The 56754-nt window shown below is 63.7% G+C and carries 53 protein-coding genes, 2 pseudogenes and 1 riboswitch (2 of these 56 only partly in view); of the genes and pseudogenes, 23 read left to right on the top strand and 32 right to left on the bottom strand.

Features of this window, described 5'->3' with window-relative positions:
* Positions 1-657 carry the 3' portion of a glycine betaine/L-proline transporter ProP gene (proP, locus tag LDZ23_RS25050; protein ID WP_008347474.1) on the top strand. It extends 816 nt beyond the left edge of the window, so only the last 657 of its 1473 coding nucleotides appear in the window; the start codon falls outside the window, past its left edge; its stop codon occupies positions 655-657.
* 12 nt (positions 658-669) lie between these two features.
* On the opposite strand, the gene LDZ23_RS25045 is transcribed toward proP, so the two are convergent.
* The 10 genes from LDZ23_RS25045 to LDZ23_RS25000 all read right to left on the bottom strand — a co-directional run bounded on the left by LDZ23_RS25045 (position 670) and on the right by LDZ23_RS25000 (position 11345).
* Complete coding sequence (locus LDZ23_RS25045) at positions 670-1296, bottom strand: DAK2 domain-containing protein (protein WP_008347472.1); 627 nt, start codon at positions 1294-1296, stop codon at positions 670-672.
* A gap of 12 nt (positions 1297-1308) precedes the next feature.
* Positions 1309-2319: a dihydroxyacetone kinase subunit DhaK gene (locus LDZ23_RS25040; RefSeq protein WP_008347470.1), complete on the bottom strand. Its 1011-nt coding sequence runs from the start codon at positions 2317-2319 to the stop codon at positions 1309-1311.
* Positions 2320-3029: 710 nt separating this feature from the next.
* On the bottom strand, positions 3030-4031 hold the full coding sequence (locus tag LDZ23_RS25035; RefSeq protein WP_008347468.1) for an ABC transporter permease: 1002 nt from the start codon (positions 4029-4031) through the stop codon (positions 3030-3032).
* Positions 4028-5563 carry a sugar ABC transporter ATP-binding protein gene (locus tag LDZ23_RS25030; RefSeq protein WP_008347466.1) on the bottom strand — a complete coding sequence of 512 codons (1536 nt, stop codon included), beginning with the start codon at positions 5561-5563 and terminating at the stop codon, positions 4028-4030. The genes LDZ23_RS25035 and LDZ23_RS25030 overlap by 4 nt, the downstream gene beginning before the upstream one ends.
* Before the next feature lie 20 nt (positions 5564-5583).
* On the bottom strand, positions 5584-6699 hold the full coding sequence (locus LDZ23_RS25025) for a sugar ABC transporter substrate-binding protein (RefSeq protein ID WP_008347464.1): 1116 nt from the start codon (positions 6697-6699) through the stop codon (positions 5584-5586).
* A gap of 74 nt (positions 6700-6773) precedes the next feature.
* Positions 6774-7445, bottom strand: a complete 672-nt coding sequence (locus LDZ23_RS25020; protein WP_008347461.1) for an L-fuculose-phosphate aldolase — start codon at positions 7443-7445, stop codon at positions 6774-6776.
* Positions 7442-8521 (bottom strand): S-methyl-5-thioribose-1-phosphate isomerase, encoded by a 1080-nt coding sequence (gene mtnA, locus LDZ23_RS25015; protein ID WP_008347459.1) that lies wholly within the window; start codon positions 8519-8521, stop codon positions 7442-7444. The genes LDZ23_RS25020 and mtnA overlap by 4 nt, the downstream gene beginning before the upstream one ends.
* A gap of 11 nt (positions 8522-8532) precedes the next feature.
* On the bottom strand, positions 8533-9798 hold the full coding sequence (gene mtnK, locus LDZ23_RS25010) for an S-methyl-5-thioribose kinase (RefSeq protein ID WP_008347457.1): 1266 nt from the start codon (positions 9796-9798) through the stop codon (positions 8533-8535).
* A 38-nt stretch (positions 9799-9836) separates the two neighbouring features.
* Positions 9837-10532: a GntR family transcriptional regulator gene (locus tag LDZ23_RS25005; protein ID WP_235366160.1), complete on the bottom strand. Its 696-nt coding sequence runs from the start codon at positions 10530-10532 to the stop codon at positions 9837-9839.
* Between the two features lie 198 nt (positions 10533-10730).
* Positions 10731-11345, bottom strand: a complete 615-nt coding sequence (locus LDZ23_RS25000; RefSeq protein ID WP_008347453.1) for a DJ-1/PfpI family protein — start codon at positions 11343-11345, stop codon at positions 10731-10733.
* A gap of 99 nt (positions 11346-11444) precedes the next feature.
* Between LDZ23_RS25000 and LDZ23_RS24995 the strand changes: the two genes are divergently transcribed.
* From LDZ23_RS24995 to LDZ23_RS24985, 3 genes and pseudogenes are all read left to right on the top strand, one after another.
* Entirely contained in the window at positions 11445-12782 is a 1338-nt protein-coding gene (locus LDZ23_RS24995; protein ID WP_034473352.1) for an aminotransferase-like domain-containing protein, read from the top strand.
* Positions 12783-13219: 437 nt separating this feature from the next.
* The gene (locus LDZ23_RS24990) at positions 13220-15715 is read left to right on the top strand and encodes a hybrid sensor histidine kinase/response regulator (RefSeq protein WP_008347449.1); all 2496 of its coding nucleotides are present in this window, start codon (positions 13220-13222) and stop codon (positions 15713-15715) included.
* 205 nt (positions 15716-15920) lie between these two features.
* Positions 15921-16118: pseudogene (locus LDZ23_RS24985) on the top strand (thiolase C-terminal domain-containing protein); the annotation flags it as partial.
* Here the strand turns inward: LDZ23_RS24985 and LDZ23_RS24980 are convergent.
* Entirely contained in the window at positions 16099-16878 is a 780-nt protein-coding gene (locus tag LDZ23_RS24980; RefSeq protein WP_008347445.1) for a DeoR/GlpR family DNA-binding transcription regulator, read from the bottom strand. The pseudogene LDZ23_RS24985 and the gene LDZ23_RS24980 sit on opposite strands and share 20 nt — an antisense overlap.
* Positions 16879-17141: 263 nt before the next feature.
* Between LDZ23_RS24980 and LDZ23_RS24975 the strand changes: the two genes are divergently transcribed.
* From LDZ23_RS24975 to LDZ23_RS24935, 9 genes and pseudogenes are all read left to right on the top strand, one after another.
* The gene (locus LDZ23_RS24975) at positions 17142-18140 is read left to right on the top strand and encodes a 2-keto-3-deoxygluconate permease (protein WP_008347443.1); all 999 of its coding nucleotides are present in this window, start codon (positions 17142-17144) and stop codon (positions 18138-18140) included.
* Positions 18137-19390 (top strand): four-carbon acid sugar kinase family protein, encoded by a 1254-nt coding sequence (locus LDZ23_RS24970; protein ID WP_008347441.1) that lies wholly within the window; start codon positions 18137-18139, stop codon positions 19388-19390. Before LDZ23_RS24975 ends, LDZ23_RS24970 begins: the two co-directional genes overlap by 4 nt.
* 35 nt (positions 19391-19425) lie before the next feature.
* On the top strand, positions 19426-20427 hold the full coding sequence (gene pdxA / locus LDZ23_RS24965) for a 4-hydroxythreonine-4-phosphate dehydrogenase PdxA (RefSeq protein ID WP_008347439.1): 1002 nt from the start codon (positions 19426-19428) through the stop codon (positions 20425-20427).
* A 48-nt stretch (positions 20428-20475) separates the two neighbouring features.
* Entirely contained in the window at positions 20476-21855 is a 1380-nt protein-coding gene (locus LDZ23_RS24960; RefSeq protein ID WP_008347437.1) for a CoA transferase, read from the top strand.
* 190 nt (positions 21856-22045) lie between these two features.
* On the top strand, positions 22046-23428 hold the full coding sequence (locus LDZ23_RS24955; RefSeq protein ID WP_008347435.1) for a type VI secretion system Vgr family protein: 1383 nt from the start codon (positions 22046-22048) through the stop codon (positions 23426-23428).
* On the top strand, positions 23403-23843 hold the full coding sequence (locus LDZ23_RS24950; RefSeq protein ID WP_144403591.1) for a hypothetical protein: 441 nt from the start codon (positions 23403-23405) through the stop codon (positions 23841-23843). Before LDZ23_RS24955 ends, LDZ23_RS24950 begins: the two co-directional genes overlap by 26 nt.
* Positions 23843-24898, top strand: coding sequence for a site-specific tyrosine recombinase XerC (gene xerC, locus LDZ23_RS24945; RefSeq protein WP_008347433.1), 1056 nt, complete (start codon positions 23843-23845; stop codon positions 24896-24898). The genes LDZ23_RS24950 and xerC overlap by 1 nt, the downstream gene beginning before the upstream one ends.
* An 816-nt stretch (positions 24899-25714) precedes the next feature.
* Positions 25715-25852: pseudogene (locus LDZ23_RS24940) on the top strand (RHS repeat-associated core domain-containing protein); the annotation flags it as partial.
* 342 nt (positions 25853-26194) lie between these two features.
* Positions 26195-26623: a hypothetical protein gene (locus tag LDZ23_RS24935; protein ID WP_008347430.1), complete on the top strand. Its 429-nt coding sequence runs from the start codon at positions 26195-26197 to the stop codon at positions 26621-26623.
* Between the two features lie 41 nt (positions 26624-26664).
* Here LDZ23_RS24935 and LDZ23_RS24930 read toward each other — a convergent pair whose 3' ends face one another.
* Positions 26665-26847, bottom strand: coding sequence for a SymE family type I addiction module toxin (locus LDZ23_RS24930; RefSeq protein ID WP_235366161.1), 183 nt, complete (start codon positions 26845-26847; stop codon positions 26665-26667).
* Positions 26848-27187: 340 nt separating this feature from the next.
* On the opposite strand from LDZ23_RS24930, the gene LDZ23_RS24925 reads away from it, so the two are divergent.
* The 3 genes from LDZ23_RS24925 to LDZ23_RS24915 all read left to right on the top strand — a co-directional run bounded on the left by LDZ23_RS24925 (position 27188) and on the right by LDZ23_RS24915 (position 28189).
* A complete protein-coding gene (locus tag LDZ23_RS24925) occupies positions 27188-27445 on the top strand; it encodes an RHS repeat-associated core domain-containing protein (protein ID WP_008347424.1) in 258 nt (85 codons plus the stop codon).
* A 152-nt stretch (positions 27446-27597) separates the two neighbouring features.
* Positions 27598-27912 (top strand): hypothetical protein, encoded by a 315-nt coding sequence (locus tag LDZ23_RS24920; protein ID WP_008347423.1) that lies wholly within the window; start codon positions 27598-27600, stop codon positions 27910-27912.
* 16 nt (positions 27913-27928) lie between these two features.
* Complete coding sequence (locus LDZ23_RS24915) at positions 27929-28189, top strand: PAAR domain-containing protein (protein ID WP_008347421.1); 261 nt, start codon at positions 27929-27931, stop codon at positions 28187-28189.
* A gap of 56 nt (positions 28190-28245) precedes the next feature.
* On the opposite strand, the gene LDZ23_RS24910 is transcribed toward LDZ23_RS24915, so the two are convergent.
* A complete protein-coding gene (locus tag LDZ23_RS24910; RefSeq protein WP_008347419.1) occupies positions 28246-28869 on the bottom strand; it encodes a LysE family translocator in 624 nt (207 codons plus the stop codon).
* 3 nt (positions 28870-28872) lie between these two features.
* Positions 28873-29499, bottom strand: coding sequence for an FMN-binding negative transcriptional regulator (locus LDZ23_RS24905; protein WP_008347418.1), 627 nt, complete (start codon positions 29497-29499; stop codon positions 28873-28875).
* A gap of 86 nt (positions 29500-29585) precedes the next feature.
* Here LDZ23_RS24905 and pdxR point away from each other — a divergent pair, with 86 nt between their 5' ends.
* Complete coding sequence (gene pdxR / locus LDZ23_RS24900; protein ID WP_008347417.1) at positions 29586-31043, top strand: MocR-like pyridoxine biosynthesis transcription factor PdxR; 1458 nt, start codon at positions 29586-29588, stop codon at positions 31041-31043.
* A 31-nt stretch (positions 31044-31074) separates the two neighbouring features.
* On the opposite strand, the gene alr is transcribed toward pdxR, so the two are convergent.
* Entirely contained in the window at positions 31075-32178 is a 1104-nt protein-coding gene (gene alr, locus LDZ23_RS24895) for an alanine racemase (protein ID WP_008347416.1), read from the bottom strand.
* A 174-nt stretch (positions 32179-32352) separates the two neighbouring features.
* On the opposite strand from alr, the gene LDZ23_RS24890 reads away from it, so the two are divergent.
* Positions 32353-32784, top strand: a complete 432-nt coding sequence (locus LDZ23_RS24890; protein WP_008347415.1) for a DUF6632 domain-containing protein — start codon at positions 32353-32355, stop codon at positions 32782-32784.
* Here the strand turns inward: LDZ23_RS24890 and mntP are convergent.
* Complete coding sequence (gene mntP / locus LDZ23_RS24885) at positions 32750-33319, bottom strand: manganese efflux pump MntP (RefSeq protein WP_008347414.1); 570 nt, start codon at positions 33317-33319, stop codon at positions 32750-32752. The two genes, LDZ23_RS24890 and mntP, sit on opposite strands and share 35 nt — an antisense overlap.
* Positions 33320-33327: 8 nt before the next feature.
* Positions 33328-33494, bottom strand: a riboswitch (yybP-ykoY riboswitch).
* Between the two features lie 100 nt (positions 33495-33594).
* Positions 33595-35295 carry a BamB-related PQQ repeat family beta-propellar protein gene (locus tag LDZ23_RS24880; RefSeq protein ID WP_008347413.1) on the bottom strand — a complete coding sequence of 567 codons (1701 nt, stop codon included), beginning with the start codon at positions 35293-35295 and terminating at the stop codon, positions 33595-33597.
* Positions 35296-35423: 128 nt separating this feature from the next.
* On the opposite strand from LDZ23_RS24880, the gene LDZ23_RS34880 reads away from it, so the two are divergent.
* Positions 35424-35546, top strand: coding sequence for a hypothetical protein (locus tag LDZ23_RS34880; protein ID WP_268811544.1), 123 nt, complete (start codon positions 35424-35426; stop codon positions 35544-35546).
* A gap of 41 nt (positions 35547-35587) precedes the next feature.
* Here the strand turns inward: LDZ23_RS34880 and LDZ23_RS24875 are convergent, their stop codons facing one another.
* The 3 genes from LDZ23_RS24875 to LDZ23_RS24865 form a co-directional block, all read right to left on the bottom strand.
* Entirely contained in the window at positions 35588-38089 is a 2502-nt protein-coding gene (locus LDZ23_RS24875) for a membrane-bound PQQ-dependent dehydrogenase, glucose/quinate/shikimate family (protein ID WP_008347411.1), read from the bottom strand.
* Between the two features lie 158 nt (positions 38090-38247).
* The gene (locus tag LDZ23_RS24870; RefSeq protein ID WP_008347409.1) at positions 38248-38571 is read right to left on the bottom strand and encodes a hypothetical protein; all 324 of its coding nucleotides are present in this window, start codon (positions 38569-38571) and stop codon (positions 38248-38250) included.
* Positions 38572-38623: 52 nt separating this feature from the next.
* Positions 38624-38872 (bottom strand): hypothetical protein, encoded by a 249-nt coding sequence (locus LDZ23_RS24865; protein ID WP_034472230.1) that lies wholly within the window; start codon positions 38870-38872, stop codon positions 38624-38626.
* 121 nt (positions 38873-38993) lie between these two features.
* Between LDZ23_RS24865 and LDZ23_RS24860 the strand changes: the two genes are divergently transcribed.
* Positions 38994-39365: a hypothetical protein gene (locus tag LDZ23_RS24860; protein ID WP_008347405.1), complete on the top strand. Its 372-nt coding sequence runs from the start codon at positions 38994-38996 to the stop codon at positions 39363-39365.
* Positions 39366-39369: 4 nt separating this feature from the next.
* Here LDZ23_RS24860 and LDZ23_RS24855 read toward each other — a convergent pair whose 3' ends face one another.
* Together LDZ23_RS24855 and LDZ23_RS24850 are read right to left on the bottom strand one after the other, a co-directional pair.
* Positions 39370-40569, bottom strand: a complete 1200-nt coding sequence (locus LDZ23_RS24855) for an amino acid aminotransferase (protein ID WP_244808251.1) — start codon at positions 40567-40569, stop codon at positions 39370-39372.
* A gap of 49 nt (positions 40570-40618) precedes the next feature.
* Positions 40619-41995, bottom strand: coding sequence for an amino acid permease (locus LDZ23_RS24850; protein ID WP_008347403.1), 1377 nt, complete (start codon positions 41993-41995; stop codon positions 40619-40621).
* 342 nt (positions 41996-42337) lie between these two features.
* On the opposite strand from LDZ23_RS24850, the gene LDZ23_RS24845 reads away from it, so the two are divergent.
* Complete coding sequence (locus LDZ23_RS24845) at positions 42338-42598, top strand: hypothetical protein (RefSeq protein WP_008347402.1); 261 nt, start codon at positions 42338-42340, stop codon at positions 42596-42598.
* A gap of 86 nt (positions 42599-42684) precedes the next feature.
* Positions 42685-42837, top strand: a complete 153-nt coding sequence (locus LDZ23_RS24840) for a hypothetical protein (RefSeq protein WP_162483411.1) — start codon at positions 42685-42687, stop codon at positions 42835-42837.
* A 50-nt stretch (positions 42838-42887) separates the two neighbouring features.
* Here LDZ23_RS24840 and aroQ read toward each other — a convergent pair whose 3' ends face one another.
* The 3 genes from aroQ to LDZ23_RS24825 all read right to left on the bottom strand — a co-directional run bounded on the left by aroQ (position 42888) and on the right by LDZ23_RS24825 (position 45924).
* Positions 42888-43325, bottom strand: coding sequence for a type II 3-dehydroquinate dehydratase (gene aroQ / locus LDZ23_RS24835; RefSeq protein ID WP_008347401.1), 438 nt, complete (start codon positions 43323-43325; stop codon positions 42888-42890).
* 36 nt (positions 43326-43361) lie between these two features.
* Positions 43362-44420 carry a Gfo/Idh/MocA family protein gene (locus LDZ23_RS24830; protein WP_144403592.1) on the bottom strand — a complete coding sequence of 353 codons (1059 nt, stop codon included), beginning with the start codon at positions 44418-44420 and terminating at the stop codon, positions 43362-43364.
* Between the two features lie 85 nt (positions 44421-44505).
* The gene (locus LDZ23_RS24825) at positions 44506-45924 is read right to left on the bottom strand and encodes an MFS transporter (RefSeq protein ID WP_008347399.1); all 1419 of its coding nucleotides are present in this window, start codon (positions 45922-45924) and stop codon (positions 44506-44508) included.
* A 390-nt stretch (positions 45925-46314) separates the two neighbouring features.
* Between LDZ23_RS24825 and LDZ23_RS24820 the strand changes: the two genes are divergently transcribed.
* Positions 46315-47883: a sensor domain-containing diguanylate cyclase gene (locus LDZ23_RS24820; protein ID WP_063828776.1), complete on the top strand. Its 1569-nt coding sequence runs from the start codon at positions 46315-46317 to the stop codon at positions 47881-47883.
* 6 nt (positions 47884-47889) lie between these two features.
* Here LDZ23_RS24820 and LDZ23_RS24815 read toward each other — a convergent pair whose 3' ends face one another.
* From LDZ23_RS24815 to LDZ23_RS24785, 7 genes are all read right to left on the bottom strand, one after another.
* Positions 47890-50232: a bifunctional diguanylate cyclase/phosphodiesterase gene (locus LDZ23_RS24815; protein WP_008347395.1), complete on the bottom strand. Its 2343-nt coding sequence runs from the start codon at positions 50230-50232 to the stop codon at positions 47890-47892.
* Between the two features lie 13 nt (positions 50233-50245).
* Positions 50246-50842, bottom strand: coding sequence for a methylamine utilization protein (locus LDZ23_RS24810; protein WP_008347393.1), 597 nt, complete (start codon positions 50840-50842; stop codon positions 50246-50248).
* Positions 50839-51258: a group I truncated hemoglobin gene (locus LDZ23_RS24805; RefSeq protein ID WP_008347391.1), complete on the bottom strand. Its 420-nt coding sequence runs from the start codon at positions 51256-51258 to the stop codon at positions 50839-50841. The genes LDZ23_RS24810 and LDZ23_RS24805 overlap by 4 nt, the downstream gene beginning before the upstream one ends.
* 2 nt (positions 51259-51260) lie before the next feature.
* On the bottom strand, positions 51261-52163 hold the full coding sequence (locus LDZ23_RS24800; RefSeq protein ID WP_008347389.1) for a DUF3034 family protein: 903 nt from the start codon (positions 52161-52163) through the stop codon (positions 51261-51263).
* A gap of 215 nt (positions 52164-52378) precedes the next feature.
* Positions 52379-55603 (bottom strand): hybrid sensor histidine kinase/response regulator, encoded by a 3225-nt coding sequence (locus LDZ23_RS24795; protein WP_244808250.1) that lies wholly within the window; start codon positions 55601-55603, stop codon positions 52379-52381.
* 41 nt (positions 55604-55644) lie between these two features.
* Positions 55645-56310, bottom strand: coding sequence for a response regulator (locus LDZ23_RS24790; protein ID WP_033535857.1), 666 nt, complete (start codon positions 56308-56310; stop codon positions 55645-55647).
* Positions 56311-56451: 141 nt separating this feature from the next.
* Positions 56452-56754, bottom strand: the 3' portion of a protein-coding gene (locus LDZ23_RS24785; RefSeq protein ID WP_144403594.1) for a hypothetical protein. Its footprint extends 132 nt past the window's final position; the window shows 303 of its 435 coding nt (coding positions 133-435); its start codon lies beyond the right edge, outside the window; it ends in the stop codon at positions 56452-56454.

Raw genomic sequence — 56754 nt, 5'->3', positions numbered from 1 at the left:
ATCTTCAACGTTACCGACTATATGGCGCTGTCTTATCTGCCGAGCTTTCTTTCGGCGACGCTGCACTTCGATGAAACGCACGGCCTGTTTCTCGTGTTGCTCGTGATGATGCTGATGATCCCGATGACGCTCTTCGCGGGCCATCTCTCCGATCTCATCGGCCGCAAGCCGGTGATGATAATCGGCTGCATCGGGCTTTTCGCGCTGTCGATTCCCGCGTTGCTGCTCGTTCAAACGGGCGCGATGCTTCCGGTGTTTCTCGGCTTGCTGATACTCGGCGCGCTGCTATCGACCTTCACCGGCGTGATGCCTTCATCGCTGCCCGCGCTCTTTCCGACGCGCATTCGTTATGGCGCGCTCGCCATCGGTTTCAACGTATCCGTGTCGCTCTTCGGCGGCACGACGCCGCTCGTCACGGCGTGGCTCGTCGATGCGACCGGCAATCTGATGATGCCCGCGTATTACCTGATGGCGGCATCCGTGATTGGCGTGGTGTCCGTGCTCGCGTTGCGCGAGACGGCGCGTCAGCCTTTGCTCGGCTCAGGGCCGTGCGTCGCAACGAAGGCCGAAGCGCTCGCTCTTACGCGCAAGAAGTTGAAGGTGGTGCCGGCGGGCAAGCGCGAGCGTGAGGTCGTGGTGCAGAGGAAGCGAGCGTGAAGGCGTTGGCATTCATCCCCCGACCGCATCTCTCAACGCCTCTAGAAACCTGACATAAGCCGTCGCGCCGGGATCCGCGTGCCCGATGCTGCGCTCCTGCACCCATGCAGCGCGGCCCTTCTTCGACTGCAGCGTGGCAGTCGCGCTGACCTGCTCGCGTGCCTTGGCGATCATGGCATCGAGCGTGTCCGTCGCGCTGCCTTGCGATGCGGCCAGCACATCGATACTCGGCACGAGCGCATCGAGCACGGTCTTGTCGCCGACCTGACTCTTGCCGCGTTCGATGATGCGCGCCGCCACCGCCTGACCGATCGCAAGCGCATCGTCGCGGCCGATCGCGTCCTTGTCCTTCACCGTCTTCGCCGCTGCGATCAATCCGCCGCCGACGAGCGCCGCGAACGTCGACGGATTCGCCGTCGAGAATGCCTTGGCCGCGGCCAGCATGATGTCGTTCAACGTCGCCTCGTCGGGCAATGCGTTCAACGCTTTCACGACTGCCGTCGATCCCGCCTGCACCGTGATGCCGAGATCGCCATCGCCGAGCGCCGCGTCGAGATCGCGCAGTTCATCGGCGTGTGCGGGAAGCGCGTTCAGCGCGCGCGTGAGGATGTCCCGCAGTTCCTTGCTCGTCACACTCATTGCACGCTCCTTTCAGGATTCGGTGCCGTCGCGGAAGAACGGCGAACGCGCGGGCGCTTCGAGCAGCGCCTCGAGTTCGTCGTCGAGCAGCATGATCGTGATCGATGCGCCCGCCATCTCGAGACTCGTCACGTATTCGCCGACATACGAGCGCGCGATTTTCAGCCCTTCATCGGCGATGAGTTTCGCCGAATGCCGGTACAGCAGATAGAGCTCTTCGAGCGGCGTCGCGCCGAGGCCGTTGACGAGCAACGCGACGCGCGAGCCTTTCGGCGCGGCGAGATCGCCGACGATCTGCTTCGTGATGCGCTCGGCGATGGCATCGGCGGATTCGAGCTTGCCGCGATGCGTGCCGGGTTCGCCGTGTATGCCGATGCCGATTTCCATCTCGCCTTCGGGCAGCGTGAACGTCGGTTTGCCTGCGGCGGGCAGGATGGTCGGCGAGAGGCCGACGCCCATCGTGCGGCAATTCGCGTTGGCCTTGGCGCAGATGCGCGCGACGTCGTCGAGCGAATCGCCGCGTTCTGCTGCGGCGCCAGCGCATTTGAATGCGAAGACCATGCCGGCGACGCCGCGTCGGTCGGCGGCGCGGTCTTTCGGTGCGGAGGCGACATCGTCGGTCAGCACGACCGTTTTGATGTCGATGCCTTCGGCTTCCGCGAGGTCCGCGGCGAGATCGAAGTTGAGCACGTCGCCGCCGTAGTTGCCGTAGACGTAGAGCACGCCTGCATCGCCGTTGACTGCTTTCGTCGCTTCGAATATCTGTTCCGATGATGGCGATGAGAAGACGTTACCGACTGCCACGCCGGCGCATAGGCCCTCGCCTACGTAGCCGAGGAAGCCGGGCATGTGGCCCGAGCCACCGCCGGTGACGATGCCTACGCGGCCTTGCGTCGGGGCGTCAGCGCGGACGAGTGCGCGTTTGTCTTCTGTCGCGGGTTTGATCCATTTTGGATGCGCTATCAGCAGGGATTCGATGATTTCATCGACGAAGGCTTCAGGGTTGTTGATGATCTTCTTCATCTCTTTGTTTGCTCCTTGTTTCGGTTCGGTTCGGTTCTGTTCTGTTCGCTTGCGTTTGTGTGGAAGCCTGATTTCGTGTCGGTCTATTAGCACTGCCCCTGTGCGGGGCGGCACTCACTTTCTTTGCTGCTGCAAAGAAAGTAAGCAAAGAAAGCAGCTTCCGATACGCCCGCGGTCACACGCAATTTGGGTAGTCCTCTCGTCCTTCGTGGGCTGCCTAACGAGTGCCCTCATAGGCCCCATCGGACTTGGCTCGCGCACGGTCCGTCTCATCGCACCACACGCCAAACGGGTTCAGCACCAAATAGCTCCGGCCCGCTTCGCGGCCGATGGGTCAATCGGGAGTGCATGTGCTTCTCTGCTAACGTCTCCATCTCACTGCAATCGCCGCCCTTTGGTTTCCCTTGCATACCCGGCGGCAGCGCGTAGCGCTGTGCCGGAGCTGTTTCGTGCTGAACCGGCGCGCTCGAAGTTATTGGGCGGCGGACCGTGCGCGAGCCAAGCCGGATGGGGCTTATGAGGGCACTCTTTAGGCGAGTGCCGCCGTGGACGAGAGAACTACCCAAATTGCGTGTGACCGCGGGCGGTGACGAGCTGCTTTCTTTGGTTACTTTCTTTGCAGCAGCAAAGAAAGTGACTGCCGCCCCGCACAGGGGCAACGCTAATAGACCGACACGACAGCGGGATCCGGCGATAAAAAGCAGAAACCATCAAACCTTCCTCCGCTGACTAAGCGCATCGAGCAAGACCGCAGCAAAGATGACACCACCTTGAATGAACTGCGTCCAGAACGGATTCACCCCAAGAAGAGAGAGCCCAACATTGATGACCCCAATCAGCACGACACCGATAAAAGTCCCGACGATGGACCCACGCCCGCCCGCCAGCGAAGTCCCCCCAATCACAATAGCCGCGATAACCTGCAACTCCAGCCCATTAGCCGCCGAAGGCAAAGCGGAATTCAACCGCCCGGCGAGCACGATGCCTGCAATCGCCGCCGTCGCACCGGCAAGCATGTAAGTGAAGAACACCACACGTCGAACCGGAATCCCGGCAAGCCGCGCCGCTTCCTGATTCCCGCCGACGGCGAACACCTGATGCCCGAACGTCGTCTTGCGCAGCAACACATGTCCGACGACGAACACGACGAGCATCACGACCATCGGCATAGGCAAGCCAGCAACGGTCTGCGCACCGAACATCGTGAACGCGTCAGGAAAATCGAACTTGGTGCGGCCATCGGAAATGGCGAGCGTCAGGCCACGCGCCATGGCCATCGCGGCAAGGGTGACGATGAACGGCACGAGCCTCAGCCACGAAATCACGAGCCCATTCAGCGCGCCCGCGAACGCGCCCACCGCGAGCGCCACGCACAACCCCGCAACGCCCAATCCGACCGCGCCCGGACTCGACCCCGCCATGACGGTCGCCGCGACCATCCCGCTCAACGCAACGAGCGATCCGACAGAAAGATCGATGCCGGACGTGATGATGACGAACGTCCCGCCCACCGCCGCGATGCCGACCACAGACACCTGCACCATGATGTTGGTCAGCGTGCTCGTCGTAAGAAACTCGGGCGATGCAATCGACAACGCAATACAGATGATGACGAGCGCCGCGAACAAAGGTCCGATGCCGCTCCTCAACTGACGGATCACACGGCGCGACAGCGCCTCCGTATCCGAACGATCGGCTGCCGTGGAGGTCATGCGCCTGCTCCTGTCGTTGCCCACTGAATGACCGTTTCCGAATCCGCCTTGTCGCGCGCGATCTCGGTCACGATGCTGCCGCGATACATCACCAGCACGCGATCCGACATGCCCAGCAACTCCGGCAGCTCCGAACTCACCATGACGACCGCCGCGCCCGCGCGCGCCATCGTCACCATGTGCGCGTAGATCTCCGACTTCGCGCCCACGTCGATGCCGCGCGTCGGTTCATCGAGCATGATGACGACCGGACTCGTCGCCGTCGCGCGGCCGAGAATCACCTTCTGCTGATTGCCGCCCGAAAGCGTTCCCGTGATCTGCAACACCGAAGACGCACGCACGCCGAAGCGCGCACTCGCTTCCTGCGCGAGCCTGCGCTTCTTCGCGCGGCTCACGAAGCCGCCGCTCGCCAGCGCCTTGAGGCTCGACAACGCGACGTTCTCTTCGATATTCGCCTCCAGCACCAGCCCTTCGAGCTTGCGATCCTCCGACGTATAGACAAGCCCATGACGCACGCCTTGCGTCGGCGAATGATTGCTGACCTTCTTCCCCTTGACGAGGATCTCGCCGCTCGTCACCGGCAACGCGCCGAAGATCGTCTTCAGCAGCTCGGTGCGCCCCGCACCCGCGATGCCCGCAATGCCGACGATCTCGCCCGCGCGCACCGTGAAGCTCGCATTGCGCAGAAGCGGCGCGCTCGCGAGATTGCGCACTTCGAGCACGACCGGACCATACTCGCGCGGCTCCCACGGATAGAACGATTCGAGATTGCGCGCGACCATCGCCTGCACGAGATCGGCTTCGGTCCATGCGGACATCGGGCGCGCGCCGACGGTCGCGCCATCGCGCATCACGACAGCGGAATCCGCAAGCTCGAACACCTCCTCCAGATGATGCGAGATGAAGATGATGCCCATGCCTTCCGCGCGCAAGCGGCGCACGACCGCATACAGATTCTCGATGTCGTGGCTTTGCAGCGCGGCAGTCGGTTCGTCCATCACGAGGATGCGCGCATCGCGTGCAATCGCCTTCGCCACTTCGACGAGTTGCCGCTTGTTCAACGGCAGATCGCCGAGCCGCATCCAGGGCGGCACGTTGTCGAGGCCGACGCGCGCGAGCGCTTCGCGCGCCATCGTGTTCGCCTCGCGCATCATCACGAAGCCGTTGCGCGAAGGCATGCGGCCGAGGAACAGATTTTCCGCGACCGTCATGTCGTTGATGAGCGAAAGCTCCTGATAAATGACGGCCACGCCCGCATCGATTGCCGCATTCGTGCCACGCGCGAGCGGCATGCCGTCGATCTCGATCGTGCCTTCGTCGGGTTCATATGCGCCCGACAACACCTTCACGAGCGACGACTTGCCCGCCCCGTTTTCGCCGACGATCGCCATCACGTGACCCGCCTGCAACTCCAGGCTTACGCCACGCAGCGCCTTCACGCCGGGGAAGCTCTTGACGATGCCCTGCATGCGCAACAACGGCTTCGCCGCGTGCGAAGCCGTGTGCGCGAGTGCTGCCGTTTCGACTGTCATGTCGCGCGTTCCGGTTGGCCTTACTGCTTCACTTCCTCGGACCACAGGCCGTACTTCTTCACTTCGTCCGAATCGATGTTCGACTTGTCGATGAGCATCGTCGGCCACGCATAGTTCGCGGGCACGTCCTTCTTCGCGTTGTAATCCGCGATGAACTGCAGCGACTTCGCCGCCATCTGGATCGGGTTCTGCGAGATCGTCGCATCCTGCTTGCCCGCGCGAATCGCGGACAGCGCCTGCGCGGTGCCGTCCGCGCCGATCACGAGAATGTGCTCCTTGTCGCCCAGCGGCTTGTAGCGGCCCGCATTGTCGATGGCCTTTTCCGCGCCCACCGTGTTGTCATCGTTGGCGCCGAACACCGCATCGATCTGCGGGAATTTCTGCAGGATGCTCGTCATCGCGTTGAGCGACTTCTCCTGGTCGAACGCGCCTTCCTGACGCGCGACGACCTTGATGTTCGGATACTTCGCGATCTCTTCGCTGAAGCCCTTTTCGCGATCCGTCGCGGCGGTCGTGCCGACAAGACCGATCAGGTCGACCACGTTGCCCTTCTCTTCGCCATAGCGCTTCTTCAGTTGCTCGGCGATCCACTTCGCTCCCGTCTGCCCGAGCGCGACGTTATCCGATGCAACGAAGGACGTGACCTTGCCGCCGTCCGAGCCGCGATCGAGCGTGAAGACGGGTATGTTCATCGAGTTGGCTTTCTCGACAGCGGGAATGATCGCCTTCGAATCGATCGGATTCAGCACGAGCGCCGTCACGCCCTGACTCAGCAGATTGATCGCATCGTTGACCTGCTGCTGCGCGTCGCCGTTCGCGTTGGTCTGCACGAGCTCGAAGCCCTGATCCTTCGCGCCGCGCTCCACGCCCGCCTTCAATCCGACGAAAAACGCGTTGTTCAAAGTCGCGATCGAAAAGCCGATCTTCGTCTTGCCGCCCGCCGAGGTTGCGGCCGGCGCACTCGCCGGCGCGCTAGCCGCCGCGTTCGCGCCCGATGCCGCGTTGGTGCTGCTTGTCGACGACGAGTTGTCGCTCTTCGAGCATCCGCTCAACGCGGCCGCCGCGCAGAGCAACGCCGCGCCCGTGGATTTGCCGAACGTTCCCCAACTGTCGAATCTTGCCGAGCTCCAGGCCATGACTGTCTCCGTTGTACGAGTTGTTCAATGCGATTTGTTCTTGCGATGAGGCATCGCTTCCCGTCACGCGCGTATCAGCGATCCTCCGTATTGCGCTTGCCGTATGTCTTGAACTTCTCCAGCACTTCTTCCATCTGTTGATCGGAAAGCAAAGGCGGTGCGCCGATCTGCAACGCCAGCAGATATTGCTTCGCGAGCACTTCCACTTCATGCGCGAGCCACACGGCGCGCGAGAGATCGGTGCCGAGCGCGATCACGCCATGATGCGCGAGCAGACATGCGCGACGCTCGTCCAGCGCGGCAAGCGCGTGATCCGACAATGCCTGGCTGCCGAAGATCGCATAAGGCGCGCAACGTATCGACTTGCCGCCCGCCGCCGCGACCATGTAATGCAGCGCGGGAATGTCGCGGCCATGAATGGCGAGCGCGGTCGCGGCGATCGAATGCGTATGCACGACCGCATGAATATCGTCACGCGCGCGCAGGATGTCGCGATGAATGCGCCATTCCGACGACGGCCGTGCGATACGAAGAATGTCGGCATCGTCGGTAACGTCGAGCGGCAGCCACACGATCTGTTGCTCGTCGAGCTCGCGCGCCGACACGCCGCTCGGCGTGACAAGAAAGCCATCGCGATACCGCGCGCTCACATTGCCCGAGGTGCCCTGATTGATGCCGAGCCGCTCCATTTCGAGCGACGTATCGACGATCGCGCGGCGCAACGCGCTTTCATCGGCCGCGATCATGCGGCGGTCCCCTCTGCGTCGAACAGCGTGCGCAACGAGCGCTCGAACGGCGCGCGCACGATGCCGCGTTCCGTGATGAAGCCGCTGACGAGCGCATGCGGCGTCACGTCGAACGCGGGATTGCGCGCCTGCATCGCATCGGGCGCGATGCGTCGTCCGGCGAGATGCGTGATTTCCTCGGCGTCGCGCTCTTCGATTTCGATGCGCGATCCGCTTGCCGTTTGCAGATCGAGCGTCGATGAAGGACACGCGACATAGAACGGAATGCCGTAGTGATTCGCTGCGATGGCAAGTCCGAGCGTGCCGATCTTGTTGGCGAAATCGCCGTTCGCCGCGACGCGATCCGTCCCGACGATCACGAGATCGACGAGCCCTTGCGACATGATCGATGCGGCCGCGCTATCCATGATGAGCGTGACGTCGACGCCCGCCTGCTGCAGTTCGAACGCGGTAAGCCGCGCGCCTTGCAGAAGCGGACGCGTTTCATCGGCGTAGACCTTGAACGCGAGGCCCGCGCGACGCGCCGCATAGATCGGCGCGGTGGCCGTGCCGATGCCCGTCGTCGCGAGCGCGCCCGCATTGCAGTGCGTGAGCACGCCGATGCCTTCGCGTATCAACGGCATGCCATGCTCGCCGATGCCTTCGCACAGCGCGCGATCTTCATCGTGGATTCGCTTCGCTTCTTCGACGAGCGCCGCGTGAAGCGTCGCGCTATCTTTCGCGTCGATATCGCGTGCGTGACGCAGCATGCGCCGCACGCCCCAGCTCAGGTTCACCGCGGTAGGCCGCGCCGCTTCGAGCCAGTTCGCATGACGTTCCAGCTCCGCGCGATACAGCGCGACGGGAAGCGTCGTCGAATCACGCATCGCGATGCAAAGCCCGTACGCCGCCGCCACGCCGATAGCCGGCGCCCCGCGCACGCGCAACTCGCGGATGGCGCGCCATACCGCTTTCACGTCGGCGATGTTCTCCACGACGATCTCATGCGGCAGACGCGTCTGATCGAGCAGCAGCAGATCGCCGTCGCGCCATTCGATCGTCGGGGGAAGCGTGCTGAACAAGGGCTGCGAAGCCATGAAGTCTCCTGTCACATCGTCGCGGTGTCGCGCTGAATTTCGCGCGCGAGCACCGCAACGTGTTCGATATCGCCGAACGTTGCGCGTCCAACGAGCAACGCTTCCGCGCAACGCAGGCAACGCACTTCGATACGCGCGCGCGCCTCGACATCCGGAATGCGCGTGATCTCCGCCACCTTCGCCATGCCGACGATGCGGCGAATCATCTTGCAGCCCGCGAAGCCCAGCGTATCCGCCAGCAAACGCCGCATGAAATGCGCGCGATACGCGCTGAGCGCGCGGCTTTCCGCTTGCCCGCCGATGAAGCGCCGCTTGCTGCGGCTCTCGTGATCGCGCCACAGTTCGAGGAACTGCGCGCTGAAGCCGGTCCAGATGCGCGTCATCTGTTCGAGCAGCCATTCCTGATACGCGACGGGATCGCGTCCGTCGATGCGGCCGTGCCAGTCGCGCGAGAAATATGCGAGCAGCAGATTCGCGATGAGCGCGCCGACGTCGAAGCCCATCGGTCCATAGAACGCGAACTCCGGATCGATCACGAAGGTTTCGTCTTCGTTGACCATGATCGAGCCGGTATGCAGATCGCCATGCAGCAAGGTCTCGGCGTGATTTATGAACGCCCACTTCATGTCGGCGGCCGCGATGCGCAAAGGCTCGTGCGTTCGCAACCTTTCGATCGCGGCCTTCGGCAAGGCGGGGCTATACATGTTCGACGGATGATCCTCGAACGGATACGTGAAGACGAGATCCTCGGTGATCTTGCATAGCTCCGCGTTGACCGCGGCGCTCGCGGCCTGCTTCTTGATATCGGGCGCGAGAAAGAGATCTGAGCCGTAGAACAGCGTATGCGCGAGATAGCTCGACAGATGATTCGCGAGACGCGGATACGTCGTGCCATCCATCAGACCTTGACGCAGAATGCGATGCGACGCGAGATGCTGCATCACCATCAGAAAGCGCTTGCTGTCGGCGTGATAAACCTTCGGCACATGCTGCGGACACAGCGCGCCGAAGCGCCGCAACGCCGCGACTTCATGCTCCATGCGCTGACATGAAAGCGGCCACGTCTTGCCGACGAGCCGCAGGAACGGCGGCGCCTGCTTGACGACGACACTGCGCTGCGGCGTCTTCGCGTTGGTCACGAAGTACACATAGTTCAGATTGCCATCGCCGACTTCGACGACTTCGAGATCGTCGGGCTCGCCCAGCAACGCGCGCACGTCGGGCACGCCGCCGAGATAGGCAGCGAGTTCCTGCGCGGTGAAAGCTTCAAACTCCATCGGTGTCTCCTCCGATGTTGCCCGTGCGCGCATCCCAGTCAGCGACGCTTGCGCACCAGATCGAACTTGAAGATGCTCGTGTTGTAGTAGTCGTTGCTATAGCAAAGCGGCTCGCCGCTCTGATCGAAATCCACTTCGTCCAGCAGCAGAAACAGACCGAAACCGTCGCCCAGTTCGGGCAGATCGCGCGGCGTGAGAATGGTCGGCTGTATCGACGTATGTGTATGCGACAGCCGCCGTCCCGTGCGCTCGAACATGCCGAAAAGCGATTCGCCCAGATCGCCTTCGGCCGCATCGAACACGCGCTTCGGGATCGTGTCGATGCAATACGCGGCGATGGCGTCGTCCGCGCGCCGCACGCGCTCGATTCGCACGCATGGATCGCCGGGCCTGATCGCGAGCTTTTCCGCGAGACTTTCCGATGCGGCGACGGTGTCCGTGTGGATGCGACTCGTCGATGGCACTGCGCCCACGCTGCGAATCATGTCCGTCACCGACATCAGATCATCGAGTCCGCCGTGCAGCTTCAGCGAAATTTGTCTGATGAAGGTGCCCTTGCCTTGCTGACGCGACAGCAAGCCATGCGAGATCATCTGCGCAACCGCTTCGCGCAAGCTCGACCGTCCGACGCCGAGCAGCTCGCAAAGCTCTATTTCAGTGGGAATCTGGTCGCCGGGCTTGAGCTTGCGCTCGCGGATCATGGCGAGGAGCGACTCCTGGATCTTGTCGCTCATCGATCGCTCGACGCTCAGTCGCATGAGGCTCTCTCGGATGACAGTCCATGAAATATACATCAGACGTCTGATGTTTCCGTAGGGACTTTCCCGAAGCGTTTACTGCTTTATACAAGCGGCTTTCTTTGCGCACGTGCAGCATGAAAAAGCCCGTCGCGCGCAATGCGACGGGCTTTGCGGTGCACGATTTTTCGCCGCTCAGGCGAGCCAGGCGACGTCGATGTAAGGCGCGATGTTTTTCATCGCGCGCTCGACGTAGTCTTCCTTCTCGCCGACGGGCGCGACGTAATGCATCGCACTGCGCGCCGCTTCGACGCCTTCGAACCGCGCGATCACCCACGCCGCGAGATATTGCGATGCGAGGCACCCACCCGCCGTCGCGACATTGCCGTTTGCGACGAACGGCTGATCGAGCGTGCGCACGCCCGCTTCCTCGACCCACGGCTTGGTCGTCAGATCGGTGCAGGCGGGGACGTCCCGAAGAAGTCCGAGCTTCGCGAGGACGAGCGTGCCCGAGCATTGCGCCGCCAGCAACTGACGCGCGGGATCGAGCCTGATGCGCGCCATCAGCGATTGATCCGCGACGACTTCGCGCGTGAGCATGCCGCTGCCGACGATCACGGCATCGGCATGCGCGGCGTCTTCGAGCGTGGCTTGCGCTTTGAGCACGACGCCGTTCATCGAACGCGCTTCGTCCGATGGACATGCAATCGACACCTTCCAGCCAGGCTTTTTCACGCGATTGAGAATGCCGAGCGCGATCAGTGAGTCGAGTTCGTTGAAGCCGTCGAACGTGAGAATGGCGATATGCATGATGTTCTCCTTTCATCGCATGGAACGCATGAGTGCATGCTACGGCGCGAGACGAATACAATCAAACAATTGTCATGGATACATCGGGAATGGGCGCTCATGCCGAAACCACCGCGCTACAAGCAGATCGTCGACAGGTTCGTCGATGACATTCGTTCCGGCCGCCTCAAGCCCGGCACGCGTCTGCCGACGCATCGCGAGCTGGCCGCGCGCGAGCGGCTCGGCATCGTGACCGCGACGCGCGTGTATGCCGAACTGAACGCGATGGGACTCGTCAGCGGCGAAACGGGACGCGGTACGTTCGTGAAGGAAACGACGCTTTCGCGAGCGCTCGGCATCGATCAGGTCGCGATCGCCGCGGACATGGTCGACCTCGACTTCAACTACCCCGCGCTCGCCGGCCAGGCGGAACTGTTGCGCCGTGCGTTGCGGCAGTTGTCATCGGCGGGCGATCTGGAAGCGCTGTTGCGCTATCAGCCGCATGGCGGACGCGCACGCGATCGGGCGACGGTCGCGCGTCATCTCGCGCGCCGTGGTCTCGATGTGAGCGCGGATCGCGTGATGCTCGTCGATGGCGCGCAGCACGGCCTCGCCACGACGGTCATGGCGCTCTTGAAACCCGGCGATGTGGTCGCGGTCGATACGCTGACCTATCCCGGCTTCAAGCTGCTCGCCGACGCGCACCGGATCGAACTCGCGCCGATACGCGCATCGGGCACGGGCCCCGATCCCGACGCGCTCGAGGCGTTGTGCAAGCGGCGCCGCGTGCGCGCGGTCTACACGATGCCGACGCTGCACAATCCGCTCGGCTGGGTGATGACGGCGACGCGGCGCAGGCAACTGGCAGCGCTTGCGCGCAGGCATGGCTTTTTCATCATCGAGGATGCGGCCTATGCCTTTCTCGCCGATGACGCTCCGCCGCCGCTCGCCGCGATCGCGCCGGAACTGACGGTGTACGTATCCGGCTTTTCGAAGAACGTGGCGACGGGACTGCGTGTCGGCTATGTCGTCGCGCCATCCGAATGGGTGCCGAAGATCGAGCGCGCCATCCGCGTGACGACGTGGAACACGCCGGGCGTCATGACGGCCATCGCGTGCGGCTGGCTCGCGGACGGCACGGTCGAGAGACTCGAAGCGGAAAAGCGCGCGGATGCGTCGATGCGCCAGCTCATCGCGGCGCGTGCGTTGGGGCGTTTGAAGCGCGTGACGCATCCGGCGTCGTACTTTCTGTGGCTGCCGATGCCCGAGGAAGTGCGCGCGGATCGCATCGCGGCGGCGCTGATGGAAGAGCGGATTTCGGTATGGACGGCCGAGCCGTTTTGCACGGCGGCGCAGGTGCCGCATGCGCTGCGGCTGGCGCTGGGATCGGTGGATGTGGCGACGTTGGGCGACGCGTTGGGGCGCGTCGCCGAAGTCGTGGCGAGGTATGCGTATTGAACCTGAAGCAACCGCAAAAGCAATAGCGTAATAATCGCCCAATAAACCAATTCGGCGAACCGCATTTTCCGGATAACGAAATAAACTATCCGCCGCGAGGGGTCCTTTCCCGCATCGCAAATCCGAACGCGCGAAAGAAAGCAAGCCGAATTTACCGCCATCCGCCCATCGGCACGGAATTAATACTCACGCAATAAATCCGCGAATGCACAACCGGTCATTTGTCGTACTTATGCCCATAACGGCTTACGATCCAGTCAATAATCCCCGGCATGCCGCCCCGACGCGCTTCATCGGCGGCCCAAGCCTCTAAAAATCTTCTCGAACAGCAAACGATTGCGGCCGTATTTGTGTTCCAATTGAGCGATTAATCCGTCGCAAAAAACCCGATATCTCCGCGACTCGAAGATCGCGAATCCATCGATTGGAAATACCCTATGCGGACTCAATACGAGGCGTCGACACCGGAAAAGAAAATCAAGGCGGAACATACGCGTCAGGCGCATTTCCAGCGATGGTTCGCCACGTTCGCCAGCCTCGCCCATTCGCGGCTCCCGCTTAACGCTTATCTGCAGAAAGTCACTGACACGCTGAGAGAAGTCGCGGGCGTCGCGTCCGCCGTCGTGGAATGGATCGAGGGCGACACGCTCCACTACCGCGCGGCAAGCGGCAAGGCGGCGGCGCACATCGGCGTGCGGCTGCCCACGGCCGGCAGTCTGTCCGGGCTTTGCATCACGCGCCAGCAAGCGCTCATCTGCCGCAATTCGGCGACGGATCATCGCGTCGACCGCGCGGCGTGCAAAGCCGTCGGCGCCGTGTCGATGGTCGTCGCGCCCGTCGTCTACGAAGGCCGCTCGGTCGCCGTGCTGAAGCTCATCTCCGGTGAAGTCGACTATTTCGGACATTCGGACATCAGCATCCTCGATGCGTTTTGCGCGTGCATCGCGGAAACCATCGCGCGCGAGGAGATCGCGCAGGAAAATCGCGCGCTGCTGCGGGAGAAAGCCAGCGTCGCCGCGGATCTCTCCGTCGAGTCGTCGCTGCGCATCGAATACGAGAAGAAGCTCGCCGACGCCCTGCGCCGCCGTCAGACCGTGCTCGACAACGCGCACGTCGCATTCGTATCGATGGACGAAGCCGGCATGGTCGTCGAATGGAACGAGGCCGCGAGCGTGCTTTTCGGCTGGAAACATCGCGAAGTCGCGGGCCGGGAACTCGCGTCGTTCATCGTGCCGGAACGCTTTCGCGACGCACACCGCACGGGCCTCACGCGCTATCTCGCGACGGGCGAGGCGCGCATCATCAACACGCGCGTCGAGTTGCCCGCGCTGCGCCGCGACGGCACCGAGTTCGCCGCCGAGCTGACGATCAGCGAAGTCTGGTACGAAGGCCAGCGCCAGTTCGCGTGCTTCGTGCACGACATCACCGACCGGCACGTCGCGAACGAGGCGAACGAACGGCTGCGCCTGCTCATCGATTCGGTGAGCGACTACGCGATCTGCATGCTCGACCAGAACGGCTACGTGCGCTCGTGGAACGAAGGCGCGCGCGAGATCTACGGCTTCACGGCGGCCGAAGCGATCGGCCGGCATTTCGCGCTTTTCTACACCTCGGACGAACACGGCCGCGACCGTCCGACCGACGATCTCGCGCTCGCCGCGAAGCGCGGCCGCGTCGAACACGAGGACTGGCACGTTCGCAAGGACGGCACCGAGTTCTGGGCGCACGTCATGCTGAGCGCGCTGCCCAACAAGAACGGCGGCGCGCAAGGCTTCGTCAAGATCACGCGCGACATGACCGCGCGGCGGCGTCTCGAAGAACTCGAAGCGTCGAGCCGGCGCATGAACGAGTTCCTCGCGCTGCTCGGCCACGAGTTGCGCAATCCGCTCGCGCCGATCCGCAACGCGGTCAGCATCCTCAAGCTGAAATCGTCCGACGACGCCGACGTGATCCGCAGCCGTCAGATCGTCGACCGCCAGCTCGCGCATCTGACGAAGCTCGTCGACGATCTGCTCGAAGCGGGGCGCGTCAGCTCGGGCAAGATCCGTCTTTCGACGGACATCGTCGATATCGCGGATGTCGTGCACCTGAGCGTCGAGGCGAGCCAGCCATCGTTCGACGAGCGCGGACAGCGCATCGACATTCAGGACAGCGGCCAGCCGCTTTTCGTCAACGGCGATCCGACGCGGCTCGTGCAGGCGCTCAACAATCTGCTCAACAACGCGTCGAAATTCAGCCCGCACGGCTCGACCATCACGCTCGAAGTCGGCCCGCGCGGGGGCACGGTGCTGGTGCGCGTCATCGACGAAGGCCGCGGCATCTCGCCCGAAGCGCTCGGCACGGTGTTCGATCTGTTCGTGCAGGAGCATCCGCCGGGCGCGCATGCCGACGAAGGCGGGCTCGGCATCGGCCTCACGCTCGTGCGCGCCATCGCGGAACTGCACGGCGGCCACGTCGAGGCGAAAAGCGGCGGCGCCGGACGAGGCAGCGCGTTCTCGCTGTGGCTGCCGCTCGCCGAGCCGCCCGCGCGCGGAACGCCTGCGAGCGGCACGCCGGCCGCTACGGCGGGACGTCAGCTCGATGTGCTCGTCGTCGACGACAATCGCGATTCCGCCGACAGCATGACGCTGCTCGTCGACATGCTCGGCCACAACGCGCGCGCCGCCTACGACGGGTCGCACGCGCTCGAATCGTTCGAAGCGGCGCGGCCGCAGGTCGTGCTGCTCGATCTGTCGATGCCCGGCCTGACGGGTTTCGACGTGATCCGCCGCATGCGTGACGATGGCAAGCACGTCATCGTCGCGGCGATGACGGGCCTCGGCTCCGACGAGGACATGGCCCGCACGCGCGCCGCCGGTTTCGACGCGCATCTCGTCAAGCCGGTAGATCTTCCGGAGCTGGAGCGCGTGCTGGCGCTGGCGGGGCGCGTCTGACGCGTTGCGGCGCGCCCGGCAGGGCGCGCGCGCGCGCGGGCGTTTTCGTCAGCCGATATGGCAGCTTCAGCACAGGCCAGAACCTGCCGTTCGCATCGCGCGCGGACGAGAGCACGTCGGCGAGGAAATCGCTGTCGTCGAGAAATTCGTCGACGCGCATCGCCGGCGCGGCGCCCGCGATTGCCCTCGCCGCCGTCGCTTTCGGCCGAACGGCGGATTGCTTTCGCGCGGTCATCCGGTCGGCGCGACCGGGCTCGCGCAGATCGTCGAGTTGACGCAGCAGTTGCGCGGCCGGGCGGGCGCGCGGCAACGGCCAGACGCGAAAGTCGCGCTCGCCGAGCATAACGGCGGTCAGCTCGCAGGCGATTCCGCCGTCGCGCTGGTCACGATTCTTTCGACGTAACCTGCGCCGTCTCCACCGTCACATTCCCCCGCTCTTCGAAGCGCGCGAGCACCGGCGCTTCGGCCCATGCATCTGTGACGAGCGTCCAGTTGCGTTCCAGCGGCGTCCAGTGCTGCTGATTCGCGCGCTCCAGCTTGTTCGACGTGACGAGCACGAACACGCCCGCCGCCTGGCCCGCGATGCATTCCTTCAGAAACGCCTGCTCCGCCGTCGCCTCGCACAGCCCGCGGCCCGCGACGACACCATCCGCGCCGAGAAACGCCTTGTCGAACGTGACGCGCGTGAGCGCCACCTGCGCGATCGGTCCGAGCGTGCTCATGCTCGATGGCCGCACGTCGCCGCCGATCAGCGTCACGCGCACATCCGCCGCCGCGAGCGTGTTCACCGCCAGCAGATTGTTCGTCACGACGTGAATCTCGGTGCGCCCGGCGAGGCAGCGCGCGAGCGCGGCGGTCGTCGTGCCGCCGTCGAGAAAGATCGTGTCGCCGTCCTGAACGTGACGCGCCGCCGCGCGCGCGATCGCTTCCTTCTGCTCGCGATAGCTCTCGCGCCGCGTATCGAGCGATTCTTCCGGCTCGTGCATCCCGACCGACGCCGCGCCGCCATACGTGCGCACGATGCGTCGTTCGTCGGCGAGCGCGCGCAGGTCGCGGCGCACCGTCGCCTCCGACATGCCGAAGTGCTCGCACAGCGCGGCGACATCGTTCATGCCGGAGAGCACGGCCTTCAACATGGCTTCGCGGCGTTTCTCGACTTTCATCCTGTTCCTTTCTTTTGACGGTTCTGGCGGCGACGCACAGTGTAGCGAACCGGCCGGGTCCGTCGAATGCTCGCGGTTCGTGTCGAGCGCACGGCCGATATTTTGATCGATTTGGTCATTCGAACAGTCGGAATGATCGACATCGATCAGAGTAAACGCCTAGAACGACCAAATTGCGCAAAACCGACGGGAGGACTACACTGCGCTTTGATCGATTCGATCAATCGATGATCGAATCGGACAAAGACCACTCAGGAGACTTCATGGCTCAACTTCACATCAAGCGCGCCGTCGAGCGCGTTCCTGGCGGGATGATGATCGTCCCGTTGCTCATCGGCTCGCTGATCGCGACGTTCATGCCGGGCATGCCGAAGTTCTTCGGCTCGTTCACGAACGCGCTCTTCACCGGCGCGCTGCCGATTCTCGCGGTGTTCTACGTATGCATGGGCGCCAGCATCGACGTGAAGGCGACGCCTTATCTGCTGAAGAAAGGCGGCGCGCTGTTCGTGACCAAGGTCGGCACGGCAATCATCGCGGGCATCGTGCTCGGGCATTTCCTGGGCGAGCAGCCGATTTCATCGGGACTGTTCGCGGGCATTTCGACGCTCGCCGTCGTCGCCGCGATGAACGACACCAACGGCGGCCTCTACATGGCGCTGATGGGCCAGTACGGCCGCTCGGAAGACGTGGGCGCGTACACGATCATGTCGCTCGAATCGGGCCCGTTCCTGACGATGGTCACGCTCGGCGTCGCCGGTTTGTCCGCGTTTCCGTGGCCGACGCTCGTCGGCAGCATTCTGCCGCTCGCGGTCGGCATGCTGCTCGGCAATCTCGATCGCGAGATGCGCGAGTTTCTCGGCCGCGCCGTCCCGGTGATGATTCCGTTCTTCGCGCTGGCGCTCGGCGCGAGCCTCGATCTGCACAAGGTCTGGCAAGCCGGTTTGCTCGGCATCGGACTGGGTTTCGCGGTCGTCATCGTGACGGGCATTCCGCTCTATTTCGCGGATCGTCTGACGGGCGGCACGGGCGTGGCGGGCGCGGCGGCAGCGAACACCGCGGGCAACGCGGCGGCCGTTCCGGCGCTGATCGCGGCGGCGAATCCGGTGTACAACGAGGCGGCCAAGTCGGCGACGCTGCTCGTCGCGGCGTGCGTCGTCGTGACGGCGATCGTGTCGCCGATATTGACCGCATCCATCGCGAAACGCGTGAACGCTCGGCGCGATGCGGGTTCGTCCGCGAAGGCTCGGGGGGCCACGCAATGAAGAGTTTGCTGATCGTCGCCGACGATCTGTCGGGCGCGGCCGATTGCGCGATCGCGTTCGCGGCGGCGGGCCGCAAGACGGTCGTGTCGCTCGACGCGGGCGCATCGGACGCGAACGCGACCGTCGTCGCCGCCGACACCGACACGCGCCGCCTCGCGCCCGCCGACGCCGCGAAGCGCACGGCCGACGCGTGGCACGCGTTGCGCGCGCCGGGCCGGCGTCTCTACAAGAAGATCGATTCGACGTTGCGCGGCAACTGGGCCGCCGAAGTCGCGGCGCTGACGCGCGTCGCCGGTCCGGCGATCGTCACGCCCGCGTTTCCCGCGACGGGCCGCACGGTGCGCGATGCGCGCGTGTTCGTGCGCGGCGTGCCGCTCGAAGACACGGAAACGTGGCAGCTCGAACACGCCGGGCAGCATGCCGGCTTGCGCGAGTTGCTGGACGCGGTCGGCCTGCGCGCCGCGCATGTTCCGCTCGATGCGTTCCGCGCCGCGCCGCAGGAAGTCGCGCTGATGATCGCGTCGGCGGCGGCGTCGGGCAATGGCATCGACGCGATCATCGTCGATGCCGAAACCAGCGACGATCTCGCATCGCTCGCACGCGTGAGCGCTTCCGTCGATGAGCCGTTCTTCTGGGTCGGCTCCGGCGGACTCGCCCGCGAACTCGCCGCGCTGCCCGATCTCTTCGATACCGACGCTTCCACGCAGTCGGCGAGCATTATCGAACCGGCGCAAGGCCCGATTCTCGCGCTCGTCGGCAGCCTGTCGGCCATCTCCGAACGTCAATGCGCGCTGCTGTGCGCCGAAGCCGGCGTGTGCGAAATGATCGTGCCGCCCGCCGTGTTGCGCGACGGCGCGCGTCATCCGCAATGGCAAACGTGGAGCGCGCGCATCGGCGACGCGGTGCGCGGCAAGGAAGACGCGATCGTGCGAATCGGCCGCGACGACGCGTTCGATCCCGCCGAGGGCGCCCGCTTGTCGAACGCGCTCGCCGCGCTCGTCGCGCCGCATTTCGATGCGCTCGGCGGGCTGATCGCGACCGGCGGCGAAACGGCGCGCGCGATGCTCGCCGCCGCGAACGTCGGCAGCCTTGAACTCGTGCGCGAAATCGAAGCGGGCGTCGCGCTCGGACGGCCATCGAACGGCAAAGGGCCGTCGGTCGTCACCAAGGCCGGCGCGTTCGGCAGCGAGCACGCGCTGCTCGGCGCGTACCTGCATTTGCGCGGCGCGGATATTCCCCTCGCGCGTTGAAGCGCGTTGAAAACAGACATCACCAGACGAAAATCATGAGCAACTATCTCCCCGTAATCGGCATCACGATGGGCGACGCAAGCGGCGTCGGACCGGAAGTCGTCGTCAAGAGCCTCGCGCACGACGCGGTCTACAAGCAGTGCCGTCCGCTCGTGATCGGCGATGCGCGGCGTCTCGAACGCGCCAACGAAATCGTCGGCGGCAAGGCGACGGTGCGGCGCATCAAGGACGCGACCGAAGCGCGCTACGAGCCGGGCGTGATCGACTGCATCGACCTCGGTCTCATTCCCGACGACCTGCCCTTCGGCGAACTGTCGGCCGTTGCGGGCGATGCGGCTTACCAGTACATCGCGCGCGCCGTGGAACTGGCGCAGGCGAATCAGATCGACGCGATCTGCACCGCGCCGCTCAACAAGGAAGCGCTGCACGCGGGCGGCCACAAGTTTCCGGGCCATACGGAAATGCTCGCGCATCTGACGGGCGTGGAAGAAGTGTCGATGATGCTCGTCGCGCCGCAATTGCGCGTGATTCACGTGACGACGCATATCGGCATCATCGATGCGATCCGCAAGATCGAGCCGGGTCTCGTGCAACGCACGATCGAGCGCGGCAACGCGACGCTCGTGAAGGCGGGCATCGCGAAGCCGCGCATCGGCGTGTGCGGGATCAATCCGCACGCGGGCGAGAACGGTCTGTTCGGTTACGGCGAGGAAGAGGAAAAGATCATTCCCGCGGTGAAGCTCTTGCAGGAACGCGGCCTCGATGTGACCGGCCCGCTGCCCGCCGATACGCTGTTCTATCGCGCGGGGCGTGGCGACTTCGATCTCGTCGTCGCGATGTATCACGATCAGGGTCACGGTCCGGTGAAGGTGCTCGGTCTCGAAGCGGGCGTGAACGTGACCGTCGGTCTGGATGTGATCCGCACGTCGGTCGATCACGGCACGGCGTTCGATATCGCGGGCAAGGGCATCGCCGATGAAGGCAGCATGCTCGAAGCGCTGCGTCAGGGCGCGGAGCTGGCGACGCGGCGTCAATGACGCATATGGCGTGATAATGGGCGCTCCATCGACTCAGGAGCGCCCGACATGACTTCCTCTCTCGATACGCTGCGCAGCCTATGGCGCATCGCCGGCTTGCCCGACGATGCGCTTTCTTTCATCGACCTTCCGGGTCGCGATCCGGTTTTCCCTTCCAGTTTCGCTGTCGGCACGGCGGCGCAGGCGACCATCGGCGCGGCGGCGCTCGCGGCGTGCGAGCTTGGTTTCGCGCGCGGCGTGGAGCGGCAGCGCGTGTCCGTCGACATGACGCACGCGGCGGTCGAATGCACCGGCGCGTTCACGGTGGACGGCAAGGAGCCGGAGACATGGGGACGCTTCTCCGGTCTCTATCGATGCGCCGATGGCTACGTGCGGATTCATGCGAACTTCGAACATCATCAGGATGGCGCGCTGCTTCTGCTCGGGCTCGATCCGCGCACCGCGACGCGTGAGGACGCCGAACGCGCGCTGCTTTCGTGGCGCGCGGGCGACTACGAGAACGCGGCGGCGGAGCGCGGTCTCGTCGTGACGATGCTGCGGACGTTCGACGAATGGGATGCGACGCCGCAGGGCCAGGCTATCGCCGCGCAGCCGTTGATGACGATCACGCGCATCGGCGATGCGCCCGCGCTTGCGTTGCCTTCTTTATCGGCGGATGCGCGTCCGCTCGATGGCCTGCGCGTGCTCGATTTCACGCGCATTCTCGCGGGGCCGGTCGGCGGGCGCGCGCTCGCCGCGTTCGGCGCGGACGTGATGCTCGTGAACGGGCCGCATCTGCCGAACATTCCGGCTATCGCGGATACGAGCCGCGGAAAACGATCGGCGCTGCTCGATCTTCGGTCGCCTTCGGATCGCGAGACGCTCTGGCATCTCATCGATGACGCGCATGTGTTCGCGCAGGGGTATCGGCCGGGCGGGATCGCGTCGCTGGGATTCGGGCCGGATGAAGTGGCGCGGCATCGGCCGGGCATCGTTTATACGTCGTTGAGCGCGTATGGCGCCGAGGGACCGTGGGCCGCGCGACGCGGTTTCGATTCGCTCGTGCAGACCGCGATGGGCTTCAACGCGGCGGAGGGAGAAGCAGCCGGCGAGAGCAAGCCGCGCGTCTTGCCGATGCAGATGCTCGACATGGCGAGCGGATTTTTGATGGCGTTCGGCGCGGCGGCGGCGCTGTGGAAGCAGCAGCGTGAGGGCGGAAGCTGGCATGTGGAGGTTTCGCTCGCGCAGACGGGACATTGGTTGCGCGGGCTCGGGCGTGTGGACGGCGGGTTCGCTATCGCAAAGCCGGATCTCGCGCCGTATATGGAGCGGTATGAATCGGGATTCGGTGCGTTGATGGCGGTGCGGCCGAGCGCGCAACTTGCGCGGACGCCGGCGGGGTATGCGAGGGAATCGGCGCCGCCGGGGACGGCGCAGGCGCGGTGGTGAGGGGTGGGCTTGCGCAGTCGAGCGAGTAACGACGGTCGATGGACCGCTTGGTCGACGGAGTCCTTACTTTTATTCAGATAAGTCTCCTTGCGCTCACTGTGATGTCCATCTAAAAGTCGTGGTCAGTGTCAACTCTCGGCCGATCGTCAGGCATTCCGCCTGACATCCCCGATTTCGCACGGATCACGCAATGGAAGCACAATCAAAGCGATCCACCGCCCTCGCGCGCTGGATCACGGGCAGGCAGAACTACTATCTCAAGGTGCGAGGCGCACCGCCGAGCGATGGCCTCTCGATCATCTCCGTCAAGGCGATCGAACGGCTAGGCAGTCCGTATCACATCACGATTGAACTGACCGCCAAGGTGGAACTGGCGCGCGCCGACTATCTCGGGCACAACGCGACGTTCAGCATCGAGCCGTTACCCGGCGACGGCACGCCGCGCGAGTGGAACGGCAACATCACGCGCTTCACACGAACTCGCAAGACGCGCGACTTCTGCGCGTATCGCGTCGTCGTCGAATCGCCGCTTGCGCGTTTGCGCATCACCAAGCGCTCGCGCATCTATCAGAACAAGACCGTGCCCGAGATCATCGAGACGATCTTGCGCGATCACGATTTCCTCACGCATCAGTTCGCGTTCAAGCTGCGGCGCAAGTTTCCGAAGCTCGTCTTTCACATGCAGCATCAGCTATCGGACTGGGCGTTCATTCATCTGTTGATGCGTCAGGCGGGGCTGTTCTGTTACACGCGCCCCGGCGATTTCGGCGATCAGGTCATCTTCGCCGATGACATCGATGGATACGACTATTCGCTGCGCGCCAACGTGCTCTATCGCGAGACTTCAGGGCTGGAAACGGGCCACGAAGCGGTCTTGTCGTTGCAGCAGCAGAGTGTGACCGTCGCGCAGTCGATCCGCGTTCGCGACTACAACCCCCTGCGTTCATGGGAGCCGATCGAAGCGCAAGTCAATCTCGCGCGCGACGATAAAACCACCTACGGACAGTCCTATACGTGGGGCAGCCGCCATCTCGACGCCGACGCCGCCAAGTTCGAAGCGCAACTGCGGCACGAAGAAGCGCTGTCCGGACAGATCCGTTTTGACGGCAAGAGCACGGTGTCGGCGTTCTGTCCGGGGCTGGTGGTGCGGCTCGACGAGACGCTGCCCGATGCGCCGCATGGCATGGTGCTGTCGGAAGTGATCCACGAAGCCGGACGCGACAAGTCGTATCACAACACGTTCCGGGCCATTCCTGCCGACCGCCCCTACCGGATTCCGATGCAGGAGCACTCCTGGCCGAAGATCGTCGGCACGTTGAGCGCGCGTGTTACCACGCGTGACGACAGCGATTACGCCGAGCTGGACGAGAACGGCCACTACACGGTGCGTTTCGACTTCGACACCGATCAATGGCCCAGAGGCGGCGAGAGCGTTCGCTTGCGGCTCGCGAAACCGTTCGCGGGCGCGAATCAGACGGGCTTTCACCTGCCGCTATTGCGCGATACCGAGGTCGGCATAGCCTTCGCGGGCGGCGAAGGCCAGTCCGTTGCCGCGCGAGTCGGTGAGGTTTAGCAGGCGTGAGGTTCGGTCGTGGACGGGGCAAAGCGACACGCAACTGAAGCTACATCTGTCGCGGCTGGCCGAGCTGGAATACCTGTTGATCCATCGCGCGGCGCGCGGTCAGGGCTTCGAACACGAGCTGATCTATGACGGTGGCAGTGATGATGCGCTGCATCTGTCGGGGCTGATCGACGTTGAGAAGTTGAAGTACGACGCGCAGCGGTCGGGGGTAAATGCAGAGCGGTCGGCCCCCGGTCGGGGTGCGGTCGGGCCGTGGTCGGTGGGGGGTCGGGGTGCAGAAAATCCCGTCAACGCTGATGGCACAAGGCCGAGGTCGAATGATCGCGTGAATGGCGCAAAAACGCATATCTGTGAACAAAATAATTCGGAGTGCGTCGTACCGTACTTACATGAGGCGCGCGCGTGATGACGGAAGAACACAAGCCGGTGGTGCGCCGTGCCAAGCGCCGCTTGAGGAAAAAGCGCAGCGAGGCGATCAGCAGCGTGGAGACGCTCGATAACGCGCTGATGATCTATGTGCGCTTGTATGTGGAATGGCTGGAGGCGACGGGTCGCACGGAACAAACGGTAAAAGGCCGCGCGGTGCGGCTTGAGCGGTTCGTTGGATGGTGCGAGGTGCGCGGTCTGAGTCAGCCCGAAGAGATCACGCGGGCGGTGCTGGAGGCGTATCAACGGTATCTGTACCTGTATCGGAAGAAGGATGGCAAGCCGCTGTCGATCCGCACGCAGGAGACGATGCTCACGCCGCTGCGCGGGTGGTGCAAGTGGCTGGCACGCGAGCGGTACGTGCAGTACAACGCGGCCTCGGAGCTGGTGTTGCCGCGTGCGCCGAAGCTGCTGCCGCGCGTGGTGCTGTCGGTGGTGCAGGTGGAGCGGCTGATGGCGCAGCCGGACGTGAGCGGGAACACGGGTGCGCGCGACCGGGCGATGCTGGAGGTGTTGTACAGCACGGGGATGCGTCGCATGGAGCTGATGAACCTGACGGTATCGGAGATCGATCTGGAAGGACGCACGGTGATGATTCGCCAGGGCAAGGGACGGCGCGACCGGTATATCCCGATGGGCGAGCGGGCGTGTTACTGGGTTCAGCGTTATCTGGATGAAGTCAGGCCGCACCTGGTGGTGCGCGAGGCGTGGACGCTGTTTCTGACGGATTACGGCGAGGCGTACAGCGGCAATCGGTTGACGGATCTGGTGAAGCGGTACATGGAGTTGGCGGGCATCGGCAACGGCGCGTGTCACGCGTTACGTCATGCGTGCGCGACGCACATGCTGGAGAACGGCGCGGACGTGCGGTTCATCCAGGCGCTGCTCGGTCACGCGGATCTGTCGAGCACGCAGATTTACACGCAGGTGGCGATCGGCAAGCTCAAGGAGATTCACGCGGCCACGCATCCGGCGAAGCTGACCGCTTCTCTCTTAGCTGCCATTGATGCCGAGGCGGACGAGGACGCGCAGTAAAAAGTGAAGGACGAAGAACCGGCGTCATCGACGGGACTGCGTGAGTGATGCGCCGAATAAAAGTGAAGAACGAGAAAGGCGCATCCAGAGAAGGAAGAACCGGCGTCGTCGACGCGGTGTCGTGAGTGAAGCCAAAGAAGGAAGTGCGGCCCTGCGGGCCGAAGCGCACGAAGGGCCGGGGGTAAATGCGCTGCGCACATTTAACATAACGCAAAGGCGCATTAGCGCATTCTGGCGGGCTGGTCTAGCAGCAAGGAACGCTTGCCACTGCCCAGCCCGCCAGAATGCGCTAATACGCGCTATGTCTTGCGCCCCCGGCCTTGCCGGGTGCGCGCTGCGCACAAGAATATTCCAGTGGCCGCGTCGCGGCCAAATCTGTTGAGCACGAACAAAGCATAGTCAGCGCGCACGCGCGAGTGTGTACAGCCCCGCCGGCGTAGCCTTCGGCCACGCGGGCACCCCCAAGGGGACCAGCGCCGCTCACGCGGCGAAATCAAAAGCAAATCCAAGTCAAAAGCGAGCGGCTAAAGAGGTAGCGGGCGATGCGCCTGCGCAAAAGTGGAGCGTCGGTCTGCGAGCGCCCTGTTCCGCCGAGTCTGCCGTCTGTCGTCGGCCTGCGGCCGCCGTTAGCCGTCAGCCACGGCGGCCTACGAGCAAGCTTTACTCGGAGAAGTCGCATAGTTCGGTCTACCGATGAGCGGCTAGAATCACGTCTAGGAAAAAAATTCTGTTGGCGAGCGCGCTTCTGGCTGTAGAGGCAAGCCAGATAAGGGATAGCGCCCCGCGTGCGCGGGGCGCGTGTCCTGGCGGTTTGTTTACAATCGGCATCGGTACTATGATCCGGGTAGCGGGCGGTTCATCAGCAAGGATCCGATTGGGCTGGCGGGTGGGATCAATGTTTATCAATACGCGCCCAACCCGATTGGGTGGATCGATCCGCTTGGGTTGACTGCGGCTGGTAGTCGCCATACGTCAGGTACTGCGAGACCACCACTTACAGGTGCGGCACCAAATTCGATTTACACGAAGAGCAACGCGACAGGAACTGTCGCAGTGCAGAATTCGGTCTACGATCACAATGGTGACCTAATTGGGCAAGTGGATTTTAAAGACCACGGTGGATGTGCATGCTCTGGCCATGCCCATTTATTTCATCCGCCAGGCAGTGCGGCGAGTGTGGCTGCGGCGCATGGTCCCGGTGCTCCTCATATTCCACCAGCCGATGTCCCTGCTGAATGGAAGGCAATTCCGCTGGGTATGACACCGGCGACACCTATTGGACAGTAGGAGGCCAAGATGTCTGAAGAAGAATTGAAAAAATTGCTGCATGACTATCACAACTTCGACGATGGTCTTGTAGTGTCGTTTGGTTTCTTTTATCCGGTAGGCGAGCCACCAGCAGCTCAAGCTATTTTTTACGCGAAGAACCATTCGGCTCCCGGCGATAGATGGGACACCGTTAAAATCGTCGTCAAAGATGTTGCGGAATTCAACGCGCAGTGGAAAGGGAATCAGCCGAACTCGATTTGCACGGGTGTGCACCTGGTGAAGTTCGATGACTTATGGTGCTTGGATGTTGACGGTGTATACGGAGATGTCGAGGATCCGAAATCAATTGAAGAGGTTCGGCGGATTGGTGACTGCTATGTGATTGGTCGTGATATTCACGTGTATATCAAAGATGATAGACAAGTTGACTTATACGCGAACTTGATAACACTCTAATTACGTAAGGAAAAGGGCCACATACGCGGCCTTTTGTGCGTCTACTCGGCGGTAATGGTGAGTCGCCCGTGTTCAACATTGATTCTCACGCGCTGCCCTGCTGCGAACCCGGCCTGCTCGATCCATCGCCCGGCGAGTTTGAGCCACGGAAAACACGGCGGCTCGGTTCGCTGCCAGTAGGGTTTGGTAGAGCGGCTCTCGCGCTGCGACTGCTGAACGGTCACGAAGCGTTCCGTATCGTGTGGACGTGCTTTAAGATTCGCTAGCTTCGCGGAACTGCGCCATCCGCGCGCCAAGAGCGACGAAAAACGAGCGTGGTGAACCGATGACCGTCAAGACCAAGCCCTTCGGGCGCTGCGCGGCCTTGACGGATTCGGGCGCGATGGGCGAAGACTTGCGCGAACGTGGCGCATCGGTGTGCTTCGGCCAAGTTCCGCCGCGTCTGCGGTCGGCCTGCGGCCGCCGTCAGCCACTGCGGGTAACGAGCAAGCGTTACTCGGACGAGTCGCATAGTTCGGGCTACCGATGAGCGTCTAGAATCGCGTCTACAAAAATAATTCTCTCGTGCATGAGCTCGTCGAGCTGGACGGCTTGCTGGATAAGGGACTGCGGCCTGCGCGCGAGGAGTTTGTGTCCAGGCGAAGTCAGACGGGGCTTCATTACAACCGGCATCCGTACGATGATCCGGCGACGGGCAGATTCATATCGAAGGACCTGATTGGCCTTACGGGCGGACTCAACGCCGTTGCCGCCGATCGGGATATTCAAGTCAAGGTAGACGAATCGAATCGTCGCAATCGAAGAATCATCGAAGGCCGCTAGAGAGACTCGACAATGGAAACATGCCAGAAGGACGGAGCGTCCGTAAGATACACGTCTGCCCGGTGGTCTTGCCGTGGGTGAACATGTCGTTAGCGTCGAGCAAGAAAAGCTACGGGCCTTCCTGAGACGACGATGAACAAAGGAGTTGATCGATGGATATTCATCTCAAGAAGGCGTACGAGATTCATGTTGGTCAAGGCATCGACCAGCAAAGGCTACTCGACGCCATCGCCGCTGAACTTGGCGCTCGCGGTATCAGGCGTGATTCCTACCGCTTAGGTGACGACCCGCATATCGGGTTTGGAGAGTTGCGCCTGTCCGAGGAAGATGGTTACTGGGTCGTATGCGTCGACGAGCGAGGCGCCTCGTTCAATCCTTGCATATTCACCGACTATTTCGACGCGGTGAAATTCTTCATCTTCGAATTGTCCGGCGCAAGCGCTGAACCGATCTGGAAAAACCTCTAACCGCACGATAACGAAAATGACTTCAATAGCATGCGTAGGCGACGCGACCACCCACGGCGGCCGCATCATCACGGGCTCCGACACGATGGACATCAAGGGCCGCGGGGCCGCGAGAATGGGCGACTTGGTGACATGCCCCGAACACGGCACGAACCCGATCATTCAGTGTTCCGATATGTTGATCGACACGAACGGCAATGGCGTCGCGCTGGATGGGCATCTGACCGCCTGCGGCAGCCGTGTGCTTGCCGTCGAAAGTCACGGCAGTATTGATTAGAAGCCCTCTTCAGGGAAGGTCATGCGAGGAACAGATAATCGCGTGAGGCCGGTTCCCTAACTCGGGATCGCCCTCCGCGCAAACGCGAGATATCCACCCAATGCCAGCATGACGACGCCCGAGGTCCGCGTGAGCATCCTCGCGCGCGCGACGCGTGCGGCGCTCGACTTCAGCAGACGCGAAGCGGCGAGCACCGCGCCCACGTCGACAAGCGTATTAAGCACGACGCAAATGCTCCCGAGCATCGCCAGTTGCGGAATCAGCGCATGCCCCGGCGAAACGAACTGCGGAAGAAAGGCGAGAAAAAACAGCGCCGTCTTGACGTTGAGCGCTTCGACCAGGACGCCTTCGCGAAACGCACGCCGCGCACCGTGCGATGCAACCGGCGCGACGCCGCCCGCTTCGCCTTCGCGAAACAGAAGCCGAACGCCCAGATAAATCAGATACGCCGCGCCGACGTACTTCACGACGCTAAAGAGCGTCGCCGAGCGCGCGATCAACAGGGATAGCCCGAGCGCCGCCGCGGCCACATGGACGAGACCGCCCACCGCCGTGCCGAGACACGACGCCATGCCTTCGGAACGACCACCAGCGACAGTGCGAGCCACGACATACGCGAGGCCCGGACCGGGCGTAATGGCGAGAGCGATCGCCGCGATCAGAAAAGCAATAAAAGCCATGAACTAGTCTCCCGCCCGCCCCATCACCCGTGCCAGCTCCCCTTTCCCCCGCGCGTCGAGCGCATCCGCCGCACCGATCCGATCGCGCGTTTCCTTGTTCTGACTCAGCTTCGACTTGCCGACAAGCGACGTCACCGCGATTTCGATGCCCACGATATTCCGCAGCATCCCATCGATGAATTCGCGCTCGGAATCGCCCATCTTCCACGGCTTCGGCTCGTTCGCCTCGTGCCGCCGCGTCAGACGCGCGACGAGACCGCGCACGAACTGCTCGTCGTCGCGCACGGTGAGCACGCCGTGCGCGTGCACGACTTCGTAGTTCCACGTCGGCACTTGCCGATGCGTCTCATGCTTGCTCGGATACCAGTTCGGCGAGACATAACCCTCCGCGCCGCGAAAAATCACCATGACGGGCGTGCCGCCCGGGCAACGCTGCCACACGTCGTTGGCGCGCGCGACGTGCGCCGTCAGCAAGCCATGCTCGCCCTGCGCCGGATCGAACTCGAACGGAATGTGATTGGCGTCGAGACCGGCGGCGTCGTGCGTCACCAGCATTCCGAGCGGATGCCCACGAATGATCCGATGCAGCTCTTCAGGGCGAGTCTCGGCGAAATGCGGCGGAATATACATCCTGGATGCCCGATGGAAAGTGGCGGAACCCCGTCACTATCGCCCGAAACAGGCACAATAAGAAGATCCAGTTTCGAGCAATTTTCATGGTCCAGTTGAAAGACGCCATCGGCACCGGACGGCGCATTTACGATCTGCTGCGCGCCCAGATCGCCGATGGCACGTTGCCCGCCGGCGCTCCCGCACCTTCTACGCGCGCGCTGGCGGCCGATCTCGGCGTCTCGCGCACGACCGTCACGGCAGCGTACGAACAGCTCGCGGCGGAGGGCTTTCTCGTCACGTCGGCGGGACGCGTGGCGCGAGTCGCCACGCCGCCGATGCCGCTCGCGCCGCCGATTCCCGCGCGCGCCGAACGCACCGCGCCCGCCCTTTCCGCCTATGGCCGGCGCGTTTCTACACTGCCGATGCCCGTTCTCGCGCAAGTGACGAAAGGCAGCATCAACTTCCTGTACGGCGCAGTGTCCGCGCGCGACTTTCCTTCGTTGATCTGGAAACGCGCGTATCAGGCCGAACTGCTGCATCAACCGGACAGCCTCTATTACGTCGCGCCCGAAGGCGACGCGTCGCTCAGGCGCGCGTTGCAGGCGTATCTCGGCCGCGCGCGCGGGCTCGTCTGCGATAGCGATCAGATCGTCGTCGTGAACGGCACGCAGCAGGCGCTCGATCTTTGCGCGCGGCTGCTGCTCGATCCCGGCGACGCCTTCGCATTCGAAGATCCCGGCTATCTGATCGCGCGGCATTGCTTCGAGGCATCGGGCGGCGTGGCGCTGCCGGTGCCCGTCGACGAAAACGGTCTCGATACGCGCCGCCTTCCCGCCGATGGACGCGCGCGGCTCGCCTACGTGACGCCATCGCACCAGTTTCCGCTGGGCGGCGTGCTGCCGATCGGCCGCCGTCTCGAATTGCTCGAATGGGCGCAACGGCACGACGCGTGGATCATCGAAGACGATTACGACGGCGAGTTCCGATACGGCCAGCGCCCGATCGACGCCTTGCAATCGATCGATACGAATGGCCGCGTGATCTACATCGGCACGTTTTCGAAGGCGCTTTCGCCGCATCTGCGGCTCGGCTACATGATCCTGCCGCACGATCTCGTGCCGGCGTTCCGTCAGGCGAAGCGGCTCGCGGATCGTCATTCGGCCGTCATCGATCAGCGCGTGCTCGCGGCGCTAATCGAAAGCGGCGCGTATGAGCGTCACGTGCGGCGCGTGCGGCGCGAATACGAACGGCGGCGCGCGGCCTTGCTCGACGCCATCGCCGATCTTCTTCCGAAGCGCGCGCACGCGACGGGCACGGCTGCCGGATTGCACGTCACGCTGTGGCTGCCCTTCATCGACGCGGCGCACGAAGCCGCGCTCGTCGCCGCCGCGCATGCGAAGGGCGTGGGCGTCTATCCGGTGTCGCCGCTTCATGTCGCGCCGTGCGGCGGCACGTCGAACCGGACGGCCGGGCTCATCCTCGGCTATGCGAGCGTGCCGGTCGAGCAGATCCGCAAAGGCATCGAAATCCTCGCCGATGTGATCGCGCATTTTCGAACGTAAGCACTGCCTTCGAGACGCGTCATCGTGAGCGTCATGCCGAATGCGCTTCTGCCCGATTCGAAACGCCCGCGTCGATCGCGACGGGCACGCGCCGCGCGAGCGCGCACATCAACTCGTAGCCGATCGTGCCGGACGGTTCGGCCACTTCATCGACCCGGACGCGTTCGCCCCACAGTTCCACCGGCGATCCGATGCCCGCAGCCGGACACGGCGTGAGATCGACGGTGAGCATGTCCATCGACACGCGTCCGACGATGCGCGTACGCACGCCATCGACGATGACGGGCGTGCCCGTCGGCGCGTGACGCGGATAGCCGTCCGCGTAGCCGCATGCGACCACGCCGATCTTCATCGCGCGATCCGCGGTGAAAGTGCGGCCATAGCCGATCGTCTCGCCCGCCGCGAGCGTCTGCACGCCGATGATGCGGCTCTCGAGCGTCATCGCCGCGCGCAACGGGAAATGCTCGATGTGGCGCGCGCAGCCCGTCGGCGAGGCGCCGTAGAGGATCGTGCCCGGCCGCACCCAGTCGCGATGCGCGCGCGGATGCCACAGCACCGCCGCCGAATTCGACAGCGAGCGCGTGCCGGGAAGATCGCGCGTGGCCGCTTCGAATTCGTCTATCTGCCAGTCGATCGCGCCTTCGTCGGCGTTCGCGAAGTGACTCATCAGGCCGATCGAGCCGATCGCCGCGATATCCGACGCCCTTTTCCAAGCCTCGACGAATTCGCCCGGCCGATAGCCGAGCCGGTTCATGCCCGAGTTCATCTTCAACTGTATGTCGATGCGCTCGTTCGGCCGCGCCGCCTTCAGCAACGCAAGCTGCTCGTCGCAATGCACCGTGACCGTGAGCCGGTGACGATCCGCCGTTTCGACATCCGCGGGCTCGAAAACGCCTTCGAGCAAAAGAATCGGCTTTTTCCAGCCGAGCTCGCGCACGCGGACGGCTTCATCGAGATCGAGCAGCGCGATGCCGTCGGCTTCAGCGAGCGCCGGATAAATGCGCTCGATGCCGTGACCATAAGCATTCGCCTTGATGACGGACCACACGCGCGACGACGGCGCCGTGCGTTTGACAAGTTGAAGATTCTGTCGGATGGCGTCGAGATGGATGCGCGCGGAAATCGGACGTGGCATGACGTGCTGGATTTGTGGTTGAAGGCAGTGGAATGATGAATCGTATCGGCCTAATGGCAGTCGTTGTTATTTTATTTGCGCCGATTTTTGGTGGAAACGCCTGCCGCCATCGATGGCTTTCGCGGTGCGCTTCGCGGTATCTTGTCGCTCATGTCGCGCCGCCAAGGAGCCGCCATGAACGACGCCCGTCGCCTCGCCTGCCTGCGCATCGTGCTCGCCGTCGTCGGGCTGATCGCGCTCTTCGCCTTCTATCCGCTCATGCTGCTCTGGCCTTCTGGATGGGCGTGGGATGCCGGCCACGAAGGCCATTCGGAATACGCGATGATGATCGTCGGCATCTACGCGACGCTCGGCGTTTTCCTGCTGATCGCATCGCGCGAGCCGATGAGGCATCTGAGCCTCATCTGGTTCACGGTGTGGTCGAGCGTCGTGCACGGCGCGATCATGGCCGTGCAGTCGTTCGGCGGCGCGGGGCGCCACCTCGGTCATCTGGCGGGTGACGTGCCCGCGCTTTTCATCGTCGCCGCCGTGCTCGCGATTCTCACGCCGCGCGGCGGCAAGGCGCGCATCCTCAGCCGAGATGGCCGAGATGTTCGGCCAGAATGACGCTGCCGACGCCGATCAGAATCAGCCCGCCGACGATTTCCGCCCGCTTGCCGATCGTCGCGCCGACGAGCCGGCCGACCATCACGCCGACCGTCACCATCAGCATCGTCGCGAAACCGATGGTCGCGGCCGTCGAGAAGATATCGACATCGATGAACGCGAGGCCCGCGCCGACCGCCATCGCGTCGATGCTGGTCGCGAAACCGGTGAGCGCCAACACCCAGAACGAATGCGAATTGGGCTTTTCCGCTTCGTGGCTCACGCTGCTGAAACCTTCGCGGATCATGCGCGCGCCGAGCAGGAAGAGCAGGCCGAACGCGATCCAGTGATCCCACGCGGTGACATACTGCGCGGCCGCCCTGCCGAGCGCCCAGCCGACGAGCGGCGTCAGGGCTTCGATCACGCCAAAGATCACGCCGGTCTTCAACGCTTCCGCGATGCGCGGCTTGTGCAGGGTCGCGCCCTTGCCGACGGCTGCGGCGAACGCGTCGGTGGACATGGCGAAGGCTAGAAAAATTGTGGAGGCGAGATTCATCGAGTAGCGCTCTGGTCGGGCAAGATGGAACGACAGAACGCGCGCCCGACCGGTCGCGAATTCTGTCGATGGTCTTGCCAACCTTTGATGGCTGCTCATGCCACGGCCTGAACGACCGAGCGTGTTGACATGAGCGCTTTCCCTGTGCAGGAAAGCCGGCTACTCCCCAGCGAAGAACCGAGAGCTTAACATGACTTCGCGACCGTTCCACGGCGTTTCGGCTGGTTGCGGCGCGCTCGCGGCGTCACGCCCGGCGCCGCGTTCGCGCGCCGATCCTATTTCGACAACAGCCCGAACACGGCGACGCCGTTCTTCGTGCCGACATACACCTTGCCGTTCGCGATCATCGGCGTGATGAACTTGTTGCCCGCACCGAACTGGTCGCGCGTGCCGGCGTCGTTGCTGCTGTAGAGCTGGCGCGCGAGATTGGCCGCGTCGTAGGCGCGCAGCGCGCCTGTCGCGCCGTTCTCCGCCGCCCACAGAATGCCGTTCGCCGTGCCGTTCGCGGAAATGCTCGGCGTCGCGCCGGGGAAGCCGAACGCATTCGACGTCTGACTCGTCGACGTCGCCGAAAGCAACGCGTTGCTGACCGCGAACGCCCGAATGCTGTCGCCGACCGCGCCGAAATAGACCGTGTTGTTGAAATACGCGGGCGCGCCGAACATCGCCCCGCGAATCTGGCCGACGAGTTCCTGATAGATGTGGTCCGCATTCGAATCGAACTTGCCCATCGAGAAGCGGTTCACGACGTAGATCGTCGAGTTCTTGCCCGCGCCGATCGCCAGATGCCGGACCGTGCCGCCCGCATCGGTGAAGTCCGGCAGCACCATCGCGCCGCCGGAACCGAGATCTTCGTCCTCGTTCGACTCCTGCACCGTGTTCGACGGCTCGAAATAGTCCTGCACCCTGAGCGGCGACGTTTCCAGCCGCAAAAAACCGTTGCCGAAGTTGCCGTTGATCGGCATCTCCTGCGCGTTTTGGGTCGGATCGAAGGTGCCGTTGGCGTCGAGGAAAAAGATCGCCTGGCCGTCCGATGCAAGGCCCGCGCCGCTCATCCAGATCGAGCCCATCTGGCCGTTCGGCGTGAGGTTCAGCACGCTCGCCTGTTGCAGGGTCGCGGCGTCGTAGCCCATGACCCAGCCGGTGTACGGCATGAAGTCGCAATGCGAAGTCCACGCCGTGTAGACGACGCCGTTCAGCAGCAGCAACGCCGCGCGCTCGGCGTACTGGCCGGGATCGAACGTCAGCGTGCCGTTCTGGCTGCCCGCGCCGTTGCCCGGATACGTCGCCCGGATTTCGGTGGGGCCGTTGAAGAGCTCGGCGCCCGTCGCGACATCGAGCGCGTGAATGCGCTGGTGATACGCGCCCGACGCATCCTTCGACATGCCGACGACATACATCGCGCCATTCGGGCCGCGCGTCCGGTCGATGACCGGCGTCGCCGTGACACCGATTGTCGGCGTGATCTGATGACAGTTGTGGTCGTCGCTCGGCGACTCGCCGCTGCCGAGCGTCGAGACTTTCCACAGCACCGCGCCGCTGTCGGCGTCGAAAGCGTAGACGCTGGCGTTTTCCGTCGCGACGTAGAGCACGTTGCGCGTGCCGCCCGCGATCGGTACGCCCGCCAGAAAGAGCGGCTGCGCGTCGACGGCGCCATCGACGGAAAAGAGCGCGAGCTTGCCGAAAGTACGCTGATTGACGTTCGCCGGCGTGAGGACGGTTTCCGCGAGTTGCTGTCCGGTGCGCGCGATGTCGTTGTGCCAGGTGACGACATCTTTCGACACCGCAGCCAGAGGCGCCGATGCCCCCGCCGGGCTCGATGCCCCCGACGGGCTCGATGCCGCCGCCGGCGCGCCGCCGCTCGCCGCAGACGAAGTGGCGCTATCGCCGGAACCGCCACTGCACGCGACGACGATCGCCGCGATGAGCACAACGGCGCCGATCGCCGCGATACGAGCCGGAAAGTGCGTCTTCATCTGGATGCTCCTTCAGAGCGTTTCGCCTTTGCGTACGGTCAATTCCCCGAAAGATATTTGTTGCAATGCGTCATAATGTGCTAACCTAGGGTTATTACCTAGTTAGTTACCCCAGTACGGAGTTCATCATGGGAATCATCGCTGCCACGCCGATCGCCCTCGTTTCCTTCATCGTCGCCGCCGTCCGCAATGCGCTGAGCGCGCGCGCGAAGGTCAGCGCGCTCATGGCCGAGGCTTATCGCCGGACGTAACGTGCAGGCGCGGGAGAAAATTCCCGCGCTTTTTTTCGCATTCACTGCAACGTATAGGCAATTACATAATCGCCCGCCTTCGTGCCGAGCGAGCCATGACCGCCCGCCGTCACGAGCACATATTGCTTGCCGCTTGCATCGGCGTAGCTCATCGGCGTGGCCTGACCGCCCGCCGGCAGACGCGCCTCCCACAGCTTCTTGCCGTCGCGCACGTCGTAGGCGCGCACGTATTGATCGAGCGTGCCCGTCAGGAACGCGACGCCGCCCGCCGTCACGATCGTCCCGCCGAGGCTCGGCACGCCGAGCGGCATCGGAATCGGCAGCGGCGCGCTGTCGACGATGGTGCCGTTCTTGTGCATCCACGCAATCTTCTGCGTGCGCAGATCGACGCCCGCGATGTAGCCCCACGGCGGCGCCTGGCACGGAATCCCGAGCGGTGAAAGAAACGCGCTGATCTCAAAGCCGAACGGCGTACCGCGCGCGAGCTTGATGCCGCTCGTTTCGCTGCCTTTCTTCTCGCCGTTGTCCTCGGGAATCTTGTCACGCGGAATCAGCTTCGACGTGAACGCCATGTAGTCCGGATTCGCGATCAGAATCTGCCGCACCGGATCGACGGAAATCCCGCCCCAGTCGAATACGCCGAAGTTACCCGGAAACACGAGCGATCCCTGCTCCGACGGCGGCGTGTACGGCCCGTCGTAGCGCAGGCTCCTGAACTTGATGCGGCACCAAAGCTGATCGAACGGCGTCGTGCCCCACATGTCCGCCTCCGTCACGCGCGGCGGGTTGAAGTTGAGCGCGGAAACGGCCTGCGTCGGCGCGGTGTGATCGCCTTTCGCCGCGCCGCCCGGCACGGCGAGTTCGCTGATCGGCACGATCGGCTGGCCGGTTTCGCGATTCAGCACGTAGATGCTGCCCTGCTTCGTCGATGCGATCAGCGCCGGCTGCGTGCCCTGCGCCGTCTGCAGATCGACGAGCGTCGGCTGCCCGCCCACATCCATATCCCACAGATCGTGATGCGTGAACTGATAGTTCCAGCGCAGCTTGCCCGTCGCGGCATCGAGCGCGACGACGCCCGCGCCGAACTTCTCGGCCTGTGGCGTGCGCTCGCCGCCCCACTGATCGGGCGTCTGGTTGCCCATCGGCAGAAAAATCATGCCGCGCTTTTCGTCGACGCTGAACATCGACCACATGTTCGGCGAATTGCGCACATAAGTGCCGCCCGCCGCGATCGGTTCGGTGGCGTCCGGATTGCCTGGATCCCAGTTCCAGACGAGATGGCCGTCATTGACGTCGAACGCGCGGATCACGCCCGACGGCTCGTTGTTCGATTCGTTGTCGGTCACATGACCGCCGACGATCACGAGATTGCGGAACACCGCCGGCGGCGAGGTCGAGTAATAGCCGCCCGGCGTGAACGGCCCGATATTCGCGCGCAAATCGATTGCACCGTTCTTTCCGAAGCTCGCGCACGGCTTGCCGGTGTCCGCGTCGAGCGCGATCAGGCGGGCGTCGGCGGTCGGAAGGAACAGGCGATGCGGACATTCGGCCTGCGCCGTGGTTTGCGCGGGCGTCTGCACGGGCGCGGACGCTTCCGTGGGCGCGGATGCGTCGGCAGGCGCGGAGGCCGCATCGGCTTCGGCGGGCGCGCTGGCTTCGGGCGCGGCGGCAGCGGGCATCGGATGCATCGACGCATCGTAATAAGCGACGCCCCGGCAAGTCATGTGCTCCCAATGCTTGAACCCGATCGGACTCTGAATCCGCGGATCGAAACGCCACTTTTCCTTGCCGCTCGCGGCATCGAGCGCGATCGCCTTGCTATGCGGCGTGCACAGGAAAATCGTGTCGCCGACCTTGAGCGGCGTGTTCTCGTCGGTGGTTTCGGTCGGATCGTCGGGGCCGGGCATGTCGCCGGTGCGATACGTCCACGCCACCTTTAGCCGATGCGCGTTATCCGGCGTGATCTGGGCGAGCGGCGCGTAACGCTGCGCGAGCGGCGAGCCGCCATAGTCGACCCAGTCGCCCGCCGCGCGGCCGGTCGCGGCGTTGGCATCGGGCTGATTGGCGTCGGCGGCGACGTTCACGTCGATGCGCCCCGGCCGGTCGTGAGGATGATTGAACCAGGTGCCGACGCCGAGCAGCAGCGTGAGGATGATCGCGGCGGCGAGCGGCGTGCGCGCGGCGCGCGATGTCGAAGGCGGCCCGAACAACGCGCCGCGATGCACGAAGGGAATCAGCAGCCAGATCGCGAGCAGCAGCCAGATCCACAGGCGCGGCATCAGTTGCCAGAAATCGAAACGCACTTCGACGACGGCCCAGATCGTCGAGGCGAACAGGAACAGCGCGAAAAGCAGCAATGCGGAGCGCCGCCGGATCAACAACAAGAGCCCGGTCAGCAGGATGGCCGCACCCGCGATCACGTAGTACCACGATCCTTTGAGCGCAACGAGATACGCTCCGCCCGCCGCCAGCAACACGCCGATGACGATAAACACAATGGCCGCAAAGAACGTGAGCGGACTGAGTCTGCCGTTGCCAGCCATGCTGAATCCTCCGTGACGATGAAAGGCGGAACACGGCCGTCGCGCGGTCGTGGTTCGGACGCTGTCGCGTGGAGGAACGGAGCAATCGCTGTGCCGTTCGGCGGGGAACGGGCGCGTGCGAGGAGTGCTGACGGATGACTTGCCGAATGAAGCCTAAATCACAGCGCCCGCGGCCAGAGCCCGCCGTGTGCGCTCGGAGGCATGACGCCTGCGACGAACGCGGCCTTCAGATCGGCGCGTTCGGAGAAACGCGGCGCATCGAACCACGCGAGGAAATCGTCGCGCCAGACGCCCCAGGCGTTTTCGTCGAAATCGAAGTCTTCGTCGAGGCGGCCGTTGTCGCGCAAATAGGCGCCGACCACTTGCGTGCCGTTCCAGTACGCGACGGCGACATCACTGAGATCGGCCGTCACGCCGCGCGGCAGATCGCGCAGCATCATCGCGACGTGCGCCTTGAACGATTTGAATTCGGTCGGTCTCATCGCCTGCTCCGCTTCAAAAAAGTGCGTGAAAAAACTGCGTGCGCGTGCCCGTTCATTTGAACACGCCCTTGTTCAAGTCTTTTTCGAACGCGGCGGTCCATTGCGTGCCGTGTCCGATGCGATATTCGCGTTCCTTCAACGTGGAACGTCGCGTGATGGTGACCACGCCCTGCAACGGATAAACATCGTCCACGACATCGGACGCGCCGCCTTCGTGCACCAGAAAATCGCTCTCGTCGAGCCGATGGCGCGCGAGAATCGCGAGGAAATCCGCTCTTTCGTCCGGCGCGATCACAGTCATGTCGCCCTCCATGATCGAATGCTGCTTCCATTCAAAGTAGCACACGCGCGGAGGAACGTCGGCGCGTATCTTGCGAGGAGCGCGGGACGGCGCACGCGCTTTTTCCGGGAGTCGATAGCCGATGAATCGCAAAACGATGTTTCTATGCGCAGCGGCGCTGGCCGTCTGCACGCACGCACGCGCCGACGACGCCGTCTGCGGCACGCTCGAAAGCGCCACGAACGGGCAGGACGGCATGATCGCGCTGCGCGAAGGGGAAAGCGTGAATTTTTGGCGGGGCGGCGCCGTGCGGCACGGCGCGCTGCATGTGTACAAGGACGGCGAGGTGTATCGCGTGTACTGGCAGCCCGAAGGAAGCGGCGATATCTACGTGCTCGCGAACGAAGGCACGAGTGCCGTGCGGCTCATTCTGACGCCGCCGCGCGGCACGAAAGTCGATACGGGACCGGGCAGCCTTCCGCCGCAGAAAGTGCTGTCCTGTCCCGCGATGTAGCGATTTACTTCGCCGCCAGCACCTTGCCGATGGCATCGGCGACGATCTGCACGTTGCTGTCGTTCAGGCCCGCGACGCACATGCGGCCCGAGCGCAGGATGTACACGCCGAATTCCTCCTTGAGCCGGTCGGCCTGATCCGCGACCAGACCCGTGTACGTGAACATGCCGCGCTGCTTGATATACCGCGTGAGCATCTCGCCGCCAACGTGATCCTTCAGTCCGTCGTGGATCGCCTGACGCATGCGCGCGATGCGCTGGCACATCGACGCGAGTTCCTTTTCCCACGACTGTTTAAGTTCGGGCGTGTTCAGCACATGCGTGACGATCTTCGCGCCGTGCGTCGGCGGATTGCTGTAGTTCGCGCGTACCGCGCTCGTCAGCTGGCCGAGCACGCGATCGGCTTCGGCGGCATCGTCGCAAATGACGTGCAGGCCGCCGCAGCGCTCGCCGTACAGCGAGAAATTCTTCGAGAACGAACTGGCGATGAACGCCGGCACGCCACGGCGCGCGAGTTCGCGCACGGCGAACGCGTCGTCGTCGAGACCGGAACCGAAGCCCTGATACGCCATATCGACGAACGGCAGCAGATCGCGCTTTTGCAGCACGTCGATGATCTTCACCCATTGCGCCTGATCGAGATCGACGCCCGTCGGGTTATGACAGCACGCGTGCAGCAGCACGACGCTCTTCGCGGGCAGCTTGTCGATGGCGTCGAGCATCGCATCGAAGCGCAGTCCGCCGGTGGCTTCGTCGTAATACGGATACGTGTTCACTTCGAAACCCGCGCGCTCGAAGATGAAACGATGGTTCTCCCACGTCGGATCGCTCACCCACACTTGCGACTTCGGAAAGTAGCGCTTGATGAAATCCGCGCCGACCTTCAGCGCGCCCGATCCGCCGAGCGTCTGCACGCTCGCGATGCGGCCATCGGCGCGCGCCGGGCTGTCGTTGCCGAACACGAGCGCCTGCACGGCGTCGCGATAATGCGCGAAACCGGCCATCGGCAAATACGGTTTCGGGCCGAGGTCTTTCAGGATCGACAGTTCCGCCTCGCGCACGGCCTGCATCACGGGCAAACGGCCTTCGTCGTCAAAGTAAATGCCGATGCTCAGGTTGACCTTATTGGTGCGCGGATCTTTCTGGAAGTTTTCGTTCAGCGACAGGATCGGGTCGCCGGGGTAAGCATCGATATGTTCGAACATGGTGACTTATAGGACGAGACAGGACGAGAGATCAGCAAGCGCGGCCGCGTCAGTCTCCGCGCGCGGCCCGAGTTTTGAGATAGTAGCCGATTCCGAGAACGGCCAGCCAGACCGGAATCAGGTACACGGACAGGCGCAGATCCGGAATCTCGTACATCACCCAGACGATGCCCGCGAGAAACGCGAGCACGACGTAGTTCGTGAACGGATGCAGAAAGCTCGGAAACGAGGTCGCTTCGGCGTTCGCGCGCTTCTGCCGGCGGAACATGAGATGGATGATGCTGATCATCGCCCAGTTGATGACGAGCGCCGACACCGCGAGTCCCATCAAGAGGCCGAACGCGCGCCCCGGAATCACATAGTTGATGACGACGCACGCCGCCGTCACCAGCGCCGACACCGCCAGCGCCGCGAGCGGAATGCCGCGTCCGCTCACGTTGAGCAGCGCGCGCGGCGCGTTGCCTTGCTGCGCGAGGCCGTACAGCATGCGGCTGTTCGCATAGACGCCGCTGTTGTACACGGAGAGCGCGGCCGTCAGCACGATCACGTTGAGCACGTTCGCGACGACCGTGCTGTTCATCTCGCGGAAAATCAGCACGAACGGACTGCCGCCGGTCGCGACCTTGTCCCACGGATAAAGCGACAGCAGCACGCCGAGCGCGCCGACATAAAAAATCAGGATGCGATAGATGACCTGATTGGTCGCGCGCGGAATGCTGCGCGACGGGTCTTCCGCTTCCGCCGCCGTAATGCCGACGAGCTCCAGCCCGCCGAACGAGAACATGATGACGGCCATCGACATGACGAGCCCGTGCACGCCGTTCGGAAAGAAGCCGCCGAGCCGCCAAAGATTCGCGACGCTCGCTTCCGGCCCCGCCTTGCCCGACGCGAGCAGCCAGCCGCCGAACAGGATCATGCCGACGATCGCCGCCACTTTGACGATCGCGAACCAGAACTCCGTCTCGCCGTAGGACTTCACGCTCGTCAGATTGATCGCGTTGACGATCACGAAGCACGCGAGCGCCGATATCCACATCGGCAATCCCGGCCACCAGTACTGCATGTAGATGCCCACGGCCGACAGCTCCGCCATGCTCACCAGAATGTAAATGGCCCAGTAGTTCCAGCCGGAGATGAAACCGGCGGCGTGGCCCCAGTATTTATCGGCGAAATGGCTGAAGGAACCGGCGACCGGCTCGTCGACGATCATCTCGCCGAGCTGACGCATGATGAAGAACGCCATCAGCCCGGCGATCGCGTAGCCGAGCAGCACGGATGGCCCGGCGAGCTTGATCGTCTGCGCGACGCCGAGAAAGAGCCCGGTGCCGATCGCGCCGCCGAGCGCGATCAACTGGATGTGGCGACTCTTGAGTCCGCGCTTGAGTGTGTGCGGCGAGGGTGTTTCGTTCGTCGTGGGTGAAGCCATGTCGATGTCTGTTGCACTGCAAAAATTACTGCGTTCATGGATCGAACGATCGCGCGTATCGTTTGATCCGACCTTTTAGTCTGCTTTTTGGTAAGAAACTGTTGTTTTTTCGTGCGGATAACCCCACAAGCCGCTGCAAAAAAGGCCGATTATCAGCGGACGGATCTGCGATTTTACCGCCCGGCGGCCGCAAAGCCTTGATGGGCGGGCGCATAGCAGCCGTGCTCCGAATCGCGGAAACGGACATCAAACGAATTGAGGCCGGAATCAGGGCTTGTTCGGAGGATTACTCGAGGCGTCGCGGCGTGAGAATCGCATCATCCACTCACGACGGGGGTCGCCATGTATCAGACGATGGAAGGAAACGCCAGGCCGCATCGAACGGCGCAGCGTTTTGGCGAAGGATCGCAGGACAGCGCGGCGACACAAGCGGAATTGCTGAGCGCGCTGCAGTCGGTGTCGGACAACATCATGCGTCTCGCCGGGAAGCTGCACGGCGATCCGAACGCCACCGACGACGATGCAGAGACCATTACCGAGCAGCATGCGTTCGCGCAAGAGCTGATCGGGCGTTTGCTGGCGCTGCCCGCGTCGCAAACGTAACGGACCAACAGGGCCAACAGAAGGCGGGCAGCGGTGACGGCAAAGCCGCCCGCGCTCGGAGCATCGGGGAGAAGGATATGAGCTACTTGACGATCATCGCGGTGGTCTGGGCTGTTTGCGCGGTGGGTGCGGTGTTGTTCATCCGCGGTGCGGCGCAACGCAATCACGAACCGCTGCGCAAGCAGAGCGAACGCGAGCCGGTCGCGCCCGCGTCGAAGGATTTCAGTCGCCCGGCCTGACCCGATGACACGGCGAAGCGCCCACACGCTTCGCCGTGAAGGCATCGGCCTTATTTGATCGCGGCGACTGCTGCGCGCAAGCCCAGCAAGTAGCTATCGACGCCGAAACCGGAAATTTGCCCTCGCGCAATTTCCGCGAACACCGATTTGTGGCGGAACTCCTCCCGCGCGTGCACGTGCGACATGTGCACTTCGATGATCGGCGCCTTCAGGATCGCGAGCGCATCGCGGATCGCGTAGCTGTAGTGCGTCCACGCACCCGCGTTGATGACGATCGCATCGACGTTTTCTTCGAACGCGCGATGAATGCGCGAGCACATCTCACCTTCGATATTCGTCTGGTAGCACTCCACCTCGACGCCGAGTTCCTTGCCGAGCGCGGCCATCTGCTCGTCGATTTGCGCGAGCGTCGCCGTGCCGTACTGCTTCGGGTCGCGCTTGCCGAACATGTTGAGGTTGACGCCGTGCAGCGTCAGGATCTTTGCCATGTGATTTCCTTGAACTGGAAGGGGAATTGAAAAGATTCAGGCGGTCTCGACGATCCTGCCGCTCGTGGCGGCAAGAACGATGGCCTCGGTGATCCGCAGATTCTGCAGTCCGTCGCGCGCGCTGACAATAGGTTCGGCTTCCCCGCGCGCCACGCGCCCGAAATGTTCCATCTGATGCGCGAGCGGATCGTCGCGCTGCATCGCCACGACGTCTTCGTCGAACGGCTTCCACCATGATCGATCTTCGGCCTTCGCGTAGGACTTGAGACGCATCGTCGGCACGGAAAGCGAGCCGAACGTGCCCGCGATCACGTAGCAGTCTTCGTCGGGATACGTGGAATACGCCTTGTTCTCCTGCGACGTCTGCTCCCAGCTTCGCGGGCACGCGGCGGTGTCGGACAGCATGAACGTGCCGAGCGCGCCGCTCGCGAAACGCAGATTGATCGCGACCGTATCTTCGACGGGAAAGCCGCGCGTCGCGTGCGATGCGAACGCCTGCACCGCGACGATATCGCCGCACAGCATCCGCAAGTTGTGCACCTCGTGGATCATGTTGAGCAGGATCGGCCCGCCCCCCGGCTCGCGCCGCCACGGCGCGCTGGCGTAATACTCGTCGGGCTTGAAGAACACCGCGCTGCCCATCACCGCGACGAGCTTGCCGAGCCGCCCTTCGTCGATGACCTGCTTCGCGCGCGCCATGATCGGGCTGTGCGCGCGATGATGGCCGATCAGCACTTTCGCGCCGGAACGCTCCACTTCATCGACGAGCATCTGCGCTTCCTCGACCGTCGGCGCGATCGGCTTCTCCAGCAGGATCGGCACGCCCGCCGCGATGCACACGCGCGCATGTCCGACGTGCAATTGATTCGGCGTCGCGAGCACGATGCCGTCCGGGCGATCCTTCGCGAGCAGTTCGTCGAGCGTTTTGTAGAGCGGCACGCCCGCCTTCTGCGCGATGTCGACGGCGGCGGGCGCCGGATCGACGATGGCCGAGAGCGTGCACGTCGTGCTCGCCTGCGCGACGCCCATGTGCGCCTGACCGATATAGCCCGCGCCCGCCACCGCGATACGCGTCTTGCCTGAGTCTGTATTCACTTCGATTTCACCGTGTTGAAAAAGCGCGAGTTCACCCCGGCGGCGCTGTCGCGCGCCGCCTGAGCAAGGAAAGAGGACATGAGCTTCAGGAAGTGCGCGCGTTCGCGACCGATTCCGCGCGCAGGCGGTCGTACTCGGACTTCTCGACCGGCCGCGCGTCCGGCTCGCCGAGCTGGTTGAGCGGAATCCGGTACGTCTCCCGCGCGCTCCACGCGGCGATCGCCGAGATGATCGTGACGGCGAGCGTGATTGAACCGATCATGACCGGAATGTTCGTCGATCCGGGCGGCGCGACGCTCGCGAACAGCGCGGGCAACAGCGCCGTGATGGTCGTGCCGATGTTCTGCGAGATCGCCATCGCGGAGACGCGCGTGCGCGTCGGGAAGAGTTCGGGATAGAAGCTCGGGAAGATCGCGTTGTAGCCCTGATAGACGATGCCCCACATCAAGAGCGACGCGACGATCGCCATGCCGACGTTGTGAATGCTGATCGCGTAGAGATACAGATACGACAGCAGCCCCGAGGCGATCGCCCCGACGATGATCGGCGGCCTGCGCCCGATCTTGTCGGAGAGATTGCCGACGATCGGAATCACGATGACGGCGAGAATATTGCCGACGACCGGAATCCACAGATACACGCTCTTGTGAAAGCCGATGCCGTACGCCGCCTGCACCGCATACGCCGCGCCGAAGATCGTCGCGACCACGGGAATCACGTTCATCAGCGCCATGCAGACGACGCGGATCATGTCGGGCAGGTTGTACTTGAAGGCGTCGACGATTGGCGAGCGCGGCACCGCGCCCTTCTCGCCTTCCTTCTCGAACGCGGGCGTCTCGTGCACTTCGCGCCGGATGATGTAGCCGGCAACCAGCACGAACGCCGAAAGCAGGAACGGAATGCGCCAGCCCCATGAATTGAACGCGTCCTCGGGCATGTAGTACGCGAGCGGCAGGAACACGGCGGCGGCGAGAATCTGTCCGGCCTGCACGCCTTGCAGCGTGAAGCTCGCGAAGAAACCGCGGCGTCCGAATGGCGCGTGTTCGAGAATCATCGAGCTCGCGCCGGAGATTTCGCCCGCGACCGCGAAGCCCTGGACGAGCCGCAGGATCACGAGCAGCGTCGGCGCGAGCATGCCGACGCTGTGATACGTCGGCAAAAGTCCGACGGCCATCGTCGAGAAGCCCATCAGGAACATGCACAGCACGAGCACGGTCTTGCGGCCGTGCGTATCGCCCCAATGACCGAGCACGAATGCGCCGATCGGACGCGCCACGTAACCGACGCCGTAGGTCGCGAGCGACGCGACGATCGCCACTTTCGGATTGCCCGAAGGAAAGAAGAGTTGCGGAAAGATCAGCGCGGCGGCTTGCGCGTAGATGAAGAAGTCGTAGTACTCGAGCGCGGAGCCGATCCAGCCGCTCGCGGTCGCCTTCTTCGTCTGCTTGTGGTGCTCGGCGTGCGACCCGCCTTTGGCACCGGGTGAGAGAGAGTTCGTGTCCATGACGTCTCCTTTTATGAATCGCCCGACGGTTTCTGTGGCCATCTTTCCGCGAAACTGCTTCTTTCATCCTCACCGACGACGCCTTCGCGGCATGGCGCGCAGGACATCAAACATGATCGTCTCTGAAACGAAAGCTTTCGATGAGGCAAAACCCGGCGTCAGGCCAGGTTGAAAGACTTGAGCCCTAAATTACTATGTCCGCGCGAAAACATAATCCGGCTCGAAGGAAAGTCAGAATGCGCTCTCAGCGAATAATCGACGCTCACCACGCCTGAGCCGCCGCTAAGTCTTGCCTAAAGAACACGCAGACGCCGCCGTATACACGATTACCGGCGGTGATCGCATCACCGCCGCCTTCGTATTCATCCTCTCGCCGGCCCGGTCTTGCGTATGTCAGGCAATCCGTCCTTGATCGATTCGATTCTGGCCACGCCGGCGACCGCGGACGGACGGATCACGCCTGCCGTTCGCGCATCGCTGCTGTCGACGCTTGTCGAAGACATCCGCCCGCTGCTGCTGTCCGGCATCTCCGGCGCGTTCGTCGCGATGATCGCGCTCGGACGCCAGCCGTCCCTCTGGACGATGCTCTGGCTCGCCGCCGACGCGCTTCTGCTCGCCACCCGCCTTTCGATCGTCGGCCGATATCGCGCGTTGAGGCGCACGGACGCGCCGCAGCCCGGCCGGTGGGCCGCGCGCTATGCGCCGTTCGGGCTGCTGGCCTGTCTCGTGACGGGCCTCGGCGCGATGGGCTGCGTGATCTCGGGCGACGCCGTGCTCGCGTCGCTCGCGATCATGGTGACGGCCGGCCTGCTCGGCGGCGTCGCGTCGCGCAACGCGGGCACGCCGCATCTGGCGATCGCGCAGGTGTGCCTCGGCGCGCTGCCGATCGGCGTCGGCGGGCTGTTCGGGCCGTCCGGCTACTGGATTCTCGTGCCGCCGCTCGTCCTCTATATCGCCGCGATGTGCGCGGTCGTGCAGCGGCACTATCGCGGCCTCGTCGCGCTGATGACCGCCAAGGAAAGCCACGCCGAAATCGCCACGCGCTTCGACGCGGCGCTCGCGCACATGCCGCACGGCCTCTGCACCGTGGATGCGTCGGGCAGGGTGGTGATCGCGAATCGCAAGGCGGCGGAGCTGTTCGGCGCGACCATCGACATGCTGCGGCTGAACGTGTCGCTGCCGGAGTTCATCGGCTATGCCGCGCTCGCGAAATTCGGCGAGACACCGCGCGCGCAGCTTGCCGAGCGATGCGCGCAATGGCTCGAAAGCGGCCATCCGACGCTCGACCTGCCCTTGCGCGACGGACGGCATCTCGAACTGAGCCGCAATCCGGTGCCCGACGGCAGCGCGGTCATCATCATCGAGGACGTGACGGAGCGCCGCAAAGCCGAAGCGAAAATCCTGCAATGGGCGCATCACGATTCGCTGACGGGCCTGCCGAACCGGCGCTATCTCGGCGACCAGGCCGGACGTCTGATGGCGGGCGGCGCGGGCCGCGAGAAAGTGACGGTGATGTACGTCGATCTCGACGGCTTCAAGCACGTCAACGACACGCACGGCCACAATGCCGGCGACGAACTGCTGAAGCTCGTCGCCGACCGCCTGCGCAACGCGATGCGCCGCGGCGAGCTGGTCGCGCGTCTGGGCGGCGACGAGTTCGCGATCGTCGCCACGTATATCGCGCACGCGGCCAACGTGGTTTTCGCGCGCAAGATCATCGGCGAGCTGTCGGCGCCGTACACGCTCGAATCCGGGCAGACGGTGCGCGTGGGCGTGAGCGTCGGCATCGCGCTGGCGCGTCCGGCGGAGTCGTTCGAAAGCGCATTGAAGCGCGCCGATGCCGCGCTGTACGAAGCGAAATCGGAGGAACGCGGCACCTATCGCTTCGCCGATCGCGACGGCGACTCCATCGCGAGCGACGAACAAGCCGTCGCGAACGACCGCGGCCGCGCCTGGTAAGCGAGCCTACGCCTCTTCCGGCCCGGCGATCAGCGCTTGCTCGTTCGACGCGCGCCACGCGTCGAGCCACGCTTCGAGCTTCGCGGGGGGCAGCGGCCGGCTCAGGTGATAGCCCTGCGCCAGATCGCAGCGCAGCGCCTTCAGCCGCTCCAGCATCTCTTCGGTTTCGACGCCTTCCGCGACGACCTTCAGTCCCATGTTGTGCCCGAGATCGATTGTCGAGCGCACGATGGTTTCATCGTCCTTGTGCTGGAACATGCCCATCACGAACGATTTGTCGATCTTCAGCTCATCGACGGGCATGCGCTTCAGATACGACAGCGACGAATACCCAGTGCCGAAATCGTCGATGGACAGGCGAATGCCGAGCGCGTGCAGCCGGTCGAGCGTCTCGATCGCGTGATTCGGGTCGTCCATGATCGCGCTCTCGGTGATCTCGATCCAGATCGATTCCGGCGCGACGCCGTGCTTGTCGAGCAGTCCCTGGAAGATTTCGGGCAGCGTCGACTGGATCAGCTCGCGCGCCGACACGTTCACCGACACGGCCAGCTCGATGCCCTGCCGGCGCCACGCGGCGCATTGCGCGATGGCCTTGTCGGCGACCCAGCGCGAAATCGTCTTGATGTAGCCGGTCTGCTCCGCGAACGGGATGAACTGGTCGGGCGAGACGAAGCCGCGCGTCGGATGATCCCAGCGCACGAGCGCCTCGACATATTTCACGCGATGCGTCGCGAGATCGACCTTCGGCTGATAGTAGAGCGTCAATTGATCGTGCTCGACGGCCTGCCGCAGCTCGCTCATCAGCGAAAGACGCTCGGCGTTGTTCTGGTCGTGACGTTCGTCGTAGAGCGCGTAGCCGAGATTCGAGCGCTTCGCCACGTACATCGCGATATCGGCGCGGCGCAGCAGCACGTTCATGTCCGTGCCGTTCTGCGGAAACGTGACGATGCCGATGCTCGCGCCCACATCGACGAGTTGCCCTTCGATCGTGATCGGCTCTTCGAGCGCGTTCAGCATGCGCGTGGCGAGAAGACGCGCGGACGCCAGATCGTCGGTCGGCAGAAGGACGGCGAATTCGTCGCCGCCCAGACGCGCGACCGTATCGGTCTTGCGATGCAGCGCCGCGCGCAGGCGCTTCGCCACTTCGCACAGCAGCATGTCGCCGATCGGATGCCCGAGCGTGTCGTTCACGTACTTGAAGCGGTCGAGGTCCATCATCATCACCGCGAGCGGGCGCTTGCTCCGCGTCGCCGCGCCGATCGCCTGCTGCAGGCGGTCGTTGAAGAGCGCGCGATTCGGCAGGCCGGTGAGCCGATCCATGTACGCGAGCTCGGTGATGCGTTTCTCGCGCTCCGAGATGCCGTCGCGCATCTGATTGAACGCGCGCGCCAGCTCGCCGATCTCGTCGTTCTGGCGAATCTCGATGGGCGCGGCGTAATCGCCCTGCCCGATGCGCTTCGAAAACTGCGTGAGCGCCGCGATCGGCCGCGTGACCGAGCGCGCCATCAGCACGCTGCCGACGATCGACACGAGCACGCCGAGCAGCGTAATGAGCAGCAGCGTCGTCTGCAGGCGCTTGAACGGCGCGAGCGCCTCGTTGAGCGAGCGTTCGAGCAGCACGGCGACCGTGCGCCCTTCGGAGTGCAGCCGCATGACGCGCGTCGCGTAGCCGTTCGCGGCGAGTTGCGCCTGATCCGTCAGCGCGTCGCGTGCGTCGTGGGGGAGCGAGCTTGCGAGCACGCCCCATTTGCCGTCGTCGCCGACGGTGAGAAACGACACGTCGAGCGACGTGAGCGAGCTCAGATCGCGTGCGAGCGCATCGTCGACCGCGAAGCCCATCACGACCCACGCGATCGCGATGGGCGCTTTCACCGGCACCGCGACGAGCTGATACGCGCGCGGCCCGATCATGCCGAACGACGACGCATCGCCCTTCGTCGCGACGGTCCTGATGAGCTTCGGGAACGGAAACGCCATGCCTTCGCGCCCGACGCCGCCGCTATCGGCGATCAGCTTGCCGTCGAGATCGACGAGCATCACGACGTCCGCATGAACGCGGTCGCCGTGATTGCGCAGCGCGGACGCGACCGTCTTGCCGTCGTGCGTCGCGACCGCTTCGCGAAAGCCGAAGTCGAGCGCGACCACGCTCGCCGCCTGCGTCAACTGTTCGCTATTGCCGCGCAAAATCTGCGCGAATACGCGCTCGGCCACCGACAGTTGCTCTTCGGCGTTGCGATGCGCGTTCTTCAGAATCACCGAGTTGATGACGAGAAACGCCGCCGCCTGCGCGACGAGCATCAGCACGACGAAGACGAGCGCGATTCGCGCGCGCAGGCTGTGAAAGAGCATCGTGACGGGCGTCCTATTCGGCGGGGCGCAGTTGCAGCGCGAATTTCACCGCGCCGTCCGCGTTGACCTTCTGCGTCGGCTGCGCGTTCGGATCGCTCTGGCGGAAATGCCACGCGATCACCTTGTACGCATCGGCGGGCAGATTGTCGATGGTCGCGGCGCCGTGCGCGTCGGTCTTCGCGAACCACGGCGTATCGACGATCAGCAGATATGCGACCATCGAATCGTGGATGTTGCAGCCCATCACGACGAGGCCGGGCTTGTCGAACACGACCGGATTCGCGGGAATGCCGTGATACAGATTCAGCTCGAAGCGCTTGGGCGGCGAGAACGAATAGACGTCGTGCTCGATGTTGTCCTTGTTCGGGAACGCCACCGACGCGCCCGTCTGCACGACGGAGACCATCGGCACGAAGCGCCGCTTGATCTGATCGATGACCGCGCTGGCGGGCTTCGTCGCGGGCGGCTTGCCGTTGACGGGCAGCGCATAGACGATGGCGTCGGGCACGGGCGCGCCGGCCTGATCGACCACTTGCACGCGCACGCTCCCGGCGTGGGCAATCGTCGCGCCGAACGCCAGCAACGTGATGAGAAATTTGAGCATGTTCATTCGCGGTCTTGCACGTCGCGGTACATCGGCGCGAGCTTCGCCAGGAGTTTGTTTTGCGCGTGGAACGGCACGCCGTTCTTGTCCATCGCGGCCTGCAAGTCTTCGACGAGCGCGTTGAACGCGGCCCGGTCGATGTTCTGTCCTTCGTGCGTGCGGCGCATCGGGCGGCCGGTGTAGACGCACGGGCCGTCGAGCAGCACGCAGATCTGCTCGACGAGCTTCTGCTTGATGCGCTTGACGGGCGCGTTGTCGAAATACGGCGCGGTGCGCGGATCGGCGAGCACGTTGTCGTACATGTCGTCGACGATCTTCGTCAGCCCTGCTCGCTCGCCGAACTGTTCGTAGAGCGCGTCGTCGGCGTGCGCGTTCGCGCAGGCGAGCGTGAGAGCCAGCAATGCGGCGTGGCGGATGTTCATCGTCAGAACCCCGCCTGCATCGAAACGTAGAGGCCGCGCTGATTCTTCACCGTCGCGATGTCGCCGAGCGCGACATACGCCGCCGTCAGCGAGACGTGCTTGTTCGGGGCCCACGCGACGAACGCGTCGTACGCGTCCTGCTCGCGCGCGAACGAGAGATTGTTCGGCTTCATCCGATATTCCCCGCCGATCGCGACGTTCTTCGTCAGCAGATACGCCACCGACGACTCGAATTCCGGGTGATACGCGTTCGACTTGTCGCCGCCGAACCCGAGCAGGCCGAACTGGTTCGCCTTCGTGAAGCGCAGCGTGCCGTTCAAGAGGAGGCTTTGCGCGAGCAGCAGCTTCGTCGCGGATAGATAGAAATCGGTGCCGGAATTGCTCGCCGCGCCGACCGCTTTCACGATATCGCCCTGTTCGTTGTGCTTGAACTGCAGCCCCGCGGCGATTTGCGGTATCCACGTGTCCTGATCGAGCACGGCGTCGCCGAGCAGCCGCACCTTCACGCCGAAGATGTTCTGATTGAACTTGAAGTTCTCGCCGAGGCCGAGTTTCGCGCCGGCATCGCGCGTATCGAAGCTTTGACGCGCGAGCGACAGCTCGACGCGATTCGCGACGCCGACGGTCAGGCCCCACGTGCCGAGCGCGTAATCCTGCGTGCGGATGTAGGTGCCGTGCGCGTTCGCGCCGAGTTGGCGCGCGGTGCCGTATCCGCCGATGACGGCCCACGGCGTGAGGCCGCCGCCCGCCGCGCCTTCGACTTCCGAGACGCCGCCCGTCAGCAGCAGCTTGCCGCCGGTGAGCGGCACGGCGGGCGGATCGTCGGCGAAAGCGGACGACGAGAACGAAACGAGCGACGCCACGGCCAGACTGGCGAGGCGCATCTTTGAGTAAATCTGACGCATGCGGGAGACATCGAGCGGTTGTCGGGGTTGCCGTCGCCGCCTCGGGGTGCCGCGCGACGCGTCGCGGCGAGCCAGGCGCTCTGGGAAGGTCACTCGCCAGGTAGGCGGCGCCTTTTCATATGCGTGTAAACGGCCGCTGACGGTCGAACTTGACGGCCGTTCGTCAGTTTTTGCGGGCCGAACGTTTGCAATCCGGGATGGGTCAGCGCGTCGGCCTAACCGTGGATCGTGTCGCGATGCAGGTCGCGCAGTTCGAGAAGGTCCGAGCGAATCAGCGAGACGTATGTCTCGACGTCCTCGACCCAGTTGCCCGCCTCCCTCAGCGTCGCGCGCAATTCCTCGCACTCATCGAAGAGCATGGACGGGCCGAGCACCGACAGCCCGCCCGCAAGCTTGTGCGCCCAGCGGCGCAGCGCCGGCGCGTCGCGCTGCGAGCAGATCGCGTCGAGCGCGGCGATGTCTTCGCCGATCTGCTGGACGAAGGCGGCGACATACGGCGCCGGCACCGTCGGCAATCGTGGCGGCGACGCATCATCGGCCGATGCGTTTCCTTCATCGACGGCTAACGTGCGCAACACGTCAGCGAGCACGGAGAGCGCAACCGGCTTTGTCAGATAGTCGGTGAAACCGGCGTCGCGACCACGTTGAACATCGGTCGCGCTCGCACTCGCGCTCACCGCATAGACACGCATCGACGGATCGAGGGCACGCGCGGCCGCCAGGAGTTGCGCGCCGTTCATCTTCGGCATGTCCATGTCGGTCAGCACGAGGTCCACGCGGTTCTTGCGCAGCAGATCGAGCGCTTCCTCGCCGTCGGCTGCTTCGATCACGGATGCGCCGAGCGTCAGCAACTGGTCGCGCAACAAACCTCGGTTGAGGCGATTGTCCTCGGCGATCAGCACTGTCGCGCCGGGATTCGCCGAAGCGGGTTGCAGAGGCGCCGACCGAATGGGCGACGCGGAGATCGCGTGATGCCTCCCGTCTCTGACAATCTGCACCGCTTCCCGGAACTCCTTGGCCGCGAAGATGCTGACGGCTATTTCGCCGTTCTCTCTCGCCACCGGCACGAGCGGGCCGTCCTGCGTCACGCGGATGACGCGCGCGCGATCTGTCCATCGCGCATCGATCTCGTCATCCGAGATTTCGTCGGTCGCGATGAGACAGTCGCAACCCTCCACGTTCGCCGCCGCGCCCTCGTTCGTGATGTACGTAATCGAACTGCGCTCTGCATTGAAGAGTGCGTCGAACCACTCGCGATGCTCGTTCGCCCGATACAGGATGGCGGGCCGGCCGACGAGCAAGGCATCGGCTTCGTCCGGCGACGACTCAGCCACTTGCAACGGCAGCGTGACGGTGATGCGCGTGCCGACGCCCTCCGTGCTTTCAAGCGCGATGCGCCCTTTCATCAGCCGGCACAGATGCTCGCAGATCGAGAGCCCGAGCCCGGTGCCGCGCGCTTGAGTCAGCCGGTGCGCGTCGCCCTGGACAAACGGCTGAAAGAGCATCTGACGCTGCGCTTCCGGAATGCCAATGCCCGAATCGGCCACACTCAGTGCGAGCGCGCCGTCGACCCAGCGCGCACGCACGACGACCTTGCCCGAATACGTGAACTTGAGCGCGTTGCCAAGGAGGTTGTTGAGTATCTGCGCGACGCGAATCGGATCGAGCCATAAGCGTGACGGGCACTCGCGGTCGATCACGACGAACAAACGCAAGCCCTGGCGATTCGCGATGGGCGAATGACCGACCATCACGCGCATGACGATGTCGCGTATCGACGCCGGCTCTTCGCTGAGACGCATTTCCCCGACGTCCATCTTCGAGAAATCGAGAACATCGTTGACGACCTGCAGCAGCGCGCCCGCCGACGCCTGCATCGCACCGACGCGGGCTTCCTGTTCCGCCGCCAGCGGGCCCCTGGCGACGAGTTCGAGATTGCCGACGAGCGACGACAGCGGCGTTCTGATCTCGTGGCTCATCGAAGCGAAGAAATTCAGCTTGGCCTTGGCGGCGGCGTCGCTGGTTTCCTTCGCTTCGCGCAGCAGGCGTTCGGCTTCGTGATGCTCCGTGATGTCGGCAATGGCGCAGAACAGCACATCGGTCTTGTTGACGACCGCCGACGTGTAGGAAATCTTCAGGTGACGCGACGACTGGTCCGCTTTCTCCAGCGTGCATTCGAATTGCCAGATCACGGCGGCGTCGCCTTTTGCGGGCAAGCTCATGCCATGTTGATGGAAGGCCACACATAGCGCGGCGGGCAGATGCATCGCGCTGGCATCGAGGTCGAGCAGGTTACGCGCGACCTGATTCGCGGCAATGGCGCTGAAATCGCTACGCAGCGCAATGCACAAACCGACCGGCGTCACCTGCACCTGAAGATGATTTAGAATCTCGCCTTCCACCGCGCGGCAAGCCTGCTCATAGGTACGCGTCAGGAAGCGGTAGTTCCAGTATCGGTATAACGCCACGAGCATAGTTGAGAGCGCCGCTTCCACCAGAACGATAACCGACACTTCCGTACGCTTGACAGCGAGATTGGTCGCCGTCGGCAAGGAAACGACGATGTGGCCGACGCCGAGCGCAAGCGGTTCCATTCGCGCGCCCCATCCGTGTCCCATGATCCAGTGGGATACGCCAGGCGGCCCCTTCTCGAGATGTTTGTCGACGAATCGCGCGTCTCCCGATGCATCGCCCGCCAGCACCGTGCCATCGTCGCTAAAGATCGTTATTTCCGAATTGAGGGCGGCGGGCCGGACCAATTTCAGCACACGCTCGACATCGACCTTCGTGAAGACAAACGCAACGGGTCGATCGTTCTTCTCGACCACCATGAACATAACGATCGTCGAACTCTCGAAACCCAGCAGGGCCGGTGCACGGAACCATAGAACGCTATGTTCTCGTGCGACGCTTACGGGATCGAGGCCGCGAGAACTCATGGTGGCCTTGGCGGTATCGACGAGTGAGCGCAATCGTTCGGTGCCGGGTCCCTCATCGGCGTCGCGCTTGGTGAAAAATTCAAAACCATACGACGCGCTTCCGTCGAACCGTGCGAATTGCAGGGAGAACGGCAAGCTCCCGTCGGGAATAGCACGCAGTGCCGCGCTGCAAATCCGGCTCATCGATGCGTCTTCGCTGTCCGAAGGTAAGGGCGCGCACGGCAGCGCGGCCCGAGGACCGTTGGGCGATGGATGGTAGTCCTGCGGGGTGACTTCGAGGAGTAGCTCGCCCGTCTTCAGCATGTTGTAACGACTGAAGATACCGATATTCACGCCGCGCATGACGGACTGGACGTCGGCAAGCTCGGTCTTGAGCGTACTATTGACCAGAAAAACGATGGCCGCGAAAGCGGCACACATCGAAGAGAAAATCAGCAAGCCGATGGCGACCGCGAAAATGCGTCGCTCCCGTTTGAGATTGTCCTCGAGCATTCGCAGCATCTGCAGAGGAGAATCTCGCGATGCGGCGAAAACATGCTCCATCAGGCTAGTCCTGCTCTGGCCGCGTATTTGACGAGATCGACGTGGTTCTCCACATGCAGCTTGCGCATGGCCGATCGCTTCTGCGTGGCGACGGTCGGCACGGATCGGTTCAGCGTGCGCGCGATTTCAGTCACCGAAAGGCCCTGCGCGAAGAGGCGCACCACTTCCAGTTCGCGGGGCGAAAGCGGCTGCTCGCGCGCGAGGTCCTGCAGGGTCGATCCATCGCGCGCCAGACGGTGTTGAATCTTAGGCGAAATGATCGTCTCTTTCGTGCTCAATGCACGAAGCGTGACCTGGCTGAGCTCGCTGGCGGGCTCCTCCTTGCTCATGATCGCAGCGACGCCCAGCTTGCACAATTCGTGGTAGATGCCGCCGCTCGTCATCATGGTCAGCACAATGACGGGTATGTTCGGAAAGGACCGCTTGAGCTTGCTGATCAGCCGCAAGCCGTCTATGTCCGTCTCGTCTTCTCCCTGCATCACGAGATCGGTGATGATAAGGTCGACGGGCTCCTTTTCGAGTACGCGAAGCAACTCGGCGCCGGAATGAGCCATGGCGGCGATCGTAAAACCCGGAATTTTCGAGAATTGGTCGGCTACAGCCAACAGCACGATCGGATGATCGTCCGCCAAAACCATCCGAATCTTGTCCCCTCGTGCGTTCATATAACAACCGTTTTTTGAGTTGCCGCTCTTCGAGTCAAAACCCGAAACGTACGGCTCATTTATTGATGTAAAAGCAACTCACGAATGTCGGGCGGGCCTGAGCTATCCCGCAAAGGAAGCCTATCGGATTTTAGGACGTGCTCAATCCGGGAGAAACATCGGCGGTGTCAGAAGTGCGTTTCGCCCGGCGAAACGAATCTTCCCAGCGACACCGGCTTCACGTTCCGCACGCACTTTGTCTGCAGCGCGGACGTTTGTGCATCCTGACCCGCGCTGCTCATGCTCATTGCTTCCACGAAGCGAACTCGCGAGTTGGTCGAGCGGAATCGATGTCACCGGCGGCCTGGCCTCACGTTCGTACTTACGGCTTTCGGATAGCAGCATGCAAGCAAAGATGATCATCGAAAGGCTGAATACCAAAGCAATCGGCACGATCAAATTCCA

The sequence above is a fragment of the Caballeronia zhejiangensis genome (assembly GCF_022879815.1).
Taxonomy (GTDB): Bacteria; Pseudomonadota; Gammaproteobacteria; order Burkholderiales; family Burkholderiaceae; genus Caballeronia; species Caballeronia zhejiangensis.
The sequence above is the reverse complement of the archived record's forward strand: the minus strand, read 5'-3'. Positions and strand labels throughout refer to the sequence as shown.

Bases quoted from the DNA above. Each gene is read 5' to 3' on its own strand.
- LDZ23_RS25045 (WP_008347472.1), bottom strand. From the start codon at position 1,296: ATGAGTGTGACGAGCAAGGAACTGCGGGACATCCTCACGCGCGCGCTG.
- LDZ23_RS25040 (WP_008347470.1), bottom strand. From the start codon at position 2,319: ATGAAGAAGATCATCAACAACCCTGAAGCCTTCGTCGATGAAATCATC.
- LDZ23_RS25035 (WP_008347468.1), bottom strand. From the start codon at position 4,031: ATGACCTCCACGGCAGCCGATCGTTCGGATACGGAGGCGCTGTCGCGC.
- LDZ23_RS25030 (WP_008347466.1), bottom strand. From the start codon at position 5,563: ATGACAGTCGAAACGGCAGCACTCGCGCACACGGCTTCGCACGCGGCG.
- LDZ23_RS25025 (WP_008347464.1), bottom strand. From the start codon at position 6,699: ATGGCCTGGAGCTCGGCAAGATTCGACAGTTGGGGAACGTTCGGCAAA.
- LDZ23_RS25020 (WP_008347461.1), bottom strand. From the start codon at position 7,445: ATGATCGCGGCCGATGAAAGCGCGTTGCGCCGCGCGATCGTCGATACG.
- mtnA (WP_008347459.1), bottom strand. From the start codon at position 8,521: ATGGCTTCGCAGCCCTTGTTCAGCACGCTTCCCCCGACGATCGAATGG.
- mtnK (WP_008347457.1), bottom strand. From the start codon at position 9,798: ATGGAGTTTGAAGCTTTCACCGCGCAGGAACTCGCTGCCTATCTCGGC.
- LDZ23_RS25005 (WP_235366160.1), bottom strand. From the start codon at position 10,532: ATGAGCGACAAGATCCAGGAGTCGCTCCTCGCCATGATCCGCGAGCGC.
- LDZ23_RS25000 (WP_008347453.1), bottom strand. From the start codon at position 11,345: ATGCATATCGCCATTCTCACGTTCGACGGCTTCAACGAACTCGACTCA.
- LDZ23_RS24995 (WP_034473352.1), top strand. From the start codon at position 11,445: ATGCCGAAACCACCGCGCTACAAGCAGATCGTCGACAGGTTCGTCGAT.
- LDZ23_RS24990 (WP_008347449.1), top strand. From the start codon at position 13,220: ATGCGGACTCAATACGAGGCGTCGACACCGGAAAAGAAAATCAAGGCG.
- LDZ23_RS24980 (WP_008347445.1), bottom strand. From the start codon at position 16,878: ATGAAAGTCGAGAAACGCCGCGAAGCCATGTTGAAGGCCGTGCTCTCC.
- LDZ23_RS24975 (WP_008347443.1), top strand. From the start codon at position 17,142: ATGGCTCAACTTCACATCAAGCGCGCCGTCGAGCGCGTTCCTGGCGGG.
- LDZ23_RS24970 (WP_008347441.1), top strand. From the start codon at position 18,137: ATGAAGAGTTTGCTGATCGTCGCCGACGATCTGTCGGGCGCGGCCGAT.
- pdxA (WP_008347439.1), top strand. From the start codon at position 19,426: ATGAGCAACTATCTCCCCGTAATCGGCATCACGATGGGCGACGCAAGC.
- LDZ23_RS24960 (WP_008347437.1), top strand. From the start codon at position 20,476: ATGACTTCCTCTCTCGATACGCTGCGCAGCCTATGGCGCATCGCCGGC.
- LDZ23_RS24955 (WP_008347435.1), top strand. From the start codon at position 22,046: ATGGAAGCACAATCAAAGCGATCCACCGCCCTCGCGCGCTGGATCACG.
- xerC (WP_008347433.1), top strand. From the start codon at position 23,843: ATGACGGAAGAACACAAGCCGGTGGTGCGCCGTGCCAAGCGCCGCTTG.
- LDZ23_RS24935 (WP_008347430.1), top strand. From the start codon at position 26,195: ATGTCTGAAGAAGAATTGAAAAAATTGCTGCATGACTATCACAACTTC.
- LDZ23_RS24920 (WP_008347423.1), top strand. From the start codon at position 27,598: ATGGATATTCATCTCAAGAAGGCGTACGAGATTCATGTTGGTCAAGGC.
- LDZ23_RS24915 (WP_008347421.1), top strand. From the start codon at position 27,929: ATGACTTCAATAGCATGCGTAGGCGACGCGACCACCCACGGCGGCCGC.
- LDZ23_RS24910 (WP_008347419.1), bottom strand. From the start codon at position 28,869: ATGGCTTTTATTGCTTTTCTGATCGCGGCGATCGCTCTCGCCATTACG.
- LDZ23_RS24905 (WP_008347418.1), bottom strand. From the start codon at position 29,499: ATGTATATTCCGCCGCATTTCGCCGAGACTCGCCCTGAAGAGCTGCAT.
- pdxR (WP_008347417.1), top strand. From the start codon at position 29,586: ATGGTCCAGTTGAAAGACGCCATCGGCACCGGACGGCGCATTTACGAT.
- alr (WP_008347416.1), bottom strand. From the start codon at position 32,178: ATGCCACGTCCGATTTCCGCGCGCATCCATCTCGACGCCATCCGACAG.
- LDZ23_RS24890 (WP_008347415.1), top strand. From the start codon at position 32,353: ATGAACGACGCCCGTCGCCTCGCCTGCCTGCGCATCGTGCTCGCCGTC.
- mntP (WP_008347414.1), bottom strand. From the start codon at position 33,319: ATGAATCTCGCCTCCACAATTTTTCTAGCCTTCGCCATGTCCACCGAC.
- LDZ23_RS24880 (WP_008347413.1), bottom strand. From the start codon at position 35,295: ATGAAGACGCACTTTCCGGCTCGTATCGCGGCGATCGGCGCCGTTGTG.
- LDZ23_RS34880 (WP_268811544.1), top strand. From the start codon at position 35,424: ATGGGAATCATCGCTGCCACGCCGATCGCCCTCGTTTCCTTCATCGTC.
- LDZ23_RS24875 (WP_008347411.1), bottom strand. From the start codon at position 38,089: ATGGCTGGCAACGGCAGACTCAGTCCGCTCACGTTCTTTGCGGCCATT.
- LDZ23_RS24870 (WP_008347409.1), bottom strand. From the start codon at position 38,571: ATGAGACCGACCGAATTCAAATCGTTCAAGGCGCACGTCGCGATGATG.
- LDZ23_RS24865 (WP_034472230.1), bottom strand. From the start codon at position 38,872: ATGACTGTGATCGCGCCGGACGAAAGAGCGGATTTCCTCGCGATTCTC.
- LDZ23_RS24860 (WP_008347405.1), top strand. From the start codon at position 38,994: ATGAATCGCAAAACGATGTTTCTATGCGCAGCGGCGCTGGCCGTCTGC.
- LDZ23_RS24855 (WP_244808251.1), bottom strand. From the start codon at position 40,569: ATGTTCGAACATATCGATGCTTACCCCGGCGACCCGATCCTGTCGCTG.
- LDZ23_RS24850 (WP_008347403.1), bottom strand. From the start codon at position 41,995: ATGGCTTCACCCACGACGAACGAAACACCCTCGCCGCACACACTCAAG.
- LDZ23_RS24845 (WP_008347402.1), top strand. From the start codon at position 42,338: ATGTATCAGACGATGGAAGGAAACGCCAGGCCGCATCGAACGGCGCAG.
- aroQ (WP_008347401.1), bottom strand. From the start codon at position 43,325: ATGGCAAAGATCCTGACGCTGCACGGCGTCAACCTCAACATGTTCGGC.
- LDZ23_RS24825 (WP_008347399.1), bottom strand. From the start codon at position 45,924: ATGGACACGAACTCTCTCTCACCCGGTGCCAAAGGCGGGTCGCACGCC.
- LDZ23_RS24820 (WP_063828776.1), top strand. From the start codon at position 46,315: ATGTCAGGCAATCCGTCCTTGATCGATTCGATTCTGGCCACGCCGGCG.
- LDZ23_RS24815 (WP_008347395.1), bottom strand. From the start codon at position 50,232: ATGCTCTTTCACAGCCTGCGCGCGCGAATCGCGCTCGTCTTCGTCGTG.
- LDZ23_RS24810 (WP_008347393.1), bottom strand. From the start codon at position 50,842: ATGAACATGCTCAAATTTCTCATCACGTTGCTGGCGTTCGGCGCGACG.
- LDZ23_RS24805 (WP_008347391.1), bottom strand. From the start codon at position 51,258: ATGAACATCCGCCACGCCGCATTGCTGGCTCTCACGCTCGCCTGCGCG.
- LDZ23_RS24800 (WP_008347389.1), bottom strand. From the start codon at position 52,163: ATGCGTCAGATTTACTCAAAGATGCGCCTCGCCAGTCTGGCCGTGGCG.
- LDZ23_RS24795 (WP_244808250.1), bottom strand. From the start codon at position 55,603: ATGCTGCGAATGCTCGAGGACAATCTCAAACGGGAGCGACGCATTTTC.
- LDZ23_RS24790 (WP_033535857.1), bottom strand. From the start codon at position 56,310: ATGAACGCACGAGGGGACAAGATTCGGATGGTTTTGGCGGACGATCAT.